Source organism: Phaeocystidibacter marisrubri, assembly GCF_008933165.1.
Taxonomy (GTDB): Bacteria; Bacteroidota; Bacteroidia; order Flavobacteriales; family Schleiferiaceae; genus Phaeocystidibacter; species Phaeocystidibacter marisrubri.
Genome location: NZ_WBVQ01000001.1, coordinates 1,150,488 through 1,207,008, shown reverse-complemented (window position 1 = coordinate 1,207,008; position 56,521 = coordinate 1,150,488). Strand labels below are relative to the sequence as shown.

At 43.8% G+C, this 56,521-nt stretch carries 60 protein-coding genes and 1 tRNA gene (2 of these 61 only partly in view); 33 read left to right on the top strand and 28 right to left on the bottom strand.

What is annotated here, in order from left to right; translation table 11 throughout:
• From F8C82_RS05450 to F8C82_RS05430, 7 genes are all read left to right on the top strand, one after another.
• Positions 1-492, top strand: partial view of a hypothetical protein gene (locus tag F8C82_RS05450; RefSeq protein WP_151692537.1) — the 3' portion only. The gene continues 66 nt to the left of window position 1, outside the view; only the last 492 of its 558 coding nucleotides appear in the window; the start codon falls outside the window, past its left edge; its stop codon occupies positions 490-492.
• Between the two features lie 49 nt (positions 493-541).
• Positions 542-979, top strand: a complete 438-nt coding sequence (locus F8C82_RS05445) for a hypothetical protein (RefSeq protein WP_151692536.1) — start codon at positions 542-544, stop codon at positions 977-979.
• A gap of 603 nt (positions 980-1,582) precedes the next feature.
• Complete coding sequence (locus tag F8C82_RS05440; protein WP_262714041.1) at positions 1,583-2,041, top strand: DUF2071 domain-containing protein; 459 nt, start codon at positions 1,583-1,585, stop codon at positions 2,039-2,041.
• Positions 1,977-2,285, top strand: a complete 309-nt coding sequence (locus F8C82_RS14955; protein ID WP_317132276.1) for a DUF2071 domain-containing protein — start codon at positions 1,977-1,979, stop codon at positions 2,283-2,285. The genes F8C82_RS05440 and F8C82_RS14955 overlap by 65 nt, the downstream gene beginning before the upstream one ends.
• Before the next feature lie 48 nt (positions 2,286-2,333).
• Entirely contained in the window at positions 2,334-4,406 is a 2,073-nt protein-coding gene (locus tag F8C82_RS05435; protein ID WP_151692535.1) for a M48 family metalloprotease, read from the top strand.
• 109 nt (positions 4,407-4,515) lie between these two features.
• Positions 4,516-4,644: a PspC domain-containing protein gene (locus tag F8C82_RS14985; RefSeq protein ID WP_407675820.1), complete on the top strand. Its 129-nt coding sequence runs from the start codon at positions 4,516-4,518 to the stop codon at positions 4,642-4,644.
• A gap of 27 nt (positions 4,645-4,671) precedes the next feature.
• Positions 4,672-5,241, top strand: a complete 570-nt coding sequence (locus F8C82_RS05430) for a hypothetical protein (protein WP_151692534.1) — start codon at positions 4,672-4,674, stop codon at positions 5,239-5,241.
• A gap of 22 nt (positions 5,242-5,263) precedes the next feature.
• Here F8C82_RS05430 and F8C82_RS05425 read toward each other — a convergent pair whose 3' ends face one another.
• Both F8C82_RS05425 and F8C82_RS05420 read right to left on the bottom strand, forming a co-directional pair.
• Positions 5,264-5,644 (bottom strand): PUR family DNA/RNA-binding protein, encoded by a 381-nt coding sequence (locus F8C82_RS05425; RefSeq protein WP_151692533.1) that lies wholly within the window; start codon positions 5,642-5,644, stop codon positions 5,264-5,266.
• A gap of 101 nt (positions 5,645-5,745) precedes the next feature.
• The gene (locus F8C82_RS05420) at positions 5,746-7,524 is read right to left on the bottom strand and encodes an ABC transporter ATP-binding protein (RefSeq protein WP_151692532.1); all 1,779 of its coding nucleotides are present in this window, start codon (positions 7,522-7,524) and stop codon (positions 5,746-5,748) included.
• Between the two features lie 186 nt (positions 7,525-7,710).
• Here F8C82_RS05420 and F8C82_RS05415 point away from each other — a divergent pair, with 186 nt between their 5' ends.
• The 7 genes from F8C82_RS05415 to F8C82_RS05385 all read left to right on the top strand — a co-directional run bounded on the left by F8C82_RS05415 (position 7,711) and on the right by F8C82_RS05385 (position 13,853).
• Positions 7,711-8,808, top strand: a complete 1,098-nt coding sequence (locus F8C82_RS05415; protein ID WP_151692531.1) for a Glu/Leu/Phe/Val dehydrogenase dimerization domain-containing protein — start codon at positions 7,711-7,713, stop codon at positions 8,806-8,808.
• A 24-nt stretch (positions 8,809-8,832) separates the two neighbouring features.
• A complete protein-coding gene (locus F8C82_RS05410) occupies positions 8,833-9,855 on the top strand; it encodes a transcription antitermination protein NusB (protein ID WP_151692530.1) in 1,023 nt (340 codons plus the stop codon).
• A gap of 40 nt (positions 9,856-9,895) precedes the next feature.
• Complete coding sequence (locus F8C82_RS05405) at positions 9,896-10,390, top strand: DUF1573 domain-containing protein (RefSeq protein ID WP_151692529.1); 495 nt, start codon at positions 9,896-9,898, stop codon at positions 10,388-10,390.
• Positions 10,391-10,410: 20 nt separating this feature from the next.
• Positions 10,411-10,752, top strand: coding sequence for a preprotein translocase subunit YajC (gene yajC / locus F8C82_RS05400; RefSeq protein WP_151692528.1), 342 nt, complete (start codon positions 10,411-10,413; stop codon positions 10,750-10,752).
• A 116-nt stretch (positions 10,753-10,868) separates the two neighbouring features.
• Positions 10,869-11,807 (top strand): YbbR-like domain-containing protein, encoded by a 939-nt coding sequence (locus F8C82_RS05395; protein ID WP_151692527.1) that lies wholly within the window; start codon positions 10,869-10,871, stop codon positions 11,805-11,807.
• Positions 11,807-12,409, top strand: coding sequence for a dephospho-CoA kinase (coaE, locus tag F8C82_RS05390; protein ID WP_151692526.1), 603 nt, complete (start codon positions 11,807-11,809; stop codon positions 12,407-12,409). Before F8C82_RS05395 ends, coaE begins: the two co-directional genes overlap by 1 nt.
• Entirely contained in the window at positions 12,372-13,853 is a 1,482-nt protein-coding gene (locus F8C82_RS05385; protein ID WP_151692525.1) for an NAD(P)H-hydrate dehydratase, read from the top strand. The genes coaE and F8C82_RS05385 overlap by 38 nt, the downstream gene beginning before the upstream one ends.
• Positions 13,854-13,913: 60 nt before the next feature.
• Here the strand turns inward: F8C82_RS05385 and F8C82_RS05380 are convergent, their stop codons facing one another.
• Together F8C82_RS05380 and F8C82_RS05375 are read right to left on the bottom strand one after the other, a co-directional pair.
• Positions 13,914-15,326, bottom strand: coding sequence for an MBL fold metallo-hydrolase (locus F8C82_RS05380; RefSeq protein WP_151692524.1), 1,413 nt, complete (start codon positions 15,324-15,326; stop codon positions 13,914-13,916).
• A gap of 477 nt (positions 15,327-15,803) precedes the next feature.
• On the bottom strand, positions 15,804-16,445 hold the full coding sequence (locus F8C82_RS05375) for a Crp/Fnr family transcriptional regulator (protein WP_151692523.1): 642 nt from the start codon (positions 16,443-16,445) through the stop codon (positions 15,804-15,806).
• A gap of 198 nt (positions 16,446-16,643) precedes the next feature.
• On the opposite strand from F8C82_RS05375, the gene F8C82_RS05370 reads away from it, so the two are divergent.
• The gene (locus tag F8C82_RS05370) at positions 16,644-18,008 is read left to right on the top strand and encodes a PhoH family protein (RefSeq protein WP_151692522.1); all 1,365 of its coding nucleotides are present in this window, start codon (positions 16,644-16,646) and stop codon (positions 18,006-18,008) included.
• Here the strand turns inward: F8C82_RS05370 and F8C82_RS05365 are convergent.
• From F8C82_RS05365 to F8C82_RS05340, 6 genes are all read right to left on the bottom strand, one after another.
• Positions 18,005-18,919, bottom strand: a complete 915-nt coding sequence (locus tag F8C82_RS05365; protein ID WP_151692521.1) for an alpha/beta hydrolase — start codon at positions 18,917-18,919, stop codon at positions 18,005-18,007. The two genes, F8C82_RS05370 and F8C82_RS05365, sit on opposite strands and share 4 nt — an antisense overlap.
• A gap of 17 nt (positions 18,920-18,936) precedes the next feature.
• Positions 18,937-19,398, bottom strand: a complete 462-nt coding sequence (locus tag F8C82_RS05360; protein ID WP_151692520.1) for a hypothetical protein — start codon at positions 19,396-19,398, stop codon at positions 18,937-18,939.
• A gap of 111 nt (positions 19,399-19,509) precedes the next feature.
• On the bottom strand, positions 19,510-20,328 hold the full coding sequence (locus F8C82_RS05355; protein WP_151692519.1) for a hypothetical protein: 819 nt from the start codon (positions 20,326-20,328) through the stop codon (positions 19,510-19,512).
• Entirely contained in the window at positions 20,325-20,915 is a 591-nt protein-coding gene (locus F8C82_RS05350; RefSeq protein WP_151692518.1) for a DUF5034 domain-containing protein, read from the bottom strand. The genes F8C82_RS05355 and F8C82_RS05350 overlap by 4 nt, the downstream gene beginning before the upstream one ends.
• 32 nt (positions 20,916-20,947) lie before the next feature.
• A complete protein-coding gene (locus F8C82_RS05345) occupies positions 20,948-21,727 on the bottom strand; it encodes a hypothetical protein (protein WP_151692517.1) in 780 nt (259 codons plus the stop codon).
• On the bottom strand, positions 21,724-22,143 hold the full coding sequence (locus tag F8C82_RS05340; RefSeq protein ID WP_151692516.1) for a hypothetical protein: 420 nt from the start codon (positions 22,141-22,143) through the stop codon (positions 21,724-21,726). The genes F8C82_RS05345 and F8C82_RS05340 overlap by 4 nt, the downstream gene beginning before the upstream one ends.
• Positions 22,144-22,263: 120 nt before the next feature.
• Between F8C82_RS05340 and F8C82_RS05335 the strand changes: the two genes are divergently transcribed.
• Complete coding sequence (locus F8C82_RS05335) at positions 22,264-22,893, top strand: T9SS type A sorting domain-containing protein (protein ID WP_151692515.1); 630 nt, start codon at positions 22,264-22,266, stop codon at positions 22,891-22,893.
• A gap of 56 nt (positions 22,894-22,949) precedes the next feature.
• On the opposite strand, the gene F8C82_RS05330 is transcribed toward F8C82_RS05335, so the two are convergent.
• Positions 22,950-23,023, bottom strand: a tRNA-Met gene (locus F8C82_RS05330).
• Between the two features lie 181 nt (positions 23,024-23,204).
• Here F8C82_RS05330 and F8C82_RS05325 point away from each other — a divergent pair.
• Both F8C82_RS05325 and F8C82_RS05320 read left to right on the top strand, forming a co-directional pair.
• Positions 23,205-23,594 carry an START-like domain-containing protein gene (locus F8C82_RS05325; RefSeq protein ID WP_151692514.1) on the top strand — a complete coding sequence of 130 codons (390 nt, stop codon included), beginning with the start codon at positions 23,205-23,207 and terminating at the stop codon, positions 23,592-23,594.
• A gap of 3 nt (positions 23,595-23,597) precedes the next feature.
• Positions 23,598-24,227, top strand: a complete 630-nt coding sequence (locus tag F8C82_RS05320; protein WP_151692513.1) for a phosphatase PAP2 family protein — start codon at positions 23,598-23,600, stop codon at positions 24,225-24,227.
• Positions 24,228-24,254: 27 nt separating this feature from the next.
• Here the strand turns inward: F8C82_RS05320 and F8C82_RS05315 are convergent, their stop codons facing one another.
• Positions 24,255-24,728: a MarR family winged helix-turn-helix transcriptional regulator gene (locus F8C82_RS05315; RefSeq protein WP_170266163.1), complete on the bottom strand. Its 474-nt coding sequence runs from the start codon at positions 24,726-24,728 to the stop codon at positions 24,255-24,257.
• Positions 24,729-25,025: 297 nt separating this feature from the next.
• On the opposite strand from F8C82_RS05315, the gene F8C82_RS05310 reads away from it, so the two are divergent.
• The 4 genes from F8C82_RS05310 to F8C82_RS05295 all read left to right on the top strand — a co-directional run bounded on the left by F8C82_RS05310 (position 25,026) and on the right by F8C82_RS05295 (position 29,413).
• Positions 25,026-25,715, top strand: a complete 690-nt coding sequence (locus F8C82_RS05310) for an ABC transporter ATP-binding protein (RefSeq protein WP_151692511.1) — start codon at positions 25,026-25,028, stop codon at positions 25,713-25,715.
• Position 25,716: 1 nt separating this feature from the next.
• On the top strand, positions 25,717-26,946 hold the full coding sequence (locus tag F8C82_RS05305) for an ABC transporter permease (RefSeq protein ID WP_151692510.1): 1,230 nt from the start codon (positions 25,717-25,719) through the stop codon (positions 26,944-26,946).
• Positions 26,943-28,202, top strand: coding sequence for an ABC transporter permease (locus F8C82_RS05300; RefSeq protein WP_151692509.1), 1,260 nt, complete (start codon positions 26,943-26,945; stop codon positions 28,200-28,202). Before F8C82_RS05305 ends, F8C82_RS05300 begins: the two co-directional genes overlap by 4 nt.
• Positions 28,203-28,423: 221 nt before the next feature.
• Positions 28,424-29,413 (top strand): glycosyltransferase family 2 protein, encoded by a 990-nt coding sequence (locus F8C82_RS05295; RefSeq protein ID WP_151692508.1) that lies wholly within the window; start codon positions 28,424-28,426, stop codon positions 29,411-29,413.
• 57 nt (positions 29,414-29,470) lie between these two features.
• On the opposite strand, the gene F8C82_RS05290 is transcribed toward F8C82_RS05295, so the two are convergent.
• The 5 genes from F8C82_RS05290 to F8C82_RS05270 all read right to left on the bottom strand — a co-directional run bounded on the left by F8C82_RS05290 (position 29,471) and on the right by F8C82_RS05270 (position 33,671).
• A complete protein-coding gene (locus F8C82_RS05290) occupies positions 29,471-30,304 on the bottom strand; it encodes a mechanosensitive ion channel family protein (RefSeq protein ID WP_151692507.1) in 834 nt (277 codons plus the stop codon).
• 14 nt (positions 30,305-30,318) lie between these two features.
• Positions 30,319-32,313 carry a monovalent cation:proton antiporter family protein gene (locus tag F8C82_RS05285; protein WP_151692506.1) on the bottom strand — a complete coding sequence of 665 codons (1,995 nt, stop codon included), beginning with the start codon at positions 32,311-32,313 and terminating at the stop codon, positions 30,319-30,321.
• 12 nt (positions 32,314-32,325) lie between these two features.
• Complete coding sequence (locus F8C82_RS05280; protein ID WP_151692505.1) at positions 32,326-32,937, bottom strand: trimeric intracellular cation channel family protein; 612 nt, start codon at positions 32,935-32,937, stop codon at positions 32,326-32,328.
• 20 nt (positions 32,938-32,957) lie between these two features.
• On the bottom strand, positions 32,958-33,329 hold the full coding sequence (locus F8C82_RS05275; RefSeq protein ID WP_151692504.1) for a VOC family protein: 372 nt from the start codon (positions 33,327-33,329) through the stop codon (positions 32,958-32,960).
• A gap of 72 nt (positions 33,330-33,401) precedes the next feature.
• Positions 33,402-33,671 carry an RNA recognition motif domain-containing protein gene (locus F8C82_RS05270; RefSeq protein WP_151692503.1) on the bottom strand — a complete coding sequence of 90 codons (270 nt, stop codon included), beginning with the start codon at positions 33,669-33,671 and terminating at the stop codon, positions 33,402-33,404.
• 279 nt (positions 33,672-33,950) lie between these two features.
• On the opposite strand from F8C82_RS05270, the gene F8C82_RS05265 reads away from it, so the two are divergent.
• The 3 genes from F8C82_RS05265 (at position 33,951) to F8C82_RS05255 (ending at position 37,367) form a co-directional block, all read left to right on the top strand.
• On the top strand, positions 33,951-34,502 hold the full coding sequence (locus tag F8C82_RS05265; protein WP_151692502.1) for a hypothetical protein: 552 nt from the start codon (positions 33,951-33,953) through the stop codon (positions 34,500-34,502).
• A 65-nt stretch (positions 34,503-34,567) separates the two neighbouring features.
• Positions 34,568-35,314: a 3-oxoacyl-[acyl-carrier-protein] reductase gene (gene fabG, locus F8C82_RS05260; protein WP_151692501.1), complete on the top strand. Its 747-nt coding sequence runs from the start codon at positions 34,568-34,570 to the stop codon at positions 35,312-35,314.
• A gap of 1 nt (position 35,315) precedes the next feature.
• Positions 35,316-37,367, top strand: coding sequence for a hypothetical protein (locus tag F8C82_RS05255; protein ID WP_151692500.1), 2,052 nt, complete (start codon positions 35,316-35,318; stop codon positions 37,365-37,367).
• A 48-nt stretch (positions 37,368-37,415) separates the two neighbouring features.
• Here F8C82_RS05255 and F8C82_RS05250 read toward each other — a convergent pair whose 3' ends face one another.
• Positions 37,416-38,516 carry a TlpA disulfide reductase family protein gene (locus F8C82_RS05250; protein WP_170266162.1) on the bottom strand — a complete coding sequence of 367 codons (1,101 nt, stop codon included), beginning with the start codon at positions 38,514-38,516 and terminating at the stop codon, positions 37,416-37,418.
• A gap of 91 nt (positions 38,517-38,607) precedes the next feature.
• Here F8C82_RS05250 and F8C82_RS05245 point away from each other — a divergent pair, with 91 nt between their 5' ends.
• Both F8C82_RS05245 and sucD read left to right on the top strand, forming a co-directional pair.
• On the top strand, positions 38,608-40,761 hold the full coding sequence (locus F8C82_RS05245) for a S46 family peptidase (RefSeq protein WP_151692498.1): 2,154 nt from the start codon (positions 38,608-38,610) through the stop codon (positions 40,759-40,761).
• A gap of 78 nt (positions 40,762-40,839) precedes the next feature.
• On the top strand, positions 40,840-41,709 hold the full coding sequence (gene sucD / locus F8C82_RS05240; RefSeq protein WP_151692497.1) for a succinate--CoA ligase subunit alpha: 870 nt from the start codon (positions 40,840-40,842) through the stop codon (positions 41,707-41,709).
• Between the two features lie 576 nt (positions 41,710-42,285).
• Here sucD and F8C82_RS05235 read toward each other — a convergent pair.
• Entirely contained in the window at positions 42,286-43,014 is a 729-nt protein-coding gene (locus tag F8C82_RS05235; protein ID WP_223279449.1) for a M15 family metallopeptidase, read from the bottom strand.
• A gap of 140 nt (positions 43,015-43,154) precedes the next feature.
• Between F8C82_RS05235 and F8C82_RS05230 the strand changes: the two genes are divergently transcribed.
• Both F8C82_RS05230 and F8C82_RS05225 read left to right on the top strand, forming a co-directional pair.
• Positions 43,155-44,177: a T9SS type A sorting domain-containing protein gene (locus F8C82_RS05230; RefSeq protein WP_151692496.1), complete on the top strand. Its 1,023-nt coding sequence runs from the start codon at positions 43,155-43,157 to the stop codon at positions 44,175-44,177.
• Positions 44,178-44,362: 185 nt separating this feature from the next.
• On the top strand, positions 44,363-45,373 hold the full coding sequence (locus F8C82_RS05225) for a T9SS type A sorting domain-containing protein (RefSeq protein WP_151692495.1): 1,011 nt from the start codon (positions 44,363-44,365) through the stop codon (positions 45,371-45,373).
• Positions 45,374-45,421: 48 nt separating this feature from the next.
• Here F8C82_RS05225 and xseB read toward each other — a convergent pair whose 3' ends face one another.
• Genes xseB through F8C82_RS05210 form a run of 3 tightly spaced genes read right to left on the bottom strand, consistent with a single transcriptional unit; the run spans position 45,422 to position 47,369 of the window.
• The gene (gene xseB / locus F8C82_RS05220; RefSeq protein ID WP_151692494.1) at positions 45,422-45,628 is read right to left on the bottom strand and encodes an exodeoxyribonuclease VII small subunit; all 207 of its coding nucleotides are present in this window, start codon (positions 45,626-45,628) and stop codon (positions 45,422-45,424) included.
• Entirely contained in the window at positions 45,621-47,012 is a 1,392-nt protein-coding gene (xseA, locus tag F8C82_RS05215) for an exodeoxyribonuclease VII large subunit (RefSeq protein ID WP_151692493.1), read from the bottom strand. Before xseA ends, xseB begins: the two co-directional genes overlap by 8 nt.
• Positions 47,013-47,369 carry a DUF4260 domain-containing protein gene (locus F8C82_RS05210; RefSeq protein WP_151692492.1) on the bottom strand — a complete coding sequence of 119 codons (357 nt, stop codon included), beginning with the start codon at positions 47,367-47,369 and terminating at the stop codon, positions 47,013-47,015. It abuts the gene before it with no gap.
• A 111-nt stretch (positions 47,370-47,480) separates the two neighbouring features.
• Here F8C82_RS05210 and F8C82_RS05205 point away from each other — a divergent pair, with 111 nt between their 5' ends.
• The 4 genes from F8C82_RS05205 (at position 47,481) to F8C82_RS05190 (ending at position 51,238) form a co-directional block, all read left to right on the top strand.
• Positions 47,481-48,491, top strand: a complete 1,011-nt coding sequence (locus F8C82_RS05205) for an SRPBCC family protein (RefSeq protein WP_151692491.1) — start codon at positions 47,481-47,483, stop codon at positions 48,489-48,491.
• Positions 48,492-48,594: 103 nt separating this feature from the next.
• Positions 48,595-49,332 (top strand): DUF3575 domain-containing protein, encoded by a 738-nt coding sequence (locus F8C82_RS05200; protein ID WP_151692490.1) that lies wholly within the window; start codon positions 48,595-48,597, stop codon positions 49,330-49,332.
• Between the two features lie 91 nt (positions 49,333-49,423).
• Positions 49,424-50,248, top strand: a complete 825-nt coding sequence (locus tag F8C82_RS05195; protein ID WP_151692489.1) for a 1-acyl-sn-glycerol-3-phosphate acyltransferase — start codon at positions 49,424-49,426, stop codon at positions 50,246-50,248.
• Between the two features lie 6 nt (positions 50,249-50,254).
• The gene (locus F8C82_RS05190) at positions 50,255-51,238 is read left to right on the top strand and encodes a GNAT family N-acetyltransferase (RefSeq protein ID WP_223279448.1); all 984 of its coding nucleotides are present in this window, start codon (positions 50,255-50,257) and stop codon (positions 51,236-51,238) included.
• Positions 51,239-51,404: 166 nt separating this feature from the next.
• Here the strand turns inward: F8C82_RS05190 and F8C82_RS05185 are convergent, their stop codons facing one another.
• The 6 genes from F8C82_RS05185 to F8C82_RS05160 form a co-directional block, all read right to left on the bottom strand.
• Positions 51,405-52,100 (bottom strand): DsbA family oxidoreductase, encoded by a 696-nt coding sequence (locus F8C82_RS05185; protein WP_151692488.1) that lies wholly within the window; start codon positions 52,098-52,100, stop codon positions 51,405-51,407.
• Positions 52,101-52,213: 113 nt separating this feature from the next.
• The gene (locus F8C82_RS05180; RefSeq protein WP_151692487.1) at positions 52,214-54,442 is read right to left on the bottom strand and encodes a TonB-dependent receptor; all 2,229 of its coding nucleotides are present in this window, start codon (positions 54,440-54,442) and stop codon (positions 52,214-52,216) included.
• Positions 54,443-54,445: 3 nt separating this feature from the next.
• Entirely contained in the window at positions 54,446-54,793 is a 348-nt protein-coding gene (locus F8C82_RS05175) for a heavy-metal-associated domain-containing protein (RefSeq protein ID WP_151692486.1), read from the bottom strand.
• Between the two features lie 69 nt (positions 54,794-54,862).
• Entirely contained in the window at positions 54,863-55,282 is a 420-nt protein-coding gene (locus F8C82_RS05170; protein WP_151692485.1) for an HYC_CC_PP family protein, read from the bottom strand.
• A gap of 62 nt (positions 55,283-55,344) precedes the next feature.
• Positions 55,345-56,388 carry a sensor histidine kinase gene (locus tag F8C82_RS05165; RefSeq protein ID WP_151692484.1) on the bottom strand — a complete coding sequence of 348 codons (1,044 nt, stop codon included), beginning with the start codon at positions 56,386-56,388 and terminating at the stop codon, positions 55,345-55,347.
• Between the two features lie 41 nt (positions 56,389-56,429).
• On the bottom strand, positions 56,430-56,521 hold the 3' portion of the coding sequence (locus F8C82_RS05160; RefSeq protein WP_151692483.1) for a hypothetical protein. 235 nt of this gene lie beyond the right edge of the window; 92 of the gene's 327 nt are visible here — the last part of the coding sequence; its start codon lies beyond the right edge, outside the window; the stop codon is at positions 56,430-56,432.

The window sequence follows — 56,521 nt, the reverse complement described above, 5'->3', positions numbered from 1 at the left end:
TGGGAAGACTTACTTCTACACGTTAAAGGACTTCCCTATGGTAGAAATGCAAATAGATCCAACTTCAAACTCGTACTTATAGAAGGGTGTGGGAGTTGTAGTTCCAAGCATGCCTTCTTAAAGAGCGTTGCTGATGAAAATGAGGTTCCACAGGTAGAACTGATTTTGGCGATGTATAAAATGAGGGGCCAGAATACAAAGGGTGTATCTACAATTCTTGATCGGTACCATCTCGATTACATTCCAGAAGCTCATTGCTTTTTGCGTGTGAATGGAGAGTGTTTAGACTTGACGAGTTCTACATCTAACTTTGATAGATTTTCGGAAGATATTTTGGTGGAAGAAGTGATTCATCCTGTTCAAGTGGTGGAATACAAGGTTGAAAAGCACCAATCCTTTCTAAGGAAATGGCTCATAAATAGTCAGTTGCCCTACACTTTTGATGAAATCTGGAGTATACGCGAAGAGTGTATTGGAGCGCTTTCTCTCTGAGCGAGTTCCCCGTGGATTTTCATAACTTTCTTTCGCAAAATCGCTCTCTATGATACGTTCCTATCGCAAAAGTTTCCGGATTTATCTCTTTGTCCTAATTGGATTACTAGTTTGCCTCGCAGTGTTCGATCTTAAGTACACGGAGGAGATTGTCATATTTACTGTAGTAGTGGTACTTCAAGGTTTATGGAAAATCCTCTATGACAAAATCTTGGTGGACTTAGTTATAAAGGATGAAGGAATAGACTTTTACACCTATAGCTTCGCTTTTGGAAAATCAGAAGAGTTCCATGCATGGAGTGAGCTTGTTGATATTTCATGCACTTCAGATGAGTTGAAAATGGTCTTAGAGGGAACCAATGGGCCCTATCCTGTAAGAATCTCTATTAGGGCTGAAGTATGGGATGATTTGTACGTAAAACTGAATACACTCAAAAGGCACTGGGAGATAATCGTATCGCATTCGTCTATTTCTGAAACGAATTGAATATCGGATGGGAATTGCGTCAGAGTTCATTGTCAAGCCCCATGCGGCACCGAGCGAGTTAAGTTCTCCTTTCTACCAGAGAAATGAACACTTTTGTCAACAAGTAGAAGTTTTTATTCTAAGTCGCAAGGGGAGTGTAGCTGGCCGTTACAATGCCTTTAGCTATTTCGTAAAGGGAACAATTACAGGAAATCGAACTTGGAAGGTGCTCTATCGCCTTGGACATGAATTGAATCCGTCCTTTGCTCCGAGTCGTGAATACCGAATGATCGAATGGTCTACTAAGTTGAGCCAGAGTGATCAGTTGAGATTCGAAATACATCCGTTTTCTCTTTATGAATTCTTTAAATCCCTTTTTCTTTTCCATTTGAGTTTCCGGAAATTTCAGATAAATGGACATTCCTATATCGTACGATCTAATCGCGCTTCTAAAGAGTTTACAAGTAGATTATCTTCGATATTGGACCTTCCGCTCTGGCGAAATGAAGTGGTTCATGTGAAGTTAAAAAAGGTGATCTTCAGATTTTGCTGTGGACAGATCAGCATTATTTTGAGGAGTTAGACGAACTCATTCAATCACTTTAGCATTCAGATTATTCCAGAATGAAACCCAAAGACATTCTCGCTGTTACTTCTCACCGAGATCAACACCTACCACTTGGGAAATGGAAATATTATCAGGAGTGGAACAGAGCCTTGTTTCTCCATTGGAAGGTGGGCTATGACGAATTGAGGAGTTGGGTTCCATCTAATTTGCAGATTGATACGATGGATGGTCAAGCCTGGGTTTCCGTGGTTGCTTTTACCATGGAGAAGATTCGTCCCGCTCACTTACCTCCATTTTCGCCCATCTCAAACTTTCATGAAATCAATATCCGGACTTACGTTAGTTACAAAGGAACGCCTGGTGTTTATTTCCTGAGCATAGAAGGGGGGGAAGCGCTCGTCTTGTGTTATAGCGAGGAGTCTTTCTCACCTGCCTTATCGATACTCAGCAATGATGCGAAGAGAAGGAAGCTTCCAATCTCGGAATACTCCATATTCAGAAGAGCTAAGGGTTGACTATTCTGTCGGGGATAAGTGTGCAGAAAAGTCACCATTAGATTTGAGGTTAACCGAGCGATATGCGCTCTTTCAAGATAGTGGATCAACACTTCATAGCTATGCAATTCATCATGCAGAATGGCCTATATTCAGGGTCAAAATTGATAATTTGAGATTGGACTATTCCAGATTCAACCCTTTGCTATCGGGCTCCCCGGATAAAGTGCAGTATTCACCTGGAGTGTCGGTACTGGCGTGGTAGCAACCTACAATTTCACGACTATTGTTAAAGTAAATTAGAGCGCTCTCTATGGAAACCGTTTACATTCCCCCCTCGGCAAACTACCGCAAGCAAGTTGCGAAAGCCGTGTTGTCTATAATCTTCTTTATTCTGTGTTACGGACTGTTACTTCTAATTTCTGCAGCATTAGCCATAGGATGTGCCTATGCTGGGGTAATGTTGGCACTAGACTATTATAATTTCAGCATCGTTAAAATCTTCATAGGGCTCGCCATTGTATTGATAGGATTTAGTTTGCTTTATTTTATGATCCGCTTTCTTTTCAAAGTGGATAAGGTGAACACTTCGATGTATATCGAAGTAACCAAGGAGGATCAACCACGGCTGTTTAATCTTCTAGAAGAGATTGTAGAGAAAGTTGGAACTCAATTTCCAAGATCTGTATATCTCTCCCATGAAGTGAACGCGAGTGTATTCTCAACCGTAAATTTCTGGTCACTCTTCTTTCCTTCGAAAAAGAATTTGGTAATAGGAATGGGGCTCATAAATACCACGAACTACAGTGAGCTCAAGGCGGTTTTGGCGCATGAGTTCGGTCATTTCTCACAAAAGTCTATGAAGATTGGTGGCTTTGTGAATCGTATGAATACGGTGGTTGGCAAGATGTTGTCGGAAGAGTCTTATAAGCTAGATGGTTATGAAGATCTAGAAGAGAACTCACTTATAGCGCAACTGGCAAGATGGACAGCGGAATCCATGATAGAGACTATTAGAGCGCAGCTTAGATTGTTGTATTCGATGGTAAACAAGAGTCACTTTGCACTTGCCCGAGAAATGGAATTTCATGCAGACGCTGTTTCGGTTGCGGTATGTGGAAAGGAACCTCTTCGAGAATCACTATTGAGATTTGGGTTGACTACTACCTCATTGGATCACGTTATTCAGTTCTATACACAAAAAATCAATGAATCAGTCGTCAGTTCCAATATCTATCCGTTGCAGCGTTTTGTATTGACAACAATGGCAGAAAAAAGCGGCTTAGAGTTTAAGAATGGTCTTCCTCAAGTAGGAATACACGATATAATGAAGTTCAATAAGTCGAAGTTAGAAATTGACAACAAGTGGGCTTCTCATCCTAAGCTAGAAGATCGCATTGCCAATATTGAGAGTCAGCAGGCTGGGACACCATCCTTGAGCTCAATGATGGCAATGGAAATTCTGAGAGGAGCGGAGTCTCTTCAGGTTGCTTTAACTGAGAAGTTGTTCGCTCAGATTAACTATGATTCAGCGACTGTTGTGCAATCTGCCGAAGACTTCGAGGCCGACTATGCAAAACTAGCCGAGAAGTACACCTTACCCCCCGTATTTAATTCCTACTACGACGCCAAAAAGCCAGTAGACATTGACCTAAATATAGAACCTTCGAATGCAGCACTGCCGTCGTTGAAGGAGCTGTTCTCGGATGAAAAGGTAGACTTAATCTATACGGAAATCGCACTAGAAGGGGACATGACGCTTCTTAAGGACATGTATGCCAAGCGCATTGAGGTTAAGCGATTCTCGTATGACGGCAGGCCTTACAAGCATCATGAGATTAGGAAGTTATTTGAGGAATTGAAGGCTGAAATGGCAAGTCTGACAAAGGCAATCAATGAAAACGATGCTGCCATTTTTCAGTATTTTCATTCCATAGAGCAATCGCTTGGAAAGGGTGGAGAGCTTCGAAGATTATATCAGAACTGGATAGCGTTTAATCAGTTATTCACAGAGAGTGAAGACTTCTACAATTCGATTCGAAAAGAAATTGAATTTATTAATGAAGCACTCCCTTATGCAGAGGTGTTTCAGAAATTCCAGGATTTTAGTATTCGGGAGGTCGACCTCAAGCTACGAATTCTAGAACTACTCAAAGATAAATTCTTCGAAGATGTGATAGATGAAGAATCAAGGCAACTCTTAGAGAGTTATGCTCGGCAGAACCTTGAATATTATGGCAAGCGTGCGTATAATTACAATAATCTCAACCTGCTTTTTGGTGCCATGGATACCTATGTAATGGTATATTCCAAGGGCTTTTTGCTCCACAAGTTTCACATGGTGATGTATCAAGAGGAATTGCTGAGAGAATCAGGAATCCTTTAAAAGCTGACGTTTCTGCGATTAGAAGTGATCATGTTATCAATGTCTATGGTTTACAAACACCTTATTTTGATATTAAGCGTAGATTCAATACCCTCAATAAAATGATATTATGATACTAGGAGTTTGTGAGTGGCTTTCCCTAAAATTGGGTTGGGGAGTAGGAACCATTAGAATTGCATTTGTAATAGCCTTTCTCTTTTTTGGAGTAGGTTTAGGTCTATACCTCATTCTTTGGTGAAGATATTCTCGAAATAAAGAAGATTGGATGAGTCTTACCAATCATTATACGGTGCTCTCCGTTCAGCCTGAATCGAGCAAGTTGAAGATGTTTAAACGCTTCAAGAAAGCGTTTACAAAAGCGGATTCCATTGATGATAGAGAGCGGATTTTGGCCGCTTATCTCGTTTTGTCTGCGTCGACTAAGAAGTATTACGATATTCTGTTGGCGCAGAGCAAGTCCAATGCTGAATTGAATCAAAAATATCTGAATATCATCCTAAATCAAGAGTCTATTGCCAAGCGCCTCATAGATGATCGCCAGCAGACGGCCTTGAAGAAACAATTGGATTATTTTCCGCTCGCGGCCATTATCTTAGATGAATTGGGGTTGTTTTTCGGAACGGATTTAAAGTGGGTATCTCTTGGAATTACTATCGTTATGGTCTCAATAGGACTAACGATTTATGGAATACTATCACTGCTTATCCTCCCTATCATTGGAGGAATATTGGCCTTCATTATAGGGTATGCCATGTTCAGCCAAGGAGTATGGCAGTACAAGCTAGATCATTTTGACAATTGGTTGGAGAAATACCATATAGTACGCAGCACGTAGGTACCACGTACTTGTTATACCCTCAAATATCCTCAAACCTCACATCCGAGAATTGCTTCACGGTTTCTTCGGTTTCACGAAGTGGAGTAGAGTCGTTGTCTTCTATGTTGTAATTGGGGTCGTGAGATTCTGAAATAACCTCTTCACCTTTGTGGTCAATAATGAAATCGGTGACTTCCTTCAACAGGTCGTTGAACTGAGCAAAATCTTCTTTGTACAAATAGATTTTGTGCTTCTTATAGATCTCCGAACCGTCTTCGTTGACTTGCTTTTTACTTTCTGTAATGGTCAGATAATAGTCATCTGCACGTGTGGCGCGAACATCAAAGAAATATGTTCGGCGACCAGCCCTCATTACCTTGGAGAAAATCTCCTCCTTCCCGTTCAACTTTTTGGGATTCATCTAGGCTAATTCAAATAGGTTAGATACCAAATCTAATAAAAGATTTCACAAATCCTATTCAATTAAACCCTTCGAACTCCGCGTTATACGTGGAGTAGCGGCTATTCTACGGTCTTCTCAGCCTCTTCTTGAAGCTGTTGGTCATACATAGATTTGTAGGCGCCTTCTGTAGTAATGAGTTGATCGTGAGTGCCTTGTTCTATCACTTCGCCTTTATCGAGCACAATAATATGGTCAGCATGTTTCACACTGGAGATCCGGTGAGAAATAATTACCGTTGTGCTTTTATTCATCATTTTCTGCAAACTGTTGAGAATGATGTCTTCGGTTTCGGTATCCACGGCAGAAAGGCTGTCGTCAAAAATGAGAATACGTGGATCTTTAATAATGGCTCGAGCGATGGAAACTCGCTGCTTCTGTCCCCCGCTGAGGGTGATGCCTCGCTCGCCTACACGTGTTTCATATCCATTAGGGAAATCTACAATGTTGTGGTGAACGTGTGCATTGGTCGCGGCTTCAATAATACGGTCGTGTGAAGCTCCATCGGTACCAAAAGCAATGTTGTTCCCAATCGTGTCTGAGAACAAGAAGCCTTCTTGTGGAACGTATCCCAATTGGGCGCGCAGTGCATCGAGGTTTACTTCTTTGATATTCTTACCATCTATCATAATATCACCTTCAGTCGCATCAAATAATCGACCAATAAGTGTGGCAATTGTAGATTTTCCAGAACCTGTCTTTCCGACAATGGCTAAAGTTTGTCCGGCTTCTACTGAGAAACTCACATTGTTCAGTGCTCTAATTCCACTATCGGGATATACAAATCCAACGTTGTTAAATGCAATGCTTCCTTCAAAGGCCATTTCCTTTGGTTCTGGATTGATAATCTCAGGTAGGGTAGAGAGGAATTCATTGATTCGCTCTTGAGATGCGGCAGCTCTTTGCACAATGCTCGTCACCCAACCAATGGAAGCAACTGGCCATGTTAGCATAAACACGTAGTATACAAACTCACCGATGTTCCCTACAGTAATGGTTCCATCTATGGCCTGCATACCCCCAACATATACTGTAATAACGGTACTCAGTCCAATCAACAACATCATAACGGGCATGAAGAGCGCATTCACTCGGTATAGTCGTTCGTTCAAGCGGTGGTATTCATTGGCTTCTTCCGTAAAGTCTTCCAATTGTTGATCTTCTCTGTTGTAAGCTTTGATCACTCGAATTCCAGAAAAGCTCTCTTGGACAAACGTACTGATATCGCTCAATTTGGATTGAACCTTTAGGCTTCGCTTGTTGATCATGTCGCTCACCTTGTAGATCACGTAAACCAATACTGGAAGAGGAGCGAGAGTAAGAAGGGTAAGTTTTACGTTGATGTCGAGCATAATCCAGATGACGATGACCGTCATGATTAAGGTTCGAATGGTATACATCACACCTGGACCGATGTACATTCGAACTCTACTCACGTCTTCTGAGATTCTATTCATCAAGTCACCCGTACTGTTGCGCTTATAAAAGGCCAAGCTCAATTCTTGATAGTGCTTGTAAACCTCATTTTTCAAGTCGTATTCAATGTGACGAGACATAACGATAAGCGTCTGTCGCATCAAGAAAGTGAAAAAACCACTGGCTAGCGCTGTACCAATAATGAGGAGTCCATAATTGATCAGAGAATCGGTCACTTCGCTCCAATCAGCATGATCACCAGCTTGCATTTGGTCTACCACCACATTTATTTCGTCCAAAGATTTCCGAATATATTGAGCAGGAAAAATTTGGAAAATGACAGAGGCAAAGACAAATACGATCCCCAAAAGGAGTAGCCACTTGTACTTTAAGAAATATTTATTGAGATGAGCTAGTGCTTTCATACGTCGTTCGTGGTGAAAATTGCTACCTTCGCAGCGCTAAAAAGTGAAACAAACACAACCGTTCTTTTCCACTTCGGTTCAAAGTTACAACAACGCCTGACGTCTGCATTAGTTTATGTCAAGACATCGAAAAGAAAGGTCGGCTGTGCGAGTAAACCCTGAGTTGAATCTTATACCCAAGACGACATGATCGTTAAAGAATCTTCAAAAGCTATTGCTGAGATGCCAGGCATCTTCCAGAATCCAGCTTTTATGGGTCATGAGCAAGTAGTTTTTTGCCATGACGAAGAAACCGGCCTCAAAGCTATCATTGGTGTTCACAGCACGGTACTTGGCCCTGCACTTGGTGGAACAAGAATGTGGAATTACGCAAACGACGCGGAAGCCCTACGCGACGTACTTCGCTTATCACGTGGAATGACTTATAAAGCTTCTATCTCTGGTTTGAACCTAGGAGGTGGTAAAGCGGTAATTATTGGTGATAGCCGTAAGGATAAGTCAGACGAACTCATGAAGAAATTCGGTGAGTACGTAGACAGTCTTTCTGGTCGTTACATTACGGCAGAAGACGTAGGTATCAATACCCACGATATGGAAATGGTGAAGTCGAAAACCGACCACGTTACAGGTATTCCTGAATCGATGGGAGGAAGTGGTGATCCATCTCCAGTTACAGCATACGGTGTTTTCATGGGAATGAAAGCTGCTGCGAAATACCGTTGGGGAACCGACAATCTTGAAGGAAAGAAAGTATTTGTACAAGGGGTAGGTCATGTAGGTGAAACTCTTGTGAAGCACCTTTCTGACTCTGGTGCACAAGTGATGATCAACGACATTCACGAAGACACACTTGAGCGCATCTCCAAAACGTACAATGCAACTATCGTTCGCGAGAACTTGTTTGATCTCGATATGGACATCTACGCTCCATGTGCATTGGGCGCAACGGTGAATGACGAAACCATTGGTCGCCTTAAAGCAGAAGTTATTGCCGGTGCAGCCAACAACCAATTGGCAGACGAACTCCGTCACGGAACGATGTTGCGTGAGAAAGGAATCGTATACGCCCCAGATTTCTTGATTAATGCGGGCGGTTTGATCAATGTTTACTCTGAAATTGCCAAGTACGACAGAGCAGAGGCATTGAGAAGAACGGAGGACATTTACAATACTACGCTGACCATCTTGACAGAGGCGGAAACGCATGGTATCACTACACACCAAGCGGCACTTAAAGTTGCCGAAGAGCGTGTAGCTAAGAAACGTGAACAACAACGCGCCTAATAGCGTACTAAACCAAGCCGACGCATGCTTACGCGCCGACATATTCGTATCAAAGTTCTTCAGTCGCTTTACGGCTTTAGCCAAGGAGAAGAGAACGATTTGAGCTTATATCTCAAAGAACTCGACAAGAGTTTGAATCGCATTTATGAGTTGTATCTCTTCGAATTGAGAATATTCGTTGAGATTCTTCGCATGGCTGAAGAGCGAATTGAAAAGAATCGCAAAAAGTTCCGTCCAACTGAATTCGACTTAAATCCGAATTTGAAGTTTGTGAACAACCGAGTGCTTAAAGCCTTGGCTCAAAATGCACCCCTTCAACGCAAGTTTGAAGATCACAAGGTGCATTGGGGAGATCACATGGAAATCCTTCAAAAGATCTTTGTTGAATTCAGAGAGAGTGAAATCTTTGAACGCTACATGGAGTCTGGCGAGAGTTCACTCAAGGAAGACAAGCAGGTTCTCAAGATTTTCTACGCAGAATTCATCACCAAGAATGAGACCCTTCATCAGTTGTATGAGGATATGTCCATGCACTGGGCCGATGATCTAGATGCTGCGCAGATGTTCGTTGTGAAGACAATCAAATCACTTCAAGAAGTGAATGGGTTTGTTTACTCAAAACTTTCTATTCCAGAAGGAAGAGAGGTTAAAACACTCAATGATCTTCCAGGTGGCTACGATTTGAATGCGGCCAAGCTTACGGTTGACTTGTACAAAGATGATGACGATGCCAGTTTTGGTAAACTTCTTCTTCGTTACACTGTTAATGAAGCGGCCGACAACGAAAAGTTGATTTCAGGCAAAACGAAAAACTGGGATACCGATAGAATTGCTTCCATCGATATCCTCTTGATGAAAATGGCACTTTCTGAGTTGGTTCACTTCGACCAAATTCCAGTTAAAGTGACGCTTAATGAGTACATCGACTTAAGCAAGGAATACAGCACGCCGAAGTCCGGTCAGTTCATCAACGGTATTCTAGACAAACTCGTTTTGCAATTGAAAGATGAGAACCGCATCGTTAAAGTTGGTCGAGGGCTGATGTAGCCTTATATTTGATGTGGAAACACTAATAAACAAACGCAATATGAAACTTAGCATTAGTGCACTTGCAGTAGTTGCGGCCATGGGTCTTGCTTCTTGCGACAGCGCCGTTTCTAAAATTGATAATAGCAGCGATGCATCTTCTGTGTCTTATGAAAGCATGGAGGAAGGTGGCAATCAAGTAACAGCAGCGGATGTAAACGCTAGCGGTACACCTAAATTCCAGTTCAATGAAATGAAGTGGGACTTCGGTAACATCGTGGATGGTGATGTAGTTGAGCACGTTTTTGAATTCGTCAATTCAGGAGATGCTCCTCTTATCATTAGCAATGCTCGCGGTAGCTGTGGTTGTACGGTTCCAGAATGGCCAAGAACTCCAATTGCTCCTGGCGAATCGGGATCTATCAAAGTTAGCTTTAGCAGTGCCGGAAAAGTTGGGAACCCTAAAAAGCAGGTTACCATTACTTCTAACGCTGTTCCGAATACAACGGTATTGAACATTGAAGCTACTGTAGCTCCAAAGCCAGCCGCTGAATAAGCATTTCTAAAAAACACTCAATGAACTATTTGAACATTTTTCTTCAGGCAGCTGAAGGCGGAGGTATTGCACAATTCCTTCCATTAATCGCTATTATCGCCGTTTTTTGGCTTTTCTTCCTTCGTCCACAGGCGAAGAAGCAAAAAGAAGAAACGAAGTTCCGTTCACAACTTGTAAAAGGAGCAAAAGTGGTTACCACCAGTGGTATTCACGGCAAAGTTGTAGATCTCAATGATGCGGATTCTTATCTCATTCTCGAAGTAGATGGAGGCCGTTTCAAAATTGAGAAATCGGCTATCTCCAAAGAGCTAAGTGCTCAGTATATGCCAAAAGAAGAAAAAGGCGGAAAGAAGAAGAAGTAAATCACTCTTCTCTATGAATACAAACTCCCGTAAGTTCGCTTGCGGGAGTTTTTTTGTTCCCAGAACCTCCGCGATACAATCTTGTAGGAGGCTACTATTTTAGCTACTTTTCATCTATGAATCAACGCGTCAAAAAGGATTGGAAGAACAAGCGAAGTATCTGGCTTACTCGTTTGGTGTTTTTGCTTTTGTCTGCGTTCATTTGGGGGTTGTTGAAATTGGGAAATTCCAATATCCAAACCACTATTACTGTACCCCTTAAGTTGATGGATGTCCCTCAAGACATCATGTTTGTGGAGCCATTAAATGAAGTGGATGTTAGAATTTCTGCTCCGGCATTGTACGCCTTTCGTGAAGAATGGACTGAACAAGATTCGGTGCGAATTTCTTTTAATCGATTTACAGCTTACGATGATCAACATTACTATTTGAAGTCAGCCTCCTTTATTCAAGCTACACAGAATTACCAGCCTGGAAGTGTGGATTGGATTCGATTGGCAGATACAACTTGGGTGAATACAAGCTCCTTGGCCAAGGTGAAAATTGAACTTCGAGCAGATTTTGATCTCGACTTTATACCACCGTATTACAGGTATAAAAAACCCATCCTCACTCCAGACTCTATCTATGTGTTTGGTCCTTCTGAGGTGTTGGATACGCTGAGGTACTGGAAGTTGCCTACCATTACCCAATCTGCTGTAGATGGAGATGTCAATAGAATTTTACCCGTAAATCTACCTGTAGGCTTACAATCTTCTACTAAATCTGTAGCCGTTCAACAACGTGTGGAGGAAAGCACGGTGAAATGGGTAGAGGTAAGCCTAAATAATAGCGACTACACAACGAAGTGGAAGGCCGTTCCAGAAGTGGTAAACGTTAAATGTCGTGTTCCCGTTTCTGATTTTGGACGCCTGCACGGAGGATTATTCAGCGCTAGCTATATGCGATTGGAAAAGGGAGACGCCGTTGTTCCCATACGTTGGAATCACGTGCCCGATTTTGTGGAAGTGCTCGATTGGAGTCCGAAATATGTTGAACTGATAGAACAGCGCTGATGAAACCTCTACGAATTGGAATTACCGGTGGAATAGGAAGTGGAAAAAGCACCGTTGCGAAGGTTTTTGAAGCCTTTGGCATTCCGTGCTATTACGCAGACTCTAATGCCAAACGATTGATGGTGGAAGACGACGAAGTGAAGTCGGATTTGATCGCATATTTTGGTGAAGAATTGTATCCAGATGGTGTTTTGAATCGCAGTTGGCTGGCTCAGAAAATTTTTGAATCGGAAGAAGATCGACAATTTGTGAATGGCGTAGTTCATCCTGCAGTAGCTAAGGACTTTGAGAGGTGGGCGGACGAGCAGTCTTCGCCCTATGTTTTGAGAGAAGCAGCCATTCTTTTTGAGACGGGAGGATATAAAACTTCCGATGCGAATATTTTGGTCACAGCTCCAGAAGAAGTACGCATCGAAAGGGTAATGAATAGAGATGGCGTGGACGAACAAAGTGTGGTTGCCAGAATGCGATCACAATGGTCGGACGAGCATAAGTCGAAGCTCGCTGATTTCATTATCTTGAACGATGGTAATTCAACGCTAATTCCACAAGTACAAACCATTCATGAAGCTATTCTCAGCCGAGCAAATCAAGCGAATTGACGCCGCTACTATAGAAAGAGAGCCTATTTCTTCTATTCAATTGATGGAACGCGCAGCGCTTGCTTGCGTGGATTGGATTGAAGACTATTACGAAAAGGACGTTGAGTTTCACATTTTCTGTGGGATGGGAAACAACGGTGGCGATGGTCTCGCTTTAGCCCGACTTCTCAATAACGCTGGATACAACTGCAGGCCTTTTATTGTAGCTCACCGAAGCAAAGGTTCCGCTGAGTTCGATCACAATTTGAGTCGTTTGGATGAAGTGGAGTTAAATGTTCATTACATCAATGGACTCAAGGAAATGCCTCGAGTGAATGAGAATTCCATCGCCATTGATGCCATCTTAGGTATTGGGTTGGATAAACCCTTGCGCGGTATCATTCGAGATGTGGTTAAGGGAATTGAGGAAGGGTACGATCATGTCATAAGTATTGATATCCCCACTGGAATTCCGGCTGATTTTACGACCGTAAATTGGAATACCGCCGTTCGAGCATCTCACACCCTTACTTTCCAGTTTCCCAAATTGAGCTTCCTTTTACCAGACATGGGCGATTATACTGGAGATGTACATGTACTCGATATTGGCCTGGATGAACTGGCCATGGAAGAGGAGCATTCTACTTATTTCCTGACCATGGATGAGGAGGTAGAGAGCTTTCGTCCCATGCGTAAAGTCTTTTCGCATAAAGGCGATTACGGACATGCATTAATTGTTGGTGGACATGAAGGTATGATGGGCGCAGCCGTCCTTGCTACTAAGGCTGCACTCAGAAGTGGTGCGGGTTTGGTAACCGCACATGTTCCTTCATGCGGACGAGATGTACTTCAAATTTCTGCTCCTGAAGCCATGGTTCAGACCGATCATTCTGAGCGCTCTGTGAGCAATGTTCCCGTATCTTCCCGTATTTCTGCCATCGGAATAGGACCAGGTCTTGGAAGAGAGCATTCCGTTTTTAAGGGACTGGAAAAACTCCTATCTGAAATTGAACTTCCTGTGGTATTGGATGCCGATGCCCTCCATTTAATCGGAACTTCACAGGCCTGGCATCTCATTCCTCAAAACGCCATTTTAACACCACATAAGGGAGAGTTTGAACGAATGCTTGGTAGGGAAGTAGAGTCTCCTTTAGAGCTGCTTCAAGAGGCGAGTGCGTGGGCAGGAGACAAGAAGTGCATCGTTGTATTAAAAGGGGCGTACACGGCGGTTTGCGATTCGGACGGGAATGTGTATTTCAATTCAACCGGACATCCAGCCATGGCAAGTGGTGGTACAGGAGATGTACTTACTGGAATTATCGCGGGATTATTGGCGCAGGGAATTACTCCAATACGCGCTGCGCGTTATGGGGTTTGGTTGCACGGTTGTGCAGGAGAAGAAGTGGCAGCCAGGAGGGGAGAACATTCCGTAGTTGCTGGTGATCTGATCGACGCATTGTTCTAAAAAGAGAGAAGAGCTCATTTCTGAACTCTTCTCTGAAAATCACACTACTTACCTCTCTCTCTATTGTGCAGTGCTTGCGCACGTAACTTCATCTGTCAACGGAACATGGTTGAGCGCTTCAATTGCTTTGAATCCACCTTCAACATTGGTCAGGTTGGTGTAACCTTCCGCTTCTAACATGCTCATTGCAATCATAGATCGGTAACCACCTGCACAGTGTACAAACATTTGTTTTTCTCTGTCAAGAGTTCCCATTTCACGAAGAATGTCGTCTAATGGCCACAATTGTGCACCTTCTATATGTCGACGGTTGTATTCTCCCTCTTTGCGAACATCCACAACATTGGTTTCACCCTTTGCATAACGCTCTTCAAAGGTGACGGCAGAAATAGACTTTGTGCTAGCATCTTCTTTGCCAGCCGCTGTCCAAGCTTCCATCCCGCCTTTGAGGTATCCCACCGCATGGTCGTATCCCACACGTGCAAGTCGACGTACCACTTCTTCTTCGCGACCTTCTGGTGCCAAGAAGACAATGCGGCGCTTGAGGTTGGTGATCAATGCTCCGACCCACATGGCGAAGTTGCCATCAATGCCAATGAACATCGAGTTCGGGATGTGTGAAGCTGCAAAGGCATCCGCTGAACGGGTGTCGAGCACCAAGGCTCCAGCTTCGATTTCTGATGCTACCTCTGCAGGGGTAAGGGCTTTCATTCCTCTTTCCATTACTTCATCCACAGAATCGTAGCCAAACTTGTTCATTTTGGCATTTTCTGGGAAATACTGTGGAGGAGGGGCAAGACCTTCGGTTACTTCTTTGATGAACTCTTCCTTGGTCATACTCTCGCGAAGGGCATAGTTGGTTCGCTTTTGATTTCCCAATATATCTACCGTATCAGAACTCAAGTTCTTTCCACAGCTAGATCCCGCACCATGTCCAGGGTAAACCGTAATGCTATCGGGAAGTGTCATGATCTTATTGCGAAGAGAATCGAAGAGCATTCCTGCAAGATCCTCTTGAGTCAAATCGGTTTTGATGGCGAGGTCTGGTCGACCAACATCCCCCAAGAACAAGGTGTCTCCAGTGAAAATGGCGCGTTCCTCGTCGTTTTCATCAATGAGAAGAAAAGTGGAAGATTCTTGTGTGTGTCCCGGAGTGTGAAGTACTCGAATTCTCACGTCGCCAATAGTGAACTCCTCATTATCCACTGCTTCATGCGCTTCAAATACAGGATTTGCATTAGGGCCATATACAATGGTTGCGCCGGTTTTCTTAGCAAGATCTAAGTGACCTGAAACGAAATCAGCATGGTAGTGGGTCTCAAAAATGTATTTCAATTTCACACCATCCCTCTCCAGACGCTCGAGATAAGGTTCAGATTCGCGCAGTGGATCAATGACAGCTGCTTCACCATTGGACGTAATGTAGTACGCCGCTTCAGCAAGACAATTGGTATATATCTGTTCTACGTTCATATTTTTTGATTGATGAGCTCGGCGCTCGGTTCAACTTTGTCGTTTTGATGGTACAAAGATGCGAAGTTGAAAATGGGGGAAAGGTGATGGGAGTCACAGTTGGTTGGATGGGGGCTTCGCAGGTTGCCGGTGGCAAGGGCTTCGCAGGTTGCTGATGGCAAGGGCTACGCAGGTTGCTGGTGGCAAGGGCTTCGCAGGTTGCTGGTGGCAAGGGCTTCGCAGGTTGCCGGTGGCAAGGGCTTCGCAGGTTGCCGGTGGCAAGGGCTTCGCAGGTTGCTGGTGGCAAGGGCTACGCAGGTTGCTGGTGGCAAGGGCTTCGCAGGTTGCTGGTGGCAAGGGCTTCGCAGGTTGCCGGTGGCAAGGGCTTCGCAGGTTGCCGGTGGCAAGGGCTTCGCAGGTTGCTGATGGCAAGGGCTTCGCAGTTTGCTGGTGGCAAGGGCTTCGCAGGTTGCTGATGGCATGGGCTTCGCAGAGGCCTTAGAGCACTTCAACCCGGTTGCGGCCTAGCGCTACCATTCCTTCCTTCTCCATCTGTTTCAGCAATCGGCTAATCACCTCTCTACTGGAGTGTAAATCTGTGGCAATCTCTTGATGGGAAGCCTTAATCACACGATCTCCATTTTGATTCTCAATGCGCTCATTGAAATACCTCAACATTCTCTCATCCAATTGATGAAAAGCAATCGCGTCTATCGTTTCCATCAATTCTTGAAATCGATCGTGGTAGGTCTGCATCACGTAGGCCTTCCATTGAGGGTATTTCTCCATCCACACATCTACCAAGTTAGAAGGGATAGCGAGCACCTCTGTGTCTTCTTCAGCCACAGCTTCAACTTCACTGATGGATTTGTCCATGCAACACGTTAGACTGCTAGCACAGGTTTCGCCGGCTCTCAAATAATACAAGAGCAACTCACGGTCTTCGTCGTCTCTACGCATAATGCGCATGGAGCCTGATATTAATAGCGGAACGAACTCTACAGGCATTCCTTTATCCATGATATAATCACCGGAGTGGTATCGTTGGATGTAGCCGTTTTCACTGAGTTCTTTAAGTAGGTTTTGGTCGGTAAACTGTGGGAAAATTTGAGTTACCGCGGTGGTGTCTAGTGATTTCAAGATAGGAGATATTGGTTTTCGCCTGTAGACGAAAGTCTGTCACTTTAGTTTGAACACGAACTTTAAAGTTACGAAACGTAGGAGTACGCTCGACTTCAAGTTACCAACAGAATCCGGCCTCATATTGTTGATAGTTCCTTTTGTCGAGTTTCTGATTTGTGGAACGGTTCTCTACCTTTTTAGAAACCATTATTTGATATGCCAACATCAACTTCCAAAAGCCGAAAGACCTCAAAGAAAATCTTTGTGTTAGACACGTCTGTGATCCTCTTTGATCACAACGCTATTATGAACTTCGACGAACACGATGTGGCTATTCCAATCACCGTGTTGGAAGAGCTAGACGAGTTCAAGAAGGGAAATGACACGAAGAATTTTGAAGCTCGTGAGTTTATCCGTTTCCTAGATAAAAAGGCGGGAACTAATAAGGTGAACGAGTGGATCAACCTCAATGGTCCAAAGCGGGGAAGGTTCAAGGTGATTATGAGCGTAAGCGGCGATAAAGTGGATGCCCAAAAGGTGTTTGCGGCTCATAAGATGGATCACCGCATCCTAAACGCTGCGCTGAAGTTGGAATCCGATGAGCCTACCAAGAAGATTGTACTCGTCACAAAAGACATCAACTTACGCCTTAAGGCCAAGGCGCTAGGGTTGGTGGCGGAAGATTACCAAACAGGTAAAATTCAAGACATTTCAAATATCTACACGGGTAAGGAGCAGATTTCTCCGTTTCCTCAAAAAGTGATTGATAAGCTCTACGCGGATGGTCATATTGATAAGGATGCCTTGGTGAAGCTGACCAAGAAGATTAAACCTATTTCAAATAAGTTTTACATTCTGAAGGGGACAAGAAGCTCTTCTTTGGCTTTCTTTAATGCACATCGAGATGCTTTAGAACACATCGAAAAGAAGTCGTTTTACGGCATCAAGCCACGTAACGCGGAACAAACTTTTGCTCTCCATGCCATTATGGACGACAATATCAAGCTGGTTTCGCTAACGGGTGTGGCAGGTACCGGGAAGACGCTTTTGGCACTTGCGGGAAGTTTGGAACAACGACGGAATTTTAAGCAAATCTATCTAGCTCGGCCTATTGTTCCTCTTAGCAATCGTGATATTGGCTTCTTGCCAGGCGATGCGGAACAGAAGGTGAACCCATATATGCAGCCTCTGTGGGACAATTTAAAGTACATCAAGAATCAATTCTCAGAGCGCGATCGCCAATACAAGCAGATTGAGGATATGGTGAATAGCGAGAAGATTCTAGTGACTCCACTCGCCTATATCCGTGGAAGAAGTTTATCCAATGTAATTTTCATCGTTGATGAGGCCCAGAACCTTACCCCTCATGAAATAAAGACGATTATCACTAGAGCAGGTGAAAATTCAAAATTCATCTTTACGGGAGATGTCAACCAAATTGACACGCCGTACTTAGATGAGCAGTCCAATGGATTGAGTTATTTGGTGGATAAGCTTCAAGGGAATCCACTATATGCCCACATCGCCTTGGAGAAGGGAGAGAGAAGTGAGTTGGCTAACCTAGCAAACGACCTCCTCTAATTTGATTCAATGAACGCCTCGATGGTTTCTGGTAGTTCGTGAATAACTGGAAGCTCGGCATTTCCATAGTGTTGGAGAGCAAGAACTCTGAGTTTTACGGATTTCTTCAACATGTGGCCCATACCAGGTATGACGATGTTCTGAGAAGCGGGATTGCAATTGTGAAGTAATTCACCTTCGGAAACTGGTACTTGAATGTCGTTTTCACCAGATAGGATGAGGAGGGGGCAGTTGATCTGGGCTGCAAAGATGCACGGGTCGTAATCCATCCAACTCTTCAAAAAGGGATATTGGGAGGGGTTGAATAAACCGTTGAGGAATGGAGATGGGGATTTAGGGCTTTCTCCCATGGCAACACTGTCTAATGCGAGGCGAATTCCATCCATTTGCTCGGGTGGGAATTGCGCAGCCAATTGTACTTTCAATATTTCTTGAATCGGCTGACCAGCGCCACAAAGACTGATGACTCCAGCTAAATCATCTCGTTGATTGCCGAGTATGAGCGCGGTAAGCGAACCTTGTGAATGTCCCAATACATAAATCTTGGAATAGCCAGAGTCTTTCGCTACATCAACCCATTCGTTAGCCAGCGCGACAAAGCTATCGTAGGTAAGGCTATCGATGTTGATCGGCTTAGATTCACTGGCCGAGAGTTTATCTGTGCTGAGAACGCTGATACCTCTCAATTGAAGGGAGTCGCTCAAGTAGAGTAGGTTGTTCCCCTTCACGGAACCCGAATTCCCAAAGCGATCTACAGTGCCTGAACCTGGGATGATCACCACTACAGCACCACCAGCAGCGCGCTTCCAGTGGGCATGGAAGGTGCCTAGTTCGTTTTCAATCTGAACATCTTGAGACTGTGCGTTCCATGGACACAAAACGACGAATAGGCTTACGAGAAATGCTTTCATCTCGTAAAGCTAGTCAATCACGTAAAATAAAAGAGGGTAAATATGCCCAATGAAAGGCCGAAAGAAAGGCGAAGTAGAATGGGGCGTATTACATTTCTATCGTGATTATAACCCACTCGAATAGCAAGTCCGCCAACCATTATGAGAATGCATCCAGCTGTTGAAATACCAGTGGCATCCATCCAATTCACCACTTCCAATCCAAAGCCAGCAACTACAAGTCCTAGGCCAGCTCCACCTAAAATGGTGCCGATTGTGGCCAAAACACTTGGCGACTCTTTCGGTGACGCTCGCTTACTAAAAGGTTGACTCCCTCTAAAGAGAAAGATGCTCAAGTAGAAATAGAAAATTGCAACTAATCCAACGCTGACCATCATCGCCATTGGACTGTGAGGTAGTTCTAGCCAAAAAGCCAGAATGGAAATACCAGCTAAGGCCAACAGAATGATTTCTGCGGATTGTAGGTGTGAATTAGTCATACCGTTAAGTAGGAGGTGGTAGCACCTCAAAGGTACTCTCAATATACAATTCACACTTTTGGTATTTAACCAAATGCACGTTTCAGTTCACCAACTGCATATTATACGTCATCAACGGCCTATGCAATAACGCACACCGGCCATGATGTTGTAGAAATTTACTTGTCCCGAGTATTCGTTTTCGTAGTAAGTGTAGGAATTGTTGAAAATGTCTGTGAAGTACTCCTCGTATGTGAAATGGTACCATGTGAAAGCAAACTGCGCATGACCGTAAACTTCGAGAAGCCTATTAATGCGATAGGACAGGTCAACGCCAATTCCGGGCCCAAAGGCAATGGGGCTGCTTTCAGAGGTTCCATACTGTTCCAATCGGAACTCATTATTTGTGTTTTGCTCTTTCAACACGGCATCTATCCACATTCCTTGAGAAGCCGTGAATTGAAGTCCACCTTCTAGCCCTATGCAAATTCGGTCTTTGCGAAATCCGTAGCCAGCGTAAAAGTTAAAGGAGTAGGCAGAATTGTAGGAATTAATATCGGTTAAACCGTTCTCTGTTTTAGGGGTTACAGTGATTTCTCGAACTGTATATCCGGGGTAGGCCGCTTCTATGCTAGCCGTCACTGCGAGGCGTCTATTGTTGCCAAGAGGTGTGGAGAGTGATTGAAATGAAAGGCCTCCATACCACTCGCGAGCTTGGGCTAATCGAATTTGTATTCTAGCTCCATAGGTGATCCCATCGGTATAAAACCCAGCAGCTCCATCGGTTGAATAATCTTCTAAAATGGGATACGATGAAGTAGTGTAACCCATTTCAAAGGAACCGGTCATTTCAATGTAACTCGGCAAGTATTCCGGCGTGAAGTAATCATCCTCTTGTCCATGAAGAAAGAGGCTGACAACACTGAATAAAGTGATGAATCCTCGTTTCATTTTAGATAGATGGTTGGTGCTTGAGAGGAGTGCACAGTTCCGTCTTCAAGTTCAATAGTCACCACAAAGGTTTGCATTCCACTAGCCTCTGGATATTCCATTAAGCGAAGTTGATGCGTGATGACAGTGCGATAATCATCAATCACATAGTTCCCAATAATAGTGCTAGAGGGGATGTATTCAAACCCGTCGAATAGGTAGAAATAGTTTGATAAATCTGTTCCTGCGGGAAGATTGGGATTGATGTCATTTGTCGAAACAACACGGAGGTCTACTATAGGATTATCGGTGTAGTAATCTATTGCACATTCACAACTAGTGGCGTAAGCCCCCGAAAACAATGTCATTGATTTAGCACATTGTTCATTCGTGGTGATATTAAGGTTGAGTTCAAGGGCATAGGCTTCTTTGGGTACCGTATCTGAAGCTACAGTTATTTGAAGATCGGAGTTATCGAGGTTGGCAATGTTGATGTCGCAGATTTTGTATAACCCAGCGGGCTCAGAATCGCAGTCACAGCAGGCTACTAGAATGACATCCGCGAAAGAAATGAGTGCCAATGCTAGTAGTACAGTTTTGATTTTCATAGGATGAAGATTGACCGATTATTATACAATCTCTATTCCAAATTTAGTCTATGTTTCTCGCACCACAGATGCAAGTTGAGAAAGGTGAGAGCAAGTAGGATCACTTCTATCCAAATGATCGCCAGATACCCTAATGAAACAGGAAAAATGAAGAACGAAAGTATCAATCCAGGCGACTCTATTGTTGCATTGTGTTGATCGCTAAAGAATGTGGTATTGACAATCAGTGGACTTAATGCCAGCAGAAATGCGGATAGGATCAGTCCCGCATACATCCATTTTCGCCCAATTCTCTTCGAATTCAGTACCAAGTAAAAGAGCAGCGGTATGGCGTAAATCGGCCAAAAAGTGAATTCGGTGTAGTGTAGGCGAGCAGATAGAACATCAATCCAGAAATAGATGAACGCCAAATGAGCCGTAAATACGGCAATGGATGTGGCGTTCCAATAAATGGATTTGGAACTCCCAGAATCTCTATAGATCCAAACAGCCAGCAAGGCAATGATTGCTTGTGTTCCTCCCAGTTGTGTAAGGGTAGAAATGGTAGAAATGATGGATGTTGACTTTATCTCTGTGGCGTATTCAAACGAGGTATAAATAGGGACGGCTAAAACGAATGTGGTAAATACCTTAAGGCGAAAGCTGTACTCGTACAATAACGTTATCATGCACAAGATGGGAATGGCATTCCACAGAATTCGCGTATCACCAATGAAAAGACGAGTTAACTCACTTAAAGGATCTGCAATTCTAGAGGTGTAAACTACAATTGCTAAGATCAAGAGGGCTTTAGAGATTCTATGGGGATTCATAAATCAAGTAGGTCTTCCCGGTCTTCAAAGGCCTTGTTGTTGTCGATTTTCTTTGGATTCATTCCGACAATAGCTATAACAAATAATAGGGGAATACTACTCAAAACCATGAAAAGTGGATTCTCAAAATTCGTTATGGCGTCGATGAAATCGTCCAAGTTCTGGATCATTCCATAGGCGATAGCAGTGATTTGAGCCATTAAGATGGAGATTCTAACGGCGTTGTTTAGCTTCTTGAGTTGAACTAAACAGAGGACAACGATGACTAAATTGATATAGGTTGAAATATCAGTGTACATCAATTTGAAAACCTGAAAGATAAGTCCCGTTGAATACGATCCATAAAAGGCGGTCCACAGCAAAAGAGCTACGTATACCAAGCGGTGATTAGTTGAGCGAAGGGCAAAATTCATCATTGAGCGTAGAGTAGTTTGAAAGGGGAAGATAGGGCATTGCCGTTAGTTCTCACAGATTCGAATACTCAATTAGATGCAAGAAGATCTAACGGAATCACCACATTTGATAAAATCTCTCCCATGAAAGCACTACTATTTTGGCTCTTCATTTTTCTGTCTTTCGGTGTTCAGTCACAGAGTTTTCGGCCTTTGGATGCGGTTAGCTTCGCTTACAGAGCTTCGGATTCTACGCTATCGGGACAAATCTCGGGATGGTTTCATACCTATGGAGAAATTGATAGTATGACCACTTCCAATCACGAAGCCGATACCCTTTTATTCAATATGTATTATACGGCGTGTGGCCTTAATCCAATGTTTTATGCCTACGATACCACCTTTGCACTTCCTCGATACATCAGCAGCGATGTAGGTGTGATTCGTGTATTCGCACTCATCAACGATGCACCCTGTACGGGGAGTACATCTGTAGATATCACTGATACTTTCTATTTCCACTTGAGTCCAAGTGTATCCATCAACGAAAGGACAGAATCATACTGTGAACCCTCTGTAGTGTCAAACGAGCTCATTCTTCCCTGCAAATCCTCACGAGGTGAAGTTCTCTTGTATTCCTTGTCGGGCGTTTCCATGCCCATTACATGCATCAGTGAGAATCGCTTTTCGATTTCAACCTTACCTAGAGGTATGTATGTGGTGAAGTGGAAAGATGAAGAGGAGAAGGAGCGGGTGGTGCGGTTTGTACGGTGATAGAACCCACTAGTAGAAAACAAAAAAGGTCTCCAATTTGGAGACCTTTTTTCTAGTAGCGAGGACGGGAGTTGAACCCGTGACCTCAGGGTTATGAATCCTGCGCTCTAACCAACTGAGCTACCTCGCCATTATTGCAGAGTGGTTATTCCTGCGGCTTGCCATACGATTTGCTGTGAAGCTGTACCGTTTTGCGGGTGCAAATATAAACGGCATTTCTTATTTGGCAAGGGGTAAATGATGTTTTTGAAACAAAAAGATGTCAGCGATAAATTTCTATATTGCGACCCGTCCAAATTAAAGACCTCATCATGGAAGAAAAAGTAAAATACGAGCTAGAATATCCAGTAAAAGCGTCACCTGCAATGCTTTATCCGTACCTCTCTACTCCTAGTGGTTTGAGTGAATGGTTTTGCGATGATGTCAATTCTAGAGGAGAAGTGTTTACTTTTTTCTGGGGCGATTCAGAAGAGGTGGCAAAATTGCTCCGCAAAAAGCAAGATCGCTACATCCAGTTCCGCTGGCAAAATGATGTTGATGAGGGCAACAAGAACTATTTCGAGTTCCGTATCGTGGTGGATGAATTGACCAAGGATACCTCGCTTATGGTGACCGACTTTGCGGCTGAGGACGAGTTAGAGGAGAGCAAACTTCTCTGGCAAAGCCAAATCAACGATTTGCTCCACACTATCGGATCTTAAGTCATGCCAAAAGGCGGTAAAACCTTTTTGGGTCTCACTGTGCTTCTCGCACTGGTTTGCCTGACTTTCATTGTACAAATTGAGAAAGGGGATATCCACTTGACCATGGATCAATGGCATGTGGGGTCCAACGATTTCATCTTCCGCTATTTGACGCATTTGGGAGATGGGCTCGCCTTTGTGGTAGTAGTGTTAGCATTGGCTGCCATGAGAATGTCAATGCGCATCACTGTTTCATTTGCTGCTGCAGGTGTGGCCGTTCTTCTCATCATTGCCTTTTTGAAAGGGGTGTTCTTCGCGGGTGTAGCTCGCCCTTGGGGATATTTTGAAGAAGGGATGTTGCGCATTATTCCAGACTTGGAACAGCACACGAGTAGGAGCTTCCCGAGTGGACATACCACCGCGGCCTTTGCGCTTTATGGCTTGATGGCCTTTTGGATCAATAAGAGAGGATGGTCGGTGGCGCTATTTGTGCTCGCCTTTGGAGTGGGGTATAGCCGAATGTACTTGAATCAGCACTTTTTGGTAGATGTGTTTGCCGGAAGTCTTCTTGGCGGCTTAATTGCTTGGGGAATCCATGCGCTGTTCTTTACTCGTGTAAAGAAACAGCGCTGGAATAAGCCCATTTTCTAATTCCAAAACAGGAAAAAGAAAAACGCGTCAGGCTTTGACGCGTTTGTAATTCATATTCACTTTGACGTGATTCATTGGGTTCTCTTCGTAGAATCCTCGAATCTTAGCGGCTAGTCGGATGAAATCCTTTCTCTCGCTTTCGTCTAGTACATTCAGTATACTCTGATTCGCCTCACTGAATGCTTCTCTGATTTCAGGAAGAACTTCTTCCGCTTTTGGAAGGAGCATTACGTGTTGCTTTCTGCGGTCTTGCTTATCTACTTGGCGACGAACATATCCTGCTTCGGTCAAGTAATCCACCAAACGAACTACGGCAACTTTGTCTACCTGAAGCTCTTCGGCTAATTTAGATTGTGTAAGTGTTTCGGTGCTTTGATCGAGTACGTAGAGAGCGTAGAAGTGACGTTCAATGTCTAAGTGAGACAGTCGGTCTGTAACTTGGGCTACGTAATCTTTGGATAAATTCATGAAGAGATTTCCAATTACTTGTTCGTGACTCATTTTTTGGTTTTGTGTTGTTGTTGATACTGCAAAAGTAACGATGGATTCAGGGATGTGTTGTGCACATCTTGTCATTTCTTTCCTTCATAACGACGGCTTGTATAGTAGCGTTGGGGCGGGTTTCAGAAGATTTTTGCCATTATTTCCTAAGTCGCTGAACCCCTGTCGTTTAGTTACATAAATAACTGTTTCAATAAATTGTCGACCTTTTTTGAACACCGCCTAGGACATTATATTTTCGCTACCTTCACACTTCTGCTATTGAACACACCTTTGGTCTAAGGTGCACCACGTATTATGATTAAGATTTCACAACTTCATAAGTATTACCACACTGGTAATCAGCCTTTACATGTGTTAAAGGGCATAGATTTATCGATTTCAGAAGGCGAGTTGGTCTCTATTATGGGATCTTCAGGTTCTGGAAAATCTACCCTTCTAAATATACTGGGCATGCTAGATGCCTATGATGAAGGAGAGTATTCCTTAGATGGGGTACTGATCAAGGATTTGTCGGAGAAGAAGGCGGCGAATTATCGCAATAAGTTTCTCGGTTTCGTGTTCCAGAGTTTTAACTTGATCAACTACAAAACAGCTCAAGAGAACGTGGCAATGCCCCTTTATTATCAAGGAGTGAAGCGCAAGAAGCGAAATGAACTGGCCATGCAATACCTTGAGAAAGTGGGACTGAGCGATTGGGCTCATCACCTGCCTAGCCAGCTTTCCGGTGGTCAGAAACAACGCGTAGCTATTGCCCGTGCATTGATCACCCAACCCAAGGTACTACTCGCTGATGAACCTACAGGGGCGTTGGATACTGATACTTCTTATGAAGTAATGGACTTGTTCAAGGAAATTCACGCTGAGGGAATGACGGTGGTGATTGTTACGCATGAGAATGACATTGCTGACATGACGGAGCGCATTATCCGTTTGAAAGATGGTCTGGTCGTGCGAGGGGCAGAATCTACAGTAAACGCTGAGTAGTATGTTTGACTGGGACAAATGGCAGGAAATCTTTGAGACGATTCAAAAAAATCCTCTCCGAACCATTCTGACTGGGTTTTCTGTTACCTGGGGAATTTTCATGTTGTGTATTCTTTTGGCTGCCGGGAATGGTTTGTCGAATGGGGTACAGAGCAGTTTTGGCGATGATTCCTTCAACAGTCTGTGGATTTCATCGGACGTCACCAGCATTCCCTATGAAGGCATGAATGTAGGGCGGAGGATTACACTTAAAGATGACGACATAGATTTTGTAACCCAGGAATACGGCGATGATATTTCAACGTATTCAGGTAGGTATTTCCAATGGGGAACCCTAGTGAATTACAAGAATCAATACGGTACGCATGTAATGATGGGGGTGCATCCCGGCTATCAAGTTTTGGAGGGAACTCACATGGAGAGTGGTCGATACATCAATCAAACGGATATCGATGAGAAGCGCAAGGTGGTGATCATGGGGAGAAAACTCTTGCCCCAGTTTTTTGGAGAAGAAGACCCTTTGGGAAAGCAGATAGAATTGAATGGTGTTTCTTTTCAGATTGTGGGCATCTTTACCGATCCAAGTAGCGAAAGGGAAGAAGAGAATTTCTTTGTCCCCTTAACCACTGCTCAACAAGTATTCAATGGTGGCACAAGAGTCGGACACATTATTGTAAACCTAAGTGATTCCACTCTGGAGTCAAGTAGGAAGGTAGCTTCCGCATTGAGAGCGGATTTGGGAAACAAGCACGGAATTCACCCAGAAGATCAACGAGCTATTCACATCCGGAATCTTCAAGAGCAATTTCAAAACATCTTCAATACCATTTTGGGGATCAAGGCCTTTGTTTGGTTAATTGGCATTATGACCATCATTGCCGGAATTGTGGGGGTGAGTAACATTATGCTGGTGGTGGTGAAGGAGCGCACCAAAGAAATCGGTATTCGTAAGGCCATTGGGGCAACGCCGTTTTCCATCATTTCTATGATTATCCAAGAATCGGTATTTATTACGGCGGCTGCGGGTTACTTAGGGCTTCTCCTGGCAGTTCTATTAGTAGAATCTCTGGGTTCTAGTCTGGAAAGTGACTTCCTCAAAAATCCCAATATCGATTTCAATACCGCCATTATTACTACGATTATCCTCGTGATTACAGGCGCATTTGCCGGATTGATTCCAGCACGAAGAGCAGCCAAAATTCAACCCATTGAAGCACTGAAAGACGCATGAGTTTCTTTGATATAGACAGATGGACGGAGATTTGGCAAACGCTGAGTAAGAATAGAGCTAGAACCATTCTTACGGGGTTTGGTGTAGCCTGGGGTATTGCACTTCTCATTATCATGATGGCTTCGGGTCAGGGGCTTCAAAATGGAATCATGCAGGATATGGGGAACTTTGCGAGCAACAGTACTTTTCTGTGGACGCAACGCACGAATATGCCGTATAAAGGATTTCAGCGCGGTCGGTATTTCAATATGCGAAACGATGACATTCAGATCCTGTATAATAAAATCCCCGACCTCAAACTGATTTGTCCCCGCAATCAATTGGGGGGATATCGCGGAACAAACAACGTGATTCACAAGGATAAGACGGGAGCGTTCACCGTTTATGGGGATATTCCTGAGTACATGGAAATTGAACCCAAGGCCATTTCTCAAGGGCGTTGGATGAATCAATCGGATCTCTTGGAGAAGCGAAAAATCTGCATCATTGGCAAGCGTGTTGCCGATATGATGTACGATAGAAATGAAGAAATCATTGGTAATAGTATCCAGATTAATGGAGTGTATTTTACCGTCGTAGGGGTTTATGAAACGCTCTTAACCGGGGAGCGAGCAGAGGAAGATCAGAAGTCTATATTCGTTCCTTTCACAACTTTCCAAAGAGCCTTCAATTACGGAGACGTTGTTGGATGGATTAGTATGTTAGGGCATGATCACGTGAATATGGAGGATGTTCAAGCCGAAGTCAAAAAAGTTCTAGCGGTCAATCATACCATACATCCAGAGGATACACGCGCATTCGGATCGTGGAGTATGCAAACAGAGTATGTAAAATTGCAGGGTCTCTTCATGGGAATCAAGGGATTGTCGCTATTCGTGAGCATCTTCAGTTTGATGGCAGGCGCAATTGGTGTGAGTAATATCATGCTTGTAGTGGTAAAAGAACGCACGCAAGAATTGGGGGTTAGAAGAGCACTTGGAGCAACACCGAGGTCCATCATCGTTCAAATTATGAGTGAGTCCCTCATTCTCACACTGATTGCTGGATTTCTGGGGATTATGTTTGGAACTTGGTTGATGGCATTGATCGATACACAAATCGGGGATAGCATACCCACGTTCCTTCATCCTTCTGTAAGTCTTCCAACCGTATTGATGGCAATGGGTATTTTGGTGCTCTTTGGAGTGATTGCAGGATTGCTACCAGCGACGAGAGCGGTGAGAGTGAAACCAGTAGATGCTCTAAGGGCAGAATAAAAAAAGTCCCCGCTGTTCAGACGGGGACTCTTGCACCTTTGGTTGTTGTTCATGCACTCGCGGTACATCGGTGCGGTTGCGCTATAAATAGCACTCGCTTTACACTTGATGTTCAATGTAAGTATAATATCACATATTACCCTCAGCGATCCCTAAAAAAAATACTGGATCGAGTGTTAAAATCCGCCATGAACGTACCTTCACAGGAATTCCTTTAAAATATGCCCGAACTCTCCGTTCTTCTTTGCACGTATAATTCTCGGCAGTATTTACCCGATGCTGTCAATTCCGTATTGCGGAGTGAAGGTGTCGATTTGGAACTCATTCTTGTGAATGATGGTTCAACCGATGGGACGGAGGAATACACAAATTCCATTCGCGATTCAAGAGTGAAGGTGATTCATTTGGACGAAAATCGTGGAATTGCGGAAGCAGCAAATGTGGGTTTACAGCATTGTTCCACAAAATATATCGCAAGAATGGATTCGGATGACTTGTGCAGCCCAGATCGATTGAAAGCCCAATTGGAGTTTTTGGAGGCACATCCCGAGTTCGACGTTGTTTGTACGAAGGTGGAACTCACCGACGCCGACTTTCGTCAAGATGGTTATAAGCTATATGTAGATTGGTGCAATGGTTTGATGACGCATAAGTTGATGTATGCCCATCGATACAGAGATTCCCCAATTGTTAATCCTTCGGCTTGTTATAGAAAGAGTGCAATAGAGCGTTTTGGAGATTACAAAGTTGGCGTTCCAGAAGATTATGAATTTTGGTTGAGATTGTTTGAAGGAGGAGTGAAGATGGCAAAGTTGAATAGAGTGGGGCTGGTGTGGAGGGATCATTCTCACAGACTCACTCGAAATCACTCTGATTATTCTGACTCTGCATTTAGTGAAGTAAAACTGGATTACCTCCGAAGAGAATGGGCTTCTCGATTTGAGAATCGACCCGTTTACATTTGGGGTAAGAGCAGGAATGCTAGAGATTGGCACATGCGACTTACTGAATCAGGCTTGCCTGTAGCCGGGTTTGTGGATTTCACTTCGGGAACATGGAAAGAATTACCCTTACTCTCTATAGATGAAGGGTTGAAACTGAAAGGAGCTTTCTTTTTGATTACGGTTAGAAATAGAGTGGGTGGCCCTCTCATTCAAGAGGCTCTAGAAGAGAGGGGAATGGAGGCTGGAGAGGATTTCTATTTCATGTAAACAAAAAGTCCCGGCACTGGGCCGGGACAATTGCAGGTCTATTTCGTGAAAATCAGCTTATTTAGGCTGACTAATAATGTGAACATCTCTTTGAGGGAAAGGAATGCCGATTCCAGCTTCATCCAGAGCCTCCTTAATGGCCTCTAGATTGTCGAAGAATACATCCCAGTACTGTGCGGTGTCGCACCAGGCTCTAACCGTTAAGTCAAGAGAGCTATCACCAAGATTCATCAATTTAACAACCGGTGCTGGATCGTTGTGAATCCTGCTATCCGCTTCTAGAACGGCAAGAATCACTTTACGCGCTTCCTTTACACTTGCGTTGTAGGCAATACCCACAGAGAAATCTACCCTTCTAACAGGTTGTCTACCAATGTTAACAATGGTGTTATTCGCAACCGGTCCATTCGGCATGATAATCTCCTTGTTGGTTACGGTGTAGACAATAGTGTGGAGTACATCAATTTTCTTAACGGTTCCAACTTCTCCATTGGCTTCAATCAAATCTCCGACGCGGAAAGGCTTGAACAATAGGATGAGTACACCCCCTGCAAAATTGGATAGACTTCCTTGCAAAGCTAAGCCAATGGCCAAACCAGCAGCACCAATCACTGCAACGAAAGAGGTGGTCTGAATTCCAACCGTTGATGCTACTGAAATCAATAGCATAATCCACAATGTAAATCGGACGATGCCAGCGAGGAATCCGCGCAAGCTCTCATCTACATTGCGTTTAACCATGAGTTTGCCAAAGCTCTTTGACAAGAACTTAATCAACCATGCTCCAATAATAAGGGTGACAATGGCGAGCAATACACTCGGACCAGCGTCAAAGAGGAAAGTTATGGCTGCGTCTTTTACAGCTGCTAAATTGTCTACCTGGTCTTCCATAAACGATTGGTTTTTTAGTAGTTGAAATATTGGTTTATTGATGCAATTTGATTCGGAGCACCTACCACATACAGGAGGTCGTCTTGCTCTATAGTAGTGTCCGGCGTTAGATTCGTAAGATAGCGATTCCCACGTTGAATCGCCAAGATATTAAGTCCGAAACGCACGCGAACATTGGACTCAACTAGGGTTTTACCCACAATGTCATTCTTCATTTGATATACGCGTAACGTCGCAATCTCTAATTCTGGAATGGATAAGCTATTGGTATTCACCATCGCTCCAGCGGATCGAAGCATTTGGTAGTTACCCGATCGGATTTGATTGGTAAAGGCCTCAATTTCATCGGTTGGAATCAGGTACTTCCTCAAAACCTTGGTGAAGATTTCAATGGAGGTTTCAAACTCTTCAGGAATTACTTCATCGGCACCGAGCTTCACAATCTGTTCAATCTCTTTTACATGTCGTGTTCGGACAATTACGTGAGCCGTTTCCGTGAACATGCGGATATTCTTCAAGATCTTACGTGTTGCCTCTTGGTCGCTTATAGCGATTACAATAACCCGAGCAAAGGGAAGGTTAAAGTGAGAAAGTGTGTGATTATCAGTAGCATCTCCAAAGTGAATCGGTTGTCCGTCCGCTTTAGCTTCTTCCAATAAATCGGGGTCTAACTCCAAAATGACATAAGGGATTTCTGCACTTCTAGCGGCTTTGGCCACATTCTTCCCATTGATACCATATCCGATGATAATCAGGTGATCTTTTAGTTCATCCCCGTTCTTTTGTTCGGAAGCCCCTTTGAGTTTTGCAATGCTGTCCAATCGTTTTCTAACTGTTCTAGGCAGAGCTCTGCGAAGTATTCTGTCGCTGATCTTTACCTCGTATTTCATCACGAAAGGAGTACCCGCCATGGTTAGGATAGAGACAGCGAGGAACAATTGGTAGGCTTCTTCACTCAACAAATTGTATGTGAGTCCAGCCGCACTCAGCACAAAGGCAAATTCACCTACTTGGAATAGAGTCATTCCACTTAGTATGACCGTTCTAGCAGGGTAGCGAAGAATTGCGGCAGCTATGGCCGAAACAATTCCCTTTACCATAAAAGTGGCAACCGACAGGAGGATCACCCAATGAATATGGGTGAAGAAAAATCCGATATCGAGAAGCATCCCAATGGATACAAAGAAGAAACTGATAAAGATTTCTCGGAAGGGGAGAATGTTCGCAGTGGCTTGATGACTGTAAGAAGACTCGGAGATAATGAGTCCTGCAAAAAAGGCACCCAAGGCCAAACTCAACCCTACTGCTGATGTCATCCACGCCGTGGCAAAACAGATGACCACCAAGGTGAGAATGAACAGCTCCTTATTCTTCGTTCTTACCACTCGATCTAGAATAAATGGAACCACATAGCGCGCGAGTACCCAAGTGATGGCAATTACAGTGAGGACTTTAATAAGTAAGATTCCCACTTCAAGCATCCAATTCTCACTTTGTCCAGCAAGCATAGGAGTGACCAGCATCAGTGGAACCACCATGATGTCTTGGAAGATCAGAATGGCCACGGCAACTCGTCCATGTGGAGTGTGTACTGCTCCTTGTTCCTGAAGCAACTTAAGGACGATTGCTGTAGAGCTCAAGGCAAACAAGAAGCCCATAAAGATGGCTTTGTTGATATCCAATCCCCATGTTACGGCAATTCCTGTGACCACTGCAATGGTCAGGAACATCTGCACTGATCCACCTACAAAAACCGTTCGCTTGATCTGAGCGAGTTGTCCGAGGGAGAATTCAATACCAATGACGAACAATAGGAAGATTACTCCGATCTCGCTCATCACTTCCACATCGTGTACAGAATGCACCAAACTCAATCCCGATGGTCCCACAATAATTCCCGCTAGCAGGAGGCCGAGGATAGAGGGAAGGCGAAATCGCTGAAAAAGTAGAATGAGTGGAACCGAAATTCCAAGGATGATGACAATATCGGTGAGCATTGGTAGCTCCATGAAGTATCGGTATTATTTCCAACTTCCCAACGAAGGAAGGTAAAGGTTAAATCGGATGGCCAAAAGACGAATAGCAGCAATAACGGAAGCAGAGGCAAGAAGGTTCACTTGTCTTTCAACATGGAACTGATTTAGGAGAAGATACATAATTGCCCCCACCATACAGGCGCTGGCGTAAATTTCCTTCTTAAAAATTACTGGGGTGATGTTGCTCAGTGTATCGCGAATTACACCGCCCATCACAGCGGAAAATATTCCCATTATCACTGCAACTTCATGACCTACACCAAATTGCAAGGCTTTCTCAACTCCCAAAACGGTGAAGAGTGCAATCCCCATCGTGTCGAACAGCAAGAGTGTTTTACGCAGTTTGATCACGTATTTGTAAAAGATGATAGCCGTTAGAATCCCTGCAAAGATGGCATACATAACCATGGAATCAGCAATCCAAACGAGGGGATGCGAATCGAGAATAAGGTCTCGAAGTGTACCACCACCAATGGCAGTGATAAATCCAGTAAAGCTGGCGCCAAATAGGTCATTTTCTACATTGCTCACCGCGAGTGCTCCAGAGATGGCAAAGAAATACGTACCTATAAGTTCAAGGATGTATTGGGTTGACATAGCGCGAAGGTAGAATATAGCTACATGCTTCCCATAATCCCCACGCGATTTCCTTCACTGTCTCTAAATACGGCCATGTATCCCCTTTCTTCACTGATTTGCGTGAGGGGAACGATCACTACACCTCCAGCATCTTCTACCAAATTGATACAAGCTTCCACACTTTCGGTGTTGAGATAGACTAGAGGCCCTGTTTCTCCAGGGTGATAGTGGGAGGGAAGACAGGCAAGCGCTCCGCCCACTTCGTTGGGTTTTGTGGGGAATAGGGAAAGGATCAAACCGTTTCCTAGATTGATTCTGCGAAACTCGATTCCCATTATAGAACTGTAGAAATTCTCTGCTCTATCAAGGTCGGTTACAGGGATTTCAATCCATGCTGGTAGATGTGCCATCGGAATAGTATTTCTACCAAAATAAAAAACGCCCCGCAATGCGGGGCGCTCTTTCTTTCGAATAAGATCGATTTAGTAACGCGGACGGCGTTCGCTACGTTCTTTCTCGATAGCCTGATTCACTCGAATCGGGCGACCGTTAACGTCATGTCCGTTAAGTGATTCAATAGCAGAGTTAGCATCATCGTCGTTAGGCATAACCACGAAGGCAAAACCTTTACTACGACCGGTTTCACGGTCTTTGATAATGCGAGCAGACTCAACGTCTCCGTACTGGGCGAAGAGATCCGCCAATTCCTCGTCTTTCATGTGATAAGAGAGGTTTCCAATAAAAATGTTCATAGAACTAAAACAAAAAATGTGAGCACCAAAGGTATAAGAATATGTGTCCACTTAACATGAAGTGACGGTTAATTTTTGTTTTTCTTGAATTAACCTAGGCTGAGCTTTCATCTTCGACATCAATAGGTTAGCAAAAACGGCCCAATTAAGCCTCATCCCAACACTGATCTTCACCTAAAATCGGATGACAATGGCGCATTCAGGAGCGAAAGCGGTGCTGAAATTCTCCTTTTCTACCTCAGTTAGAATACTATCTTTGTTTGAATAGCCAAGATAACTATGTTCGTATCAAGAGAAACGCAGGAAAAAATTGACAAACTCGAGGCAGATAACCTCGCTTTACGTCAGCAATTGGGCGATTTGGAAGAAGCTCAAACCACTTCAAATCCGTGGAAGCCCGTTGGCCTCGTATTCATTGTTCTCTTTCTTCTCGCTGCAGGCTTTGGCGTGTACACTCACTTTTTCACTCAACCCAAAGATCCATTTGAACACATCCCCATTGTGACCAAAACGGGACTGGACGATTGGCATGCTATTCCGGATTCAGGGATTGCTTATCACGTTCAGATTGGAGCGTTTAAGGAGTTTGATCTAAGTCCTTATCAAGCTGACCTTGAAAGTGTTTACCTCTTTAAAAACGATAGTCTGCAACGCATCACTCTCGGGAAATTCGTTCGCTTTAATCAGGCGCAAGAGTTTCAAGAGAAGGTGGTGGATTTGGGGCTTGACTTCGCCTACATTACTGCTTATAAGGATGGAGAAGCCATAGGCCTGATGAAAGCCATTAAAAGTGAATCGTCCACAGAATCAGACAGTAAGGAAATGGAATAGGGTTGAGGCTTTGCCATCAGCTAGGTATCCTTATTTTTGTCGCTCAACGTTCTCAATATATACTCATGAAAATCCTAGAAGGAAAAACAGCAATTATTACTGGCGCATCCAAAGGAATTGGTCGCGGTATCGCTGAAGCATTCGTTCAGCAAGGCTGTAACGTTGCATTTACCTTTCTATCTTCTGTAGAGAAGGGAAAGGCAGTTGAAGATGAACTCTCCGGAGGTGATGTAAAAGTGAAGGGGTATCGCAGTGATGCATCCGACATGGAACAAGCTGAAAAATTGGTTGCCGACGTGATGGCTGACTTTGGTCAGATTGATATCGTGGTAAACAATGCGGGTATCACTAGAGATAATCTACTCATGCGAATGAGTGAGGACGATTTCAACGAAGTTCTCCGCGTTAACTTGAACTCTGTTTTCAACATGACGAAAGCGGTTCAACGCACTTTCTTAAAGCAGAGAAGTGGCAGCATCATCAACATCAGCTCTGTAGTAGGTGTGAAAGGAAATGCGGGTCAGGCCAATTACGCTGCTTCAAAAGCAGGAGCAATCGGCTTCACGAAGTCTATTGCGTTGGAGCTTGGTTCACGTAACATCCGTTGCAATGCAATCGCACCGGGTTTTATCGAAACTGAAATGACAGCTGTTCTTGATGAAAGTACAGTTCAAGGCTGGAGAGATGCGATTCCTTTGAAGCGCGGTGGATCTCCTGAAGATGTAGCAAACGCTTGTGTTTTCTTGGCTTCAGACATGTCAGCTTACATTACTGGTCAGGTGTTGAACGTGGATGGAGGTATGCTTACCTGATATGACGTTTACCGTACCATACGCATTTGGACTGATCATATTGATTATTGGGGTGGCCTTCGCGGCCACCTTTTTTGCTTATCGCAGATCAGGCTTTGACCGACCGTATTCTATTCTCCTACCGGCTCTGCGCTTTTTAAGCTTGACCTTTCTGGGTATTCTCCTGTTAGAGCCTATCATTACTGAATCTACAGTTGAAGAAGAGCGTCCACTTTTGTTGTGGCTTCAAGATGATTCACAATCAATATTGGCTAGTGCTGACTCCACTGAGTACACAAGCCAATATTTGCCATGGGTGAAGTCGAGTCTTTCTCAACTAAAAGAAAAGTACGACGTTGCTGAATTCAACATAGGTTCCGACTTGAGTTCTGGAGAGGTACAATTTGATGCGGATAAATCCGCGATCGGCAATGCCCTTTCGGATGCGTTAAGCCGAGCAGAAGGTAGGAATGTGGCAGGTGTGATTCTTGCTTCAGATGGAATTGTGAATGTAGGCTCTCCACTTTCTAGCATTCGATCGCCAAGAGTACCTATTCATATTATAGCTTTAGGCGACTCTAGTTATTATCCAGATATTCAAGTTGTTAAAGTTAGAGCAAACAGAGTTGCGTTTAAAGGAAATACGACACCTATCTATGCCGATATTGAAACCTCTGGCTTGCCAAACGCTCAGGTTGAAGTTGAGCTTTTTCAGTCGGGCAAGCGCATCGATATTCAGCGTGTACCTATCAACAGAGGTTCGGGTAATGCCGTTTTCCAGATTCAGGCAGATAGCATAGGAATACACAACTATGAGATTCGCGCAAAAATCGATGCAAGAGAGAGGAATACCGAGAATAACAGAGGTTTTGCAACGCTGGAAGTGATAGAGAATGAGCGAGTTATTGTCATTGTTTACGATGCTCCTCACCCCGACATTTCCGCATTGAGACTTCCTCTGCTAGCCGATCCGTCGTACGAAGTTCAACTGATCCGAAAATCGGCATTAGAGATGGAGAACCTCGCCTCAGCTGATTTAATAGTGTTCCATAGGGTTCGCCCTTCTGAAAGTGACTGGCAGCGCATCGTGGAACAAGGACAATCGGTGGTATTGGTAACCGATGATTCGCATCCTTATTACAACTGGAGAGCACTGTCAGACGTGTTTGATGACTTTCCACTTATGGACAGAGCATCTGATCTACACCCTCGATCAGCTTCTGGATTTGCCGCCTTCCAAGTAGAAGAAGATTGGGTAAAAGAACTATCTAATTTCCCACCGCTTTCATCGGAAATGCATGGAGAGAATGCAGGAGGGATGTGGACTGCCGCACTGTATGGCAACGTGGGAAGGGTAAAGACCAATACTCCAGTTGTGGCAATTGCTGAACTCGGAAATCAACGTTTGGGATGGATGAATGGTGAAGGCTGGTGGAGATTGAGATCATATACCTATTCGAGCTTTGGCTCAACAGATCCTTATGATTCCTTTATATCTCAGTATTTCCGATGGTTATTGACTAAACCTGGAGCCGACCGCTTAATTGTTGAGCACCCTAGCCAAATCAATACAGGCGAACTACTTCACCTATTTGCTTTCCCAAAGGATGCAGCATTGCAACCCTACAATGGAGCGAAATTGACGCTCAAAGTGAGAAAAGTAGGAGGAGAGGCTTTTGAAAAAGAGTTGATTCCAAGTGGCTTGGGCCGTTATTCTACGGAGCTTGCCGATCTTCAAAATGGTACTTACAAGTACACGCTTACGGCACAGTTGGGGGATGAAACTCTCGTGAAGAACGGTGAATTCAATGTGAGAGATTTGAAACTCGAGTTTGTAGATACTCGTGCACGGTTCAATGAATTAGCGGCATTGAGCAACAGCTCTCAAGGTCAATTCGTGACCTATGAAAACAGAGATGTATTAGTCGATCAATTGGAGAATGAAGTTCCACCGACTTTACTCCACGAAACGGTGAAGACAGAAAGTCTGCTCAAACTTTGGTGGCCTTACGCCATTTTACTTCTTCTGTTTGTTGCCGAATGGGTGATACGGAAAAGAGAAGGTGTGGTGTGAGCAATTGCAAAAAAAAAAAAGCGAACCTTTCGATTCGCTTTTCAATGCTTATAGATGTGAATCTAACCAGTCCTGAAGCTCTTGTTCTCTCAGGTTCTTGGCGACAATGATTCCATTCTCGTCAATCATTACATTCTGTGGTATGGCTCGAACGGCATAAAGAGCTGCGCCTTCATTGCCCCAACCTTTCAGGTCGCTCATATGCGCCCAAGTGAGTTCGTCATCTTCAATGGCTTTTAGCCAGTTTGCTTTATTCTCATCGAGAGAAACACCAATAACTGTGAAACCATTATCCTTGTGCTTGTTGTAAGCGGCTACTACATTTGGGTTTTCAGCTCTACAAGGTCCACACCAAGATGCCCAGAAGTCAATGAGTGTATATCTTCCCAAATTCTCGCTCAAGTACATCGGCTTACCCGTGGTGTCATTCTGAGCAAAGTCTACGTAAGGCTCACCAATGGCAACGCGGTTTAGCGTTTCAATGCGGTTCTTCAACTCGCTTACGGCTTGTGCCTTACCGTACATTGCAGGAATATTAGCATAGATACTGTCTAACAACATTGGATCTGCATCGTACAGCTCGTTCAAAGCGATCTGAGCACCGAAGGCACCCGCTCCCTTTGCGATATCGGCCATATTTCGCTTGTTCTTTTCATAGAGGGCATCAGCTTGTTCAGAAAGATGAATGATGGTTATAGAATCTCCAATCGATTGCGCTTCTTCATAAGCGCTGCGCAACTTATTCATCTCCATGCTGAACTCCTTCTTAGCCGCTTGATAGGATGAAAAAGCCTCAGAATGACTTCCGCCTGCCACCGTGTATTCATACTCATCGGCAGATCCCGTAACGTTTATGGTGATATCGCCTTTATCGAGGAAGAGGTAAACCGGCTTTCGGATGGAATCAAACTTCACAAATACAGCACGCGGAGATTCAAGTGCAGCGGTGTAAAAAGAGACCGCACCCATTCTGATGTACGATGAATCGATGACGTGAATACCGGTATCTGTTGATTCTACAAGCTTCACCGTTTGATCGGAAATGCCTTCGAAAGTAAGATCTACATTTAATCCATTCTCAACTTTCTGCGGACCAGTTGAACAAGCCACAGCAAAAGCGAGAATCGGAAGTGCTATTAATTTTTTCATTTCGAGTGTATTTACACCAAAAATAGGCGTGATTCTTTCGTCACACAAACGCCCGTGTATCTTTGTACACTTCCAACTATAAAAAAGTACCATGAAGAGATTTCAAATCGTTCTTGCGGCGATGCTGCTTTCTGCGGTTGCTAGCGCGACTGAGGGCATGTGGTTGCCGTATATGCTGATGGGTCGTGAAGGCGATATGCAAGCCAAAGGCCTACAATTATCCGCCGAAGATATTTACAGTGTGAACAACGGCAGCTTGAAGGATGCCATTGTGAGCTTTGGTGGATTTTGTACGGGTGAGATCATCTCTGATGAAGGATTAGTATTGACGAATCATCACTGTGGTTACAGTGCCATTCAATCTCATTCCAGCGTTGAAAACAACTATTTGAGAGATGGATATTGGGCGATGGATCGCTCTCAAGAATTGCCAAACGACGGACTTTTTGTTCGATTCGTGAAGTACATCGAAGATGTAACTCCTCATATGTTGATGGGCGTGACCAATGATCTTACGGATGAAGAGAAGTCGGCTGTACTTCGCGCAAATGCCGAGTCTTTGATCTCCGATCACAAATCACGCAATGATTATGAATACGAAATCAAAGAGATTTTCTACGGAAATCAATTCATCATTATCGCTTCTGTGCGCTACACCGATGTACGTTTGGTAGGAGCTCCTCCTAGCAGCATTGGTAAGTATGGTGCCGATACCGACAACTGGGTGTGGCCGCGTCATACTGGCGATTTTAGCATGTTTCGCATTTATGCTGATGTGAACAATAATCCAGCGGATTACAGCGAGAGCAATGTTCCTTTTAAGCCATTCCGCAGTCTTGCGGTTTCACTTGCCGGAACAAAACCTGGCGACTTTACCATGGTATATGGCTTTCCAGGTAGAACCGAGGAATACTTGCCTGCTATTGCCGTAGAGCAAATGGTGGATGTGTTGAATCCGAATAAGATTGCCATTCGTGATATCATCTTAGAGGAAACCGGAAAATACATGCGTGCTGATGAGGCCATTAAAATTCAATACGCTTCCAAGTATGCCGGAACGGCGAACGCTTGGAAAAAGTGGATTGGTCAGGTTGAAGGAATTCAGCGCACACATGGAACTGATTCCATTCGCATTGCTGAAATTATGATTCAATACCAGCTTTCTAAAGATGCGAATCACTGGAAACAGTATGGTCATGTTCTACCTCAACTTGAGAAACTCTACGTACAGGCTTTGGATGCCTTTATTCAACGAGATCAGTTCATTGAAATTGGATATAGAGGAATTGAAGCCTTTCGTCAACTTTGGAGCATGCACGCATGGGTAGATCTAGCCGAGGAGGGGGATACAGCAGGTATTGAGGAGAATGCCGCTAAGTTATTGGGATCTCTTTCTAGCTTCTATAAAGATTACAACGCTTCAGTGGACAGCTCTGTAGCGACTTCGCTCATCACCCATTGGTTGATGTCTTCAAATGCAGGTGCTCCATTAGAAGCAAAACTCGTTTCTGGAGAGAATGGAATGCGCGCTGATGTTTCAACATGGTATACCGCAGATATGGTATTGCGCCCATCTCAGAGTAAGAGGGTTTTGGATGCCTTGGAGAACGATCCAGTGAGTTTGGCATATGAGATTTACAACAGTGAGATCTATGGAGCCATGAAGAGTGCATTTGATCACTATATCACCCAAGTAGCTCCTATTGCCAATGCCTATCAAGCTCAAATTGATGAATTGCAAAAGGAATTCATGGCGGCCCAAATGCTTGTTGGAGATGCGGAGAATCTCTATCCAGATGCCAACAGTACCATGCGTATTACTTATGGTCAAGTTGAGGGTTATCGTCCAGCCGACGCAGTGAGCTACAAGACTCATACCTACTTAGACGGCGTAATCGCCAAGTACGTTCCTGGAGATTATGAATTCGATCTTCCAGAGAGAGTACTTGAGCTTTACAATGAAAACAATTACGGACAGTATGCCGCGGAAAACGGACAGCTTCCAGTTTGTTTCATTGCTTCCAATCACACTTCGGGGGGGAACTCAGGTTCGCCAGCACTCAATGGAAAAGGGGAGTTGATTGGGTTGAACTTCGACCGTGTTTGGGAAGGCACAATGAGCGATGTTTACTTCGATCCGAGCATTTGTAGAAACATCATGGTAGACATTCGTTATGTACTCTGGGTAGTAGATGTATATGCCGGAGCAGGGCATCTTGTAGAGGAGATGAATATTGTTCGATAATTAAACGCAAACAAATTTCAGTTTTGAATTGCTGTTGGCTACTTTTGCCCTGCCTCAAAACCGAGAGACTATACAATCATGAGCGTACTCGTAAATAAAGAATCGAAAGTAATCGTACAAGGTTTCACCGGAAAGGAAGGAACCTTTCACGCAGAACAAATGATCGAATTCGGCACCAACGTGGTTGGTGGCGTTACACCAGGTAAAGGTGGTCAATCTCACCTAGATCGTCCTGTATTCAACACGGTAGCTGATGCTGTGAAGGAAACAGGTGCGGATGTATCTATCATTTTCGTTCCACCTGCATTTGCTGCTGACGGTATTATGGAAGCTGCTAACGCAGGGATCAAAGTAATCGTTGCCATCACTGAAGGTATCCCAGTTGCGGATATGATCAAAGTGAAGAATTACATCGCCAATAAAGACGTGACCTTGATCGGTCCAAACTGTCCAGGTGTAATTTCAGCAGGTCAAGCTAAAGTGGGTATCATGCCAGGCTTCGTTTTCAAAGAAGGTCGCATTGGTATCGTATCTAAGTCGGGTACTCTTACCTACGAAGCTGCAGATCAAATTGTAAAAGCAGGTTTGGGTATTTCTACGGCTATTGGTATTGGTGGTGATCCAATCATCGGAACCACTACTAAAGAAGCAGTTGAGCTTTTGATGAACGATCCAGACACCGACGGTATCGTAATGATCGGTGAAATTGGAGGTAACCTAGAAGCTATCGCTGCAAATTGGATCAAGGAGAATGGCACTAAGCCAGTTGTTGGTTTCATCGCTGGTGAAACGGCTCCTAAAGGTCGTACCATGGGTCACGCAGGTGCTATTGTTGGCGGTGCTGACGATACAGCTCAAGCAAAGAAAGCCATCATGAGAGATTGTGGAATCCACGTTGTAGATTCTCCAGCTATGATTGGACCTAAAATGGCAGAAATTATCGGCTAACCCCTGATAGTTCAACATATTGAATCCCTCGTCTTTTATAGGCGAGGGATTTTTTTTGCCTTGAAGTGCGGGAATTACGTATAGATTCGGGTATAAATACGGTTGTTGATGGTTTTTCTTCTCTTGACCTTTACACAAGTTATGACCAATACCTAAAACCTATGGCTAACCCAATTGATATCCTCTTTACCTCTCACAGCCACTTACTGGTTCCTGAATGTATGGATGCTTTCATTTTTGAAGATGAAGCGGACGAATTACAGGAACACCCTTTATTTATTTAATGCTAGTTAATTGGGGTTTAGCAAGGAACACATAAGTAGTAGTTATCACCATACACCTAACCAAGCTTGTGTTCCGGACAATGGCTGCTTTTGCAGCCATTTTTCTTTGGAATATGTCTGTGCGAAGATTCTGTAGTCCATACGAAACGGTTTCCTCCAGACGCTATGTTACTAGACAAACACTAAAACCATGAATGAAGAACTCTTTGTAAAGCACTATAGTGCGCTGCTTCCAGAGATGTATGCGCATGTGAATGAAGACTGTGACGAAGCGAATGAAGGGCCTTTACCTTCATGATTTCAGTTTAGGATTCTGCTCTCGTATGGATGGAAAGCTCAAATCCATAATCTTATATTCTTCCCAACCCGTATAGTCGAAGTGCCACCATTCTGAAGGATACACTGTAAATCCGTAGTGTTCCATTACCTGAATGAGCAAATCCCGATTGGCACTAACCAGACTGTCTTCTAGAGGAGTGCTGGGATGTGCTGCGATGGAGAAATCGTCATAATCCGTGGGCATGTTCAAGTATCGGCCATCCGCTAATTTGTATAGAGAGAGGTCTACAGCACATCCTCTGTTGTGCCGACTACCACTGTATGGCGAAGCAACGTAATTCGTGTCGCCATATACTTCATAGAATTTTACAGTAGCTGAATAGGGGCGATAAGCATCAAATACCACAATTCCCAAACCGTGCTTCTCCAGCGAATCCTCGATCTCTACCAATTGATGCGCTACTGGAAGTCGAACAAAAGCACCTGGACCTTCAGTGTAAATAATAGATTCTGTGAAATTATTGGCCGTGGCATAGCGTATGTCTAAAACGACGTTACTCAGAATAGAATCCAATTCTACCAGTTGGTTATCTCTATTTTCCTCAACACTTTCGATGTAAGAACTCGGTTCGTAAATAGGAGTGATGCCGTATTTATACTCATGATGATTCGTACAGCTTCCCATCCATACAGCGCAGAATAGAAGGTAGTGAACATGTGTTTTACGAGTGAAAAGGCTCATCCCAATTGTTAATGTTTCGTTAGTTCCTTCAGCAAGATAACAAGCGAAATGTTCTTATTGTAATATTGATTCATCAAGACCAAAACACAAGCAAGTTGGCACGTGATTTGCCTGTAGATGAGCACTAACTTTTTAACAAAATGAGAACACTTTTACTACTTGCTTTGCTTCCGCTCGGCGTGAACGCGCAAGACATCAACCCATCAAAAGGCGATTTCGATTTGGGGGACTACCAATTGGAATCCAACAACAAAGCTTTTTATTACGTATTCCAGCAATCCACTTCAACGTATTCTGATTTGACGAATGCAGACTTTACCCTGAATGGTGCTTGGGACGATCCAGAAATTACCGTAGAAACTCCATTTGGAACAGATTATCTCGGTGTTCAAACCGATAGTATGCAAATGGGATTGGGTTCTATGATGGTTGGATTGAATTATTCGAATGGAGATGCTTTGATCCTTTCACCAGTAACCGCCGATTTGATTGATTTAGACGGCCTCGGAGGTGGAACAGGTCAATCGCCAATTAGCTACAAAGTAGAAGGTACCAGTCCAAACCGCATCTTTAAAATGGAATGGAAGAATGCTGGATTCTATATCGAAGGAGATTATGCCGGAGCTTTGACCAGTTCTGCAAATATTCAACTTTGGTTGTACGAAGATGAAACGGTAGAATTCCATTTTGGCCCAAGTAACCTCTCAACAGAGCTAGTTGACTCACTTCTCGTAAATGATGAGTTGGTGTCTGTGGCTACTGAGATTGATTTTATCACGGAGGCCTTCTTGAATTCCCACTTCATCACTGGAAATCCATCTGCAGCTGCCCTAAGCGATTCTTACGGTTCACTAACGGCATGGCCTGCGAATGGCACAGTGTACACGCTAGGTAAGTCGGGAATTGGTTTCGATGAGCAAACACAACCTCTTCTTGTTGAGTTGTATCCCAACCCTGCTACGAGCGAATTACGCGTTCGCTGTGAAGATGGAAAGAGCTTTACCGTTGAGTTGATCGATTTAAGTGGTCAAGTGGTTCGGAGAGGAACCATCAACGCAACCGATGCGATGAGCTTAAATGGTATTTCATCAGGACTATACCTCACCAAAATCACCGATGTGAAAACAGGTGAGATTGTAACGAGAAGACTTGTTGTAAAATAAGTTGAGTTGTTCAGGAACGGAACGCCGGTGCAATTGCATCGGCGTTTTTTTTATCCCTATGAACGAATTGTTAAGATTGACTTTGTGAGTGAATGCTTTGACTGATTGAATGCTGAATCTTCGCATTTGATTTTCAATAATTTAGTGTAGCCTTACTTTGAGGTGTAAATCCAATAAATCGACCTATGAAAAAAGCCTTACTCATGCTCCTGTTACCGCTGTCCGCTATGTCACAGGAGGACAAGAAACCCGCCCATTCCTTCGCTCAATCCGTTAAAGTGGAGTCTTCTTCAAAAGCCTTTTTGTACGTTTTTCAGCAAACAACTGGACCGTATAGCGATATCGTCAATCCAGATTATGTTTATCCAGGAGGGGTATGGGATGATCCTGACATCCAAATCACATGTCCATTTCCAAACACCAACTTTGCAGGAGCTACGTATGACTCACTGTATATGGATTGGGGAGCCAATTTAATTGGCTTCAATTTCACTACTGGGCATGAACTCTACTTGGCTGCCACCAGTGCCGACTTATTGGATAGAGGTTATCCAACCACTACATCTCAATCCACCATTAGTTATGTGATCGAAGGTGCATCTCCAAACCGCGTTTTTAAAATGGAATGGAAAAACGCTGGGTTTTTTGATGGTATCATAGGTGGTTCGTCAACTGATTTTACCAATACTCAGATTTGGATGAGAGAAAATGGTGCTATTGAGATGCACTTCGGATTGGTGAATGTGAGCAGCACACTTAATGATACGCTGTTGTTCTATGGTGAATTATTGACCGGTTTCGGGGTAGAGGATATGTCGGGTAACCTAACGGGATTGCACCTTTTGGAAGGAAACCCAGCCAATCCGGTATTGACCGATAATATTGAATATCTGGATGAATACCCAGCAAGTGGAACTATCTACCTATTCACTTATCCTATCTCGATTGATGAAGAGAACACCATTGTATTGGATGTTTATCCCAATCCGGCTGTAAGCGAATTGCGCATTAATGCAGAGGATGGTAAGCGCTTCAGCGTGCGTCTTATGGATGTCTCTGGTCAGTTGGTGAAAGAGGTTCAAATGAACAATACAAACGTTTTAGACATTTCTGGACTTCCAAGAGGTGTGTATATCGCAACGCTCAGTGATGTGGATACAGATTTTATGGAAACCATTCGTTTGGTACTTCAATAAGTGAAAGTGCTAAACTACGATACTAAATCCCGCCCAGTGCGGGATTTTTTATTGGTCAAGGCCAAGGTCCTTTAGAATTTCTTCAACCTTCTTTTCGGTTTGATCGAGTCGCTCGTAGCAGTATTTTATCAGGATGCTTGCACGCTCTACACTTGCGGCAAGTTCATCTACACCAATCTCCCCAGATTTCATTCGTTGTAGAATGATATCCAATTCGTTAGAGGCGGATTCGTATGTCAGTTTTTCCTTAGCCATTCTTAGCGGTTACTTTTTTTATTTCTGATTCTAACCAGGCAGAGGCGGTTTCAATTTGAATGAATTCCCCGGCTTTGAGTTGTTCTGGTTTCATGACAATCTGATCTTCTTTTCGAAGTAACGTATATCCTCTTTTTAAGGTGTTGGAAGGTTGGTAAACTTCCACCAATTCTTTGGTCATGTTTAGGTTGTGGGTAGATCGAACCAAGATCTCCTTGGCAAAGCGATCCATGTTTCCCACACTTAGTTTTAATGCGTGTTTCCCGTTCTCGGCAATTCGTTTTGCTTCGTGGCCAAGGTGATCTGCACGGTAGCGCTGACTTTCAGATTCGCGCTTGAGCCGTCTTTCGGCTTGATGGCCAATTTGCTGGGAAACTTCACTAAGTACAATTCTCTGGGCCGATTGAACTTCCCGAGATATACGAACAATGTTTTGTGATCTATCGTTCAGAAGCGACTTAGATCGCTCCACAAAAGCTCGGTAGTATTCCATTATCGATTGGTAGCGCGTGGAAACTTCAATCTCAAATTCTCTCGCTCTTTCTACAATCCATGCACCAACAGCAGAAGGTGTTTTCAAACTGATACAAGCCCATTCATCGACTACTGTTCGGTCGGTTTCATGACCTATTCCGACGATGAAAGGTAGTTTTGACTGGGCCAATGTGGCATTCAATTTATAGTGATTGAACACATCTAAATCTAAGGTGGCACCACCACCTCGAATGAGAATGATCGCATCGTATTCCGAAGGGTCGATGGACTGAAATGCCGATAGAATGGTATTCGCGGCTCCCTTTCCTTGCACCGAGGCCTTGAAGTGCGTCCACTTAAAGTGATAACCGTAGTTGTTCCTTGACAGCTGTTCAATTAGATCCGCAAATCCAGCACTCCCTTCGGCTGCAATAATGGCCAAGCGTTGAATAACGGGTGGTAAGTGTAGCTGCTTATTGAGGTGTAAGAGCCGTTCTTTATGTAGCCGGGCAATGCATTCTCGCCTGCGCTTCTCAACCTCTCCCAAAGCAAAATCCGGATCTACATCCGAAATCTGGAGTGATAGTCCGAATACAGGATGGTAGACCGCTCGTGCCAAGCAGAGAATTTCTCGACCATTTTCTAAATGTTCGGCCACGTTGATTTTAGAACGCAGGAAGATCGCTTCAGCATTTCCACGCCATATCACCGCTCTGCATCGGGCAATTTGAGATCCGTTACGCTCTTCTACCAAATCAAAGTAAAGGTGACCACTTCCATGATTCTTGAAAGAACTCACTTCTGCGCGCACCCACACTTCGTGTGGAGTGATCTGCTCCTCAAACAACTCAGAAATTCGTCCGAGTAATCGCGAGAGGGATACACTTCTCTTTGGATAGTCTTCACGCATCTAGTCTACTTTTCCTATCATTCCCAAATGGGTATGTTTGAAGTTGTCGGGGTACTTTAAGCCATAGCCAAAGAATCGATCCATGGCGCTGTGAGAGAATAAAATTATGCCGGTCAAAAGTACGTAGTCATCTACCAAGTAAAAACCAAAAGCAGCTACAAGTAGGGCAATTCCTTTGTGGTGAAAGAGATTGTAGAGTGTGGCTCCCGTTTTTGGTCCAGCGATGTATCCAATCATACCGATATCTGGAAGCAGTAGGAGTGCCCAAAAGAGCCACCAATCGTATCCAAGTTGTAGCGTCAATAGAAATCCAAAGATCCATTGAGCAAACTCTTCTATTCGTACTAAGGTCTTCATAATGTAAGGGGTAAAGGTGGATTTTGTTGGTTGTTGATGAAGATACATAGAATAGCTCAAGTTTTATTTTGGTATTTTCACATCCCTTAACAACCTAAACAGAATGACGTTATGAAAGCACTAAAAATACTGGGAATCATTATTGGGGTTTTGATTCTCCTAGGCGTAATCGGAAGTTACATTCCCTCTAGTTTTGATGTGACACGAAGCGCAACCATCGATGCTCCCAAGGATCAAATCATGTCTCAAGTAGTTGATCTTAATGACTTTGCCGAGTGGAATCCTTGGAGTGAAGGAGACACAACTATGAGCATTGAAGTGATGGGAGAACCCGCAACTATTGGTCATAAGTACACTTGGTCATCTGAAACCCAAGGTGATGGAGAAATGGAGATCACAGATATTGATGGATCTGAAGTGACCTTCCAGCTGATTTTCAGTATGGATCCAGATAATGTATCGCACACTACTTTCTCGTTTGAAGAAGTGGAAGGTGGTACTTTGGTTTCTTGGCATATGGAAGGCGAAACTGCTCTCATTTGGTCGTACTTGATGGATGTGACCTTAGGCACCAGTTTTGAAAAAGGTCTTGCTAATTTGAAGAATAGAGTAGATGCAATGGAAGTTGAACCCGTTTTTGAAATTGTGGAAATTGATTTGCCGGAAACACATTATCTCATTCACAGAGAAGAGATTAGCATGAGTGATATGGAGTCATTCTTCACTACTCACTTTGGTGCACTTTTTGGCGGACTTACTGCTGCAGGAATTGAACCCGCTTCTATGCCTAGTGCTTTGTACTGGACATGGGATATGGAGAATGAAAAGAGTGATTTGGCAGCTGCTGTGGCCGTTGCAAGTCCGGATGTGACACTTGAAGGCTATGAGCTATTTACTGTTCCAGCGAGTAAGGCGTTGCAGATTCACTACTACGGTCCGTATGAAGGTGTAGGTGATGCACATATGGCTTTGGACGCTTATATCTTGGAGAATAACCTAGACTATGGCTCTCCGGTTATGGAAGAATACGCTAATGATCCTGCAGAAGTGGCTCCAGAGGAAATTCTAACCATTGTTACATATCCTATCGCACACAAAATGGATTCTTCAGAGGAGATGTAAGAATCATCAAGGAAAAGAAACTATTGCGCGGTCCCTTGGGCCGCGCATTTTTTTTGTCTAGCTCTCACTTTAAAAATCGAGTGTTGAAGAGTATCTTCACGATATGAAACGATTTCTGCTGTTCTCGTTGGCTATTCTTTCTTTTGGTACGACATCTGCGCAGAGCGAAGACCACTCTAAGAACAATGTGATTCGCTGGAATATGACGCCAACACTCATCTCTGGAACAGGAAGTTGGGTGTTTGGATATGAGCGCGTTCTTTCTGATTCTCGTTCCATCTCCACCAACATAGGTCGAATTCAGTTTCCATTGATCTCCTCTTTTATCAAGGGAGACCTAGCTTACAAGAGCACATCTAAGAATAACGGCTTGAGCTTCTCAGCAGATTATCGATTCTACCTGACCAGCAGAAATAAGCGTTCAGCGCCCGATGGAGTTTATACTGCTCCCTTTTTGCTGTATTATAATTTCGACTTAGAGCATCAATTTGGGTATCCAACCAACCAAGGTGTGGAGTACGTTGGAATTGGAACCGATATCAATGCCATAACTGCGGGAGTAGAGTTGGGATATCAATTTGTATTTGATGAGCGATGGACCGTAGATCTTATTTTTATTGGACCTTGCTTTGGCTTGTATACGGTAAATGCTGGGATAGAGGGAGATTTGCCCAATAACATTACAGAGTCTGAAGCGTGGAGTACAGCCCGAGATTTCCTGTTGAATAGTTATCCAGGGGTGGTGGACCATTTTGAAAATGGGACTTTTAGCAAATCGGGAAGATCGAAATCTTGGGGTTTTAATTTTAGATATGTGCTTCAGGTTGGATATCGCTTCTGAGTATTAACAATCAAAGATGAATAACTGGGGTTTAATCCTGCATTAATACGGTGTTGTAAATACTTACATTTGCCATTCAGAATAAAGAGACGTGAGTACTCCTGCCAAGTATATCGACCTAAAACAAGTTGTTGCCAACAAGAGTCCAAAGTTGGCCAAATGGCTACCAGGATTCATCGTGAACTACCTCAAGAGAGTGATTCACGAAGATGATTTGAATCGTGCTATGCGTGATTTTGGTCATCTACACGGAGTAGAATTCGTAAATGCTTGTATTGAACACCTTGGTGCAACGGTAGAAGTGAAGGGTTTGGAGAACCTTCCTAAGGAAGGAGGCGTTATCCTAGCAGCAAATCACCCTTTAGGTGGACTTGATGGAATTGCCTTCATGCAAGCCGTAGGTAGAGTTCGCAGCGATATGCAGTTTTTGGTAAACGACATTCTGTTGAGCGTTGAAAATTTCCAACCGCTCTTTATTCCTGTAAATAAGCATGGTTCTAATCCAAGGGCAGCACTTAAGATGATTGACGATGCATATGCGTCTGATTCTGCCGTAATGGTTTTCCCTGCTGGATTGGTTTCGAGAAAGATTGATGGCATCGTTCAAGATTTAGAATGGACAAAGAGCTTCATTAGCAAGGCCATTCGCTATCAAAAGGATGTGATTCCTGTTCATATCGGAGGTCGAAACTCGAACTGGTTTTACAATTTGTCCAAGTTTAGAAGATTCATTGGTTTGAAAGCCAATATCGAAATGCTATACCTACCGGATGAGATGTACAAGCAACAAGGTCAAACGATAACCTTGACCTTTGGGAAGCCGATTCCTGCTTCCACCTTTGACAAGACAAAATCCCAACAAGATTGGGCCAACTATGTTAGAGAGCAGATGTATGCTCTTAACGATACAAAATAAGCACCCATGAAAATGGAGGAGATTGCGCCGGCAGCAGATCCGGCCTTAGTACGAGCTGAACTTACCGAAAAGACATTTCTTCGTTATACCAATAAGGGGAAGAATGAAGTGTATATCGTTTCCGCTCACGAAGCTCCGAATGTAATGCATGAGGTAGGTCGATTGCGAGAAGAAGCGTTCCGCGCCGCTGGTGGTGGTACTGGGAAAGCTTTGGACATCGACCAATACGACACTTCTGAGTTTCCATACCTACAACTCGTTGTGTGGAGTCCAGAGCTCAAAGAAATTATGGCAGGCTATCGCTTGCTTGATTGCCGTGAACTCGTAAAGAGAGGCGGTGATTTGAAGTTGTTGGCCACTTCGCATCTCTTTGAATTTAGCGAGGAATTTATTCGCGATTATTTGCCGAATACACTGGAACTTGGACGCTCTTTTGTTCAGCCTAAATTCCAAAAAGGAGTAGAGGCTAAGAAGGGACTCTTCGCACTAGACAACCTCTGGGATGGTTTAGGGGGATTAATCGCAAGAGAGAAAGACCTAAAGTATTTGTTGGGTAAGGTAACCATGTACCCATCGTATGATAAAGATGCGCGCAATGCTCTTTTGGGCTTTTTAGCCGTCTTTTTTCCAGATCCTGATAACTTGATGAAACCCTACCAGCAGTTGGTTCCCGTTGAAGATCTTCAGCCGTGGATTGACAAGTTTACAGGTAGAGAATACAAGGAAGCCTATGTGGAGTTGAATTCTTTTGTCCGTTCCAAGGATCTCACCATTCCGCCACTCATCAATAGCTACATGAATTTATCGGATACCATGCACACTTTTGGTACCATGCTTAACGACGAGTTTGGAGATGTAGAGGAGACAGGGATTTTGGTTTATACCGATGACGTGTATGCTCCAAAGTACGATCGCCATATGGGCACGTACGAAAGAGACTGTCATTACGGTAAGCCATTTTGGGCGGAGAACCCAGAAGTGAAAAGCTAGACTTTAGACATTCCGTCTATCTATCTCTTTTCTACTGCTATTGCAGTCTTGTGAAAAATGTCATTCCCGAATAGTAAATGGGAAGATCAGCTGCAGAAGGGTGGGAGTACGACATTGGGATTCGTTTTTGAAGACCAATCACCAACATCGTACCTACCATCAAATCTTAACAATTTGGATCGTCTACGCTACACGCGTCGCCATCCTGTTGGTTCACTATTTCAATATTGCTTTCCTCCATTGCTTTTTGAACAGCACCACGGAAGGTTTCCATGGGTTGAGCACCAGATACGGCAAACTTGCGGTTGAAGACAAAGAATGGAACGCCTCGAACACCGAGTTGTCCAGCTTCCTGAATATCCGACTTAAAGTCGTACGCCAATTCTTCTGATTGTAGGGCTTCTTTGGATTTCGCAGCATCCAAACCAACTTCTTCTGCTAATTCAAGTAATACTTCTTCTCGGTTGAGGTCTTTTCCCTCAAGGAAGTACGCACGCATCAAGCGTTCTTTCAAACGGTTCTGGTTGCCTGAATCTTTGGCGAGATGAAGTAGGAGGTGAGCTTTCTTCGTGTTTGCTACAATGGCTTTGTCAAATTGGAAGTGAATGTCATCTTCCAATCCTTTTTCAGAAACGTAGTCGCTTAACTTAGCAGCTTCCTCCATAGAAATCCCCTTGCTTTCAGATAGGTACTGATTAAGGGGTTTTCCTGCGTGCATCTCCGCATTGGGATCCAATTGAAAACTCTTCCATTCGATGAGATCAACCAAGTTCGGATCAATTTCCTTCAATGCATTCTCTAAGCGCACTTTTCCTATATAACAGAACGGACACACTACGTCCGACCAAACTTCAATTTTCATAGCGATAAAATTTCGTGCAAAGTTACTGAAGTTGTAACATTGAAAAGAAGCTTAAGTTCAAAAAGAAAGCCCGACGCTTTGTCGGGCTATCCAGTGTAATGTACTGCGAGTAATTAAATAGTTTTCAGCTTGTAATAGAATCCAGCATAAATCATTCTACCAAAAATAGGAGCGTAAACACGGTTGGTTTCAAAGGAGGTGTCATACGGATTCTCTGCATTCAAAATAGGGTTCTCTTGCTTGTAGTTAAGAATGTTGTCCACTCCAACATAGGCTTCCCATTGCTTTCCAAATGACTTGTTTACTTGCATGTTAATGGTAATGTAATCCGGGCTCTTGTCTGCGTCTCGCATCTCTGCTGGATAATAACTTGTACTCAATAAGCGACGGGAACCATACCAGTTAAAAGTGACATCCACTTTCCACGTTTCCGTGATACCGTAGGCGGTGTTCACAAATGCTCTTGATTCTGGAATTCCATATGCATAATGCTTACCATCGGCAAAAGCGTCTACGGACTTGAGGTATTTGTAAGCCAATCTGACATCAAAACGTTCGATAGGAGAGAAGTCCAACTGTGCCAGAACACTTGTACTATTGCTTCCACTTGAATAATAGAAGCCTGTGAGGTAAGGGCTGAGATCGTAATCCGTAATGAGCTTGTTGTTGAACCAAGTATAGAAGCCATCCACACTAAACGTAGCACCTCTTTCAAAGAGGAGGAATTGCTCTGTCCAGCTTACGCCCATGTTCCATGCAATTTCTGCTTCATAAGGGTTTACGTGAATTCTGAACTGTCTACCAGAAGCTAGAGCGTTCATAGATTCGGTAATCAAGTTAGCCGTACGCTGACCTCTACCGCCGCCCAATCGGAGTGTGGTTGACTTACGAGGCACATACTTCACGTTTGCACGCGGAGTCACAATCCAGTTGAACATACTGCTGTAGTCTACTCGCGTTCCTAGAACAATGGTCCACGGACCTTCGTCGGCGTAGGTGTATTCAAAGAAGGCACCTGGTATGGTTTCCGTTCGTTGATAGTCCAGCGAAGTTGTCCCATATAAAAGGAGGTCTTCACCAACGCGATCATACTGGAAGCTCAGTCCCGTTTTAAACGTGTTTAGATCATTCCCTAAAGCATCTTGATATATCACATTTAAGTATGCCGACTGTTGTTGAGAGTGAACTTGATTTAAGCCCATTACTGCAAGACGATCTTGATAGGAAGCGTTGTACACAATTCCCAAGCTGCGAGTGGAGCTGTTGGGGTCTACCCAACCGTTCTTGCCAAAAAACTCATACCGGTCGTTTTGTTGATTGTAGATCCACGGTTGTTCGGTAGGTTCAGGAGTGAAAACGCTTTCTACCTGTCCACTTCTACGTGTATCAGAAGTAATGCTGAAACCCGCTTGACCGCCCCAGCCGTTATTGAGGAGATACTTCCATCGGTTGTGAAGATTGAACTGTTCACCAGTGGGCATGTCGGCAAAAGAATCACCATTCTTGTCTTGGGCAAAGGGAACATTACTGTAATGCGCGAGGATTCCAGTTTCTACTTTTTCTGAAACAGGGGTAGTCACCCATACGTTCGATTCTAGTCGAGCGCCCTGGTTGACAAATCCATTGACATGAAGATCAAACTCCTCTGAGTTTGCCTTCATATATTCCACGTTGATTTGCCCGCTAATGCTTTCATATCCGTTCACCACAGAACTCAATCCCTTGGTGAGTTGGATGGACTCAACGAAGGGACCAGGAATGAAGGTGAGACCACTTGACGAATTAATGCCGCGTGCGAATGGAATATTCTCTCGTTGAATCAACACATATTTTCCAGATAATCCGAGCATTTCAATTTGGCGAGTTCCCGTCACCGCATCGGTAAAGCTCACATCTACAGAAGCATTGGTTTCAAAGCTCTCGCTGAGATTACAGCAAGCCGCCTTTCGGAGTTCAGATTGATTGATGTTGAGTTGGTGTGATGCTGCACTGAGGTTGATGGCTGTTTCTTTTGCCTGTCCTGTAACCACAACATCGTTGAGTTCAGAAGACTCTGGTTTTAGTTTAAAATTGATTTCACCTGTTCTAAAAATGACGGATTGCATTTGCATATCATAACCAAAGGCATGAGCCATCAGTTGAGTAGAACCGTTGGGCCTTGACGTTTCGAATTTGCCGTCTAAATCAGTGGTTACCTTTATTTCGGTTCCCTGCCAATGCAGAACCGCTCCGGGAATAGGTGCTCCGTCTTGTGCGTCGAGCACTTGACCCGTAATTTGAGCATGAGAAACACTTGCCGCAGCTAGAGCTACGGCAAGTGCTAAAAATTGAATGTACTTCATGAATTAGTGACTAGCCTGAACTTCAGGGTCACGGTACTTGCAACAGCCATGCAAACCTTCATATGCATTTTCCGGAGCAGCAGAAAATTCGGTGTCGTATCCTGAATCATTGATGGCTTTGTTGATCTCGTCGATTGAAACAATAGAAGGTTCAAATGAGATTTGAATGATCTTGGTTTCAGGTGACCAACTTGCGGTTTCAACACCGTCGATGTCACAAGCATTTTCAATGGTTCTTTGACACATTCCACAAACGCCGTTTACAGTGAATGTGGTGTCGGTTGTCTGAGCAAAAGATACAGTGCTAATGGTAAGTGCAGCTACTGCGAAAAGGGTTTTGAGAGTTCTCATGATATTTAACTTGTTTGTTTGTAATTCACTTAATTCTAGCTCAATAGTTGAGCATTGTTCAAGTGCAAGTTAAATGAGAAAACGCTGAACGCGAACGAGAATGTCTCGACCAGATAAGGGAGGTGCGTTAGCGTGAGTATAGGATTTTGGAGTTTCAGATGTTGAATGGAAAGTAATAGCAAAGGGCTGAATGTAATCGGCTATTGCCTCACTGCCAATGGAAACCTTAGAAGAGGAAAGGGGCGCATCGGTCCCTTCTATCATTTGGTATTCCAAAGAGCAACACGAGCCTTTCTTTAGACAGCTTTCGTTGGATGGAAATTCAATGGATGATCCCTTCTTAGGACAACAAGTTTCATCAAGCTCTAGCAAAGAAACTTCTTTCAAAGTATCTCCACAGTAATGATAAACCAAACGCACACCTACAGCCGATAGCTGAATGGAAGCGATGAGGATAAATCCAAGCGTTATATGAAGAGCCTTTTTCATTGGATAAGCCAAATGTAGGTAGAACGAATATACATTCAAAATGCGCAGCGACTCATCACGTACTATAAAGCGTTAAAAGTCAGTGAAAATGTAGCTCCTTTGTCTGCGCCGTCACTGTGAGCACCTACACTTCCCTTCTGATTTCTCATAAGGGTTTTCGTGAGGTAAAGTCCTAATCCATTTGACTTTTCACCATTGGTTCCACTTGCTCCCCCAAAGAGAATTTTGTCGAACAGTTTTTGCTTCACATCCTCTGTGAACCCCGTTCCATAATCTCGAATTGAGAGCACCGTTGTGGTGCCTGAGCATTCCCAAGCGATTTCAATCACGCCATTGGGATAAGAGAACTTTATCGCATTGTTCAGCAAGTTGTTGATGCACTGTGCCGCCATTCTAGGGTGCGCCAAAATCACTTGGTCGTCTGAAGACTTGAACTCTAACTTGAGATTCTTCTCTTCTAGAGTGCGTCTTAATGAAGAAACGCATGACTCAACTAACGGCCGGAGATTCACGGGTTCTAATTCAAAATTCTCAATGCCGGATTGATGCTTTTGAATCTGAAGCATGAGATCGATAAATGACAACTGATCTTGCAGGTAAAGTTTTAGGGAGTCTAGAGATTCATTAACCTCGTTGATATCTTTGGATACTTTACACAGTTCAATGGTTTGAATTGCAGCGCTAATAGGGGATCTCAAATCGTGAGCCAGCAACATAGACATGTCTTCTTGGTGAATCCGATGGACTTCAAGTTCATGCAGCATGGACTCCAGATTGTTCAACAAATGACTCAATTCATCATTGCCCTGTCTAGGCCAGCTCGGCATAACGCGCGAATCCCTGTAGTCAATCACACCTTTGGCGGCATGCTTGATTGGGCTAGTTAGTTGATTTAAGATGGAGAGTGTGAGAATAGAGGATAGCAAGGTCATAATCAACACAACCAATACTACGAACCACTTAGATTGAGTGAGGTCAAAGAATAGCAAAGCCGCTACCAGAGCGATGATAGGAAGGTGAATGCCTATAAAAGCTACTAGCAGGAATTTTCGAGAATAGCTAGTTGAAGTTAACCTGTATTTCCCCAAACGATTGTAGAGCTTCATCTTGATTTGGTGTGAACATGAAGATAAAGGTCTACAAGATTTTAAAGAAAGTTAGATCCCGATTTTTGAATCTTTTTAATGCTTCTTCGAAATGCTCTTAGTACGGCCTTTTCTTCTGAAGTATGAGAAGAAC

Coding starts and splice junctions, on each gene's coding strand:
- F8C82_RS05445 (WP_151692536.1), top strand. CDS start 542: ATGATACGTTCCTATCGCAAAAGTTTCCGGATTTATCTCTTTGTCCTA.
- F8C82_RS05440 (WP_262714041.1), top strand. CDS start 1,583: ATGAAACCCAAAGACATTCTCGCTGTTACTTCTCACCGAGATCAACAC.
- F8C82_RS14955 (WP_317132276.1), top strand. CDS start 1,977: ATGATGCGAAGAGAAGGAAGCTTCCAATCTCGGAATACTCCATATTCA.
- F8C82_RS05435 (WP_151692535.1), top strand. CDS start 2,334: ATGGAAACCGTTTACATTCCCCCCTCGGCAAACTACCGCAAGCAAGTT.
- F8C82_RS14985 (WP_407675820.1), top strand. CDS start 4,516: ATGATACTAGGAGTTTGTGAGTGGCTTTCCCTAAAATTGGGTTGGGGA.
- F8C82_RS05430 (WP_151692534.1), top strand. CDS start 4,672: ATGAGTCTTACCAATCATTATACGGTGCTCTCCGTTCAGCCTGAATCG.
- F8C82_RS05425 (WP_151692533.1), bottom strand. CDS start 5,644: ATGAATCCCAAAAAGTTGAACGGGAAGGAGGAGATTTTCTCCAAGGTA.
- F8C82_RS05420 (WP_151692532.1), bottom strand. CDS start 7,524: ATGAAAGCACTAGCTCATCTCAATAAATATTTCTTAAAGTACAAGTGG.
- F8C82_RS05415 (WP_151692531.1), top strand. CDS start 7,711: ATGATCGTTAAAGAATCTTCAAAAGCTATTGCTGAGATGCCAGGCATC.
- F8C82_RS05410 (WP_151692530.1), top strand. CDS start 8,833: ATGCTTACGCGCCGACATATTCGTATCAAAGTTCTTCAGTCGCTTTAC.
- F8C82_RS05405 (WP_151692529.1), top strand. CDS start 9,896: ATGAAACTTAGCATTAGTGCACTTGCAGTAGTTGCGGCCATGGGTCTT.
- yajC (WP_151692528.1), top strand. CDS start 10,411: ATGAACTATTTGAACATTTTTCTTCAGGCAGCTGAAGGCGGAGGTATT.
- F8C82_RS05395 (WP_151692527.1), top strand. CDS start 10,869: ATGAATCAACGCGTCAAAAAGGATTGGAAGAACAAGCGAAGTATCTGG.
- coaE (WP_151692526.1), top strand. CDS start 11,807: ATGAAACCTCTACGAATTGGAATTACCGGTGGAATAGGAAGTGGAAAA.
- F8C82_RS05385 (WP_151692525.1), top strand. CDS start 12,372: ATGAAGCTATTCTCAGCCGAGCAAATCAAGCGAATTGACGCCGCTACT.
- F8C82_RS05380 (WP_151692524.1), bottom strand. CDS start 15,326: ATGAACGTAGAACAGATATATACCAATTGTCTTGCTGAAGCGGCGTAC.
- F8C82_RS05370 (WP_151692522.1), top strand. CDS start 16,644: ATGCCAACATCAACTTCCAAAAGCCGAAAGACCTCAAAGAAAATCTTT.
- F8C82_RS05365 (WP_151692521.1), bottom strand. CDS start 18,919: ATGAAAGCATTTCTCGTAAGCCTATTCGTCGTTTTGTGTCCATGGAAC.
- F8C82_RS05360 (WP_151692520.1), bottom strand. CDS start 19,398: ATGACTAATTCACACCTACAATCCGCAGAAATCATTCTGTTGGCCTTA.
- F8C82_RS05355 (WP_151692519.1), bottom strand. CDS start 20,328: ATGAAACGAGGATTCATCACTTTATTCAGTGTTGTCAGCCTCTTTCTT.
- F8C82_RS05350 (WP_151692518.1), bottom strand. CDS start 20,915: ATGAAAATCAAAACTGTACTACTAGCATTGGCACTCATTTCTTTCGCG.
- F8C82_RS05345 (WP_151692517.1), bottom strand. CDS start 21,727: ATGAATCCCCATAGAATCTCTAAAGCCCTCTTGATCTTAGCAATTGTA.
- F8C82_RS05340 (WP_151692516.1), bottom strand. CDS start 22,143: ATGATGAATTTTGCCCTTCGCTCAACTAATCACCGCTTGGTATACGTA.
- F8C82_RS05335 (WP_151692515.1), top strand. CDS start 22,264: ATGAAAGCACTACTATTTTGGCTCTTCATTTTTCTGTCTTTCGGTGTT.
- F8C82_RS05325 (WP_151692514.1), top strand. CDS start 23,205: ATGGAAGAAAAAGTAAAATACGAGCTAGAATATCCAGTAAAAGCGTCA.
- F8C82_RS05320 (WP_151692513.1), top strand. CDS start 23,598: ATGCCAAAAGGCGGTAAAACCTTTTTGGGTCTCACTGTGCTTCTCGCA.
- F8C82_RS05315 (WP_170266163.1), bottom strand. CDS start 24,728: ATGAGTCACGAACAAGTAATTGGAAATCTCTTCATGAATTTATCCAAA.
- F8C82_RS05310 (WP_151692511.1), top strand. CDS start 25,026: ATGATTAAGATTTCACAACTTCATAAGTATTACCACACTGGTAATCAG.
- F8C82_RS05305 (WP_151692510.1), top strand. CDS start 25,717: ATGTTTGACTGGGACAAATGGCAGGAAATCTTTGAGACGATTCAAAAA.
- F8C82_RS05300 (WP_151692509.1), top strand. CDS start 26,943: ATGAGTTTCTTTGATATAGACAGATGGACGGAGATTTGGCAAACGCTG.
- F8C82_RS05295 (WP_151692508.1), top strand. CDS start 28,424: ATGCCCGAACTCTCCGTTCTTCTTTGCACGTATAATTCTCGGCAGTAT.
- F8C82_RS05290 (WP_151692507.1), bottom strand. CDS start 30,304: ATGGAAGACCAGGTAGACAATTTAGCAGCTGTAAAAGACGCAGCCATA.
- F8C82_RS05285 (WP_151692506.1), bottom strand. CDS start 32,313: ATGGAGCTACCAATGCTCACCGATATTGTCATCATCCTTGGAATTTCG.
- F8C82_RS05280 (WP_151692505.1), bottom strand. CDS start 32,937: ATGTCAACCCAATACATCCTTGAACTTATAGGTACGTATTTCTTTGCC.
- F8C82_RS05275 (WP_151692504.1), bottom strand. CDS start 33,329: ATGGCACATCTACCAGCATGGATTGAAATCCCTGTAACCGACCTTGAT.
- F8C82_RS05270 (WP_151692503.1), bottom strand. CDS start 33,671: ATGAACATTTTTATTGGAAACCTCTCTTATCACATGAAAGACGAGGAA.
- F8C82_RS05265 (WP_151692502.1), top strand. CDS start 33,951: ATGTTCGTATCAAGAGAAACGCAGGAAAAAATTGACAAACTCGAGGCA.
- fabG (WP_151692501.1), top strand. CDS start 34,568: ATGAAAATCCTAGAAGGAAAAACAGCAATTATTACTGGCGCATCCAAA.
- F8C82_RS05255 (WP_151692500.1), top strand. CDS start 35,316: ATGACGTTTACCGTACCATACGCATTTGGACTGATCATATTGATTATT.
- F8C82_RS05250 (WP_170266162.1), bottom strand. CDS start 38,516: ATGAAAAAATTAATAGCACTTCCGATTCTCGCTTTTGCTGTGGCTTGT.
- F8C82_RS05245 (WP_151692498.1), top strand. CDS start 38,608: ATGAAGAGATTTCAAATCGTTCTTGCGGCGATGCTGCTTTCTGCGGTT.
- sucD (WP_151692497.1), top strand. CDS start 40,840: ATGAGCGTACTCGTAAATAAAGAATCGAAAGTAATCGTACAAGGTTTC.
- F8C82_RS05235 (WP_223279449.1), bottom strand. CDS start 43,014: ATGAGCCTTTTCACTCGTAAAACACATGTTCACTACCTTCTATTCTGC.
- F8C82_RS05230 (WP_151692496.1), top strand. CDS start 43,155: ATGAGAACACTTTTACTACTTGCTTTGCTTCCGCTCGGCGTGAACGCG.
- F8C82_RS05225 (WP_151692495.1), top strand. CDS start 44,363: ATGAAAAAAGCCTTACTCATGCTCCTGTTACCGCTGTCCGCTATGTCA.
- xseB (WP_151692494.1), bottom strand. CDS start 45,628: ATGGCTAAGGAAAAACTGACATACGAATCCGCCTCTAACGAATTGGAT.
- xseA (WP_151692493.1), bottom strand. CDS start 47,012: ATGCGTGAAGACTATCCAAAGAGAAGTGTATCCCTCTCGCGATTACTC.
- F8C82_RS05210 (WP_151692492.1), bottom strand. CDS start 47,369: ATGAAGACCTTAGTACGAATAGAAGAGTTTGCTCAATGGATCTTTGGA.
- F8C82_RS05205 (WP_151692491.1), top strand. CDS start 47,481: ATGAAAGCACTAAAAATACTGGGAATCATTATTGGGGTTTTGATTCTC.
- F8C82_RS05200 (WP_151692490.1), top strand. CDS start 48,595: ATGAAACGATTTCTGCTGTTCTCGTTGGCTATTCTTTCTTTTGGTACG.
- F8C82_RS05190 (WP_223279448.1), top strand. CDS start 50,255: ATGAAAATGGAGGAGATTGCGCCGGCAGCAGATCCGGCCTTAGTACGA.
- F8C82_RS05185 (WP_151692488.1), bottom strand. CDS start 52,100: ATGAAAATTGAAGTTTGGTCGGACGTAGTGTGTCCGTTCTGTTATATA.
- F8C82_RS05180 (WP_151692487.1), bottom strand. CDS start 54,442: ATGAAGTACATTCAATTTTTAGCACTTGCCGTAGCTCTAGCTGCGGCA.
- F8C82_RS05175 (WP_151692486.1), bottom strand. CDS start 54,793: ATGAGAACTCTCAAAACCCTTTTCGCAGTAGCTGCACTTACCATTAGC.
- F8C82_RS05170 (WP_151692485.1), bottom strand. CDS start 55,282: ATGAAAAAGGCTCTTCATATAACGCTTGGATTTATCCTCATCGCTTCC.
- F8C82_RS05165 (WP_151692484.1), bottom strand. CDS start 56,388: ATGAAGCTCTACAATCGTTTGGGGAAATACAGGTTAACTTCAACTAGC.